Origin of the sequence: Lentzea sp. NPDC058436, from assembly GCF_042721515.1 — a bacterium.
Classification (GTDB): Bacteria; Actinomycetota; Actinomycetes; order Mycobacteriales; family Pseudonocardiaceae; genus Lentzea.
Window position 1 is genome coordinate 1430297 of record NZ_JBHXLF010000001.1, and the last position, 57671, is coordinate 1487967.

Here is a 57671-nt window from a genome sequence, read left to right on the forward strand (position 1 = left end):
GGCGGGCTCGGCGCGCGGGCGGGCGCGCCCCCCGCCGGGGGGGCCGGCCGCCCCCCCCCCCCCCTCCCCCGCGCCGCCCGCGGGTACCCCCTTAAATATGCGCCGGGGGCCCCCCGCCCCCCCCACGACCCGGTTTCACATGTTGAAGTTTGCTGTGCGGGCCTGCGGATGCGCGCGTTCCGCGTGAACGCGGGAATTCCGCTGCACCCGGCGTTGTGATCAGATCTGTGAATTTCCCGGTGCCTGTCCATTGCCTGTTGCCCGGTACCGCCGACCTGGTTCGGCCCTGCCCAGGCGGGCATTGTGGTTGCCGTGCGGGCATCTTCGAAGATCCGATCGGTCCACCGCTCCCGGTTGCTGCTCGTGGACGACGACCGGGAACTGGTGGAGCTGCTCGCCGCGGTGCTGCGCGGCGAGGGTTATGACGTCGACGTCGCCCTGGACGGGCAACGCGGACTGCACCTCGCGCTCACCCACCCGTACGACGTGGTGGTGATCGACCGCGGCCTGCCGGTGATCGACGGGCTGGACCTGTTGTCCCGGTTGCGTTCCCGGTCCGTGCGGACGCAGGCGCTGATGCTCACCGCGATGGGGTCCGTCCGCGACAAGATCGACGGCCTCGACGCCGGCGCCGACGACTACCTGACCAAGCCGTTCGACCTCGGCGAGCTCATCGCGCGACTGCGGGCCCTGTGCCGCCGCGCCGCGGAGCTCGCCGCCGTCCTGCGGATCGGCGCCGGCCGCCTGGAGCTCGAACAACACCAGGTCGTGCTGCCCGACGGCGAGAAGGTCCCGCTCACCACCAGGGAGTTCGCGCTGCTGAGAGTGCTCGCCACGCACCCCGAGACCGTGCACACCCGTGCGGCGCTGCGGCGCACGGTGTTCCAGGACGCACCCTCCCAGTCCATTGTGGACACCTACGTCCACTACCTGCGGTCCAAGGTGGGCCGCTCGGTGGTGCAGACGGTGCAGGGCATCGGCTACCGGTTGGGGGCGCTGTGAGGGCGTGGGCCGAGGCGGAACGCGCGGAGGTCCGCCGCGCGCGACTGCGGGTGAGCGTGCTGGTGGGCCTGGCGATCACGCTGATGATCACGTTCGTGGGCGCGATCGCGTACGTCGTGATGGCGCACTCGCAGGAAACCCAGGTGGCACGCGAACTCCGCTACAACGCGGTCTACGGCGTGCCCGGCATCGCACCGAGGTGCGCCTGGGTCTTCGTGCTGGAGGACGGCGAACTGCACCTCGGCCCCTTGGAGGTACCGGCCGGCTTCCCCCTGCGCGACGACGTGTGGTCGGTGCACGCATCGGGTGCGTCACTCTCCCGGGACATGTCCGCGAACGGCACCGAGTACCGCGTGCTCACCGCACCGGGCGCCGACGGCACGACGGTGCAGGCGGTGTTCGACATGCGCTACCAGCTCTCCGACCGCGCACACCTGGTGCAGGCCCTGGCGATCGCCCTGGCAGCGGGCCTGCTGGTGGCCGCGCTGATCGGCCTGACCGTCAGTCGCCGCACAGTCGCCCCGTGGGCGGAGGCACTCGCACGGCAACGCCGGTTCGTCACCGACGCCAGCCACGAACTCCGCACCCCGATAGCCCGCGCCTACCTGCGAGCCCAACTCCTCGCCGCAGGCCTGCCCGCCGACCAGCGCACCGACCTGGACGCGCTGGCCAAGTCGATCCGCGGCCTCGCCGATGTCGTCGACGATCTGCTGGCGTCCGCGCAGTTGCACTCGCAGCCTGATCGTTCGCCCGTCGACCTGGCCGATGTGGCCGAGGCCGCCGTGGTCGGCGAGACCGAACGTGCCACCGCGCGGCGGATCACCCTGTCGCTCGACCACCCCGGGCATCCGCTGGTGGTGGTCGGGATCGAGACCGGGCTGCGCCGGGCCGTGGACGAGCTGCTGGCCAACGCCGTGCGGCACACGCCTGAGGGTGGGCGGATCTCGGTGGGGGTGCGGGCTGTCGCCGGGGTGGTGGAGTTGGTGGTCGCCGACACCGGGTCCGGGTTCGAGCCCGCGGAGGCGGAGCGGTTGTTCGAGCGGTTCCACCGCGGAGGTGGGGAGGGGCGGTTCGGGTTGGGGCTCGCTTTGGTGCGGGAGATCGTGAGCGGGCACGGCGGGAGTGTGGAGGCCGTGGGGGCGCCTGGGGTGGGGGCTCGGTTCACGTTGCGGATACCGGTGGCGGAGGTTGGGGATTCGGTGGTTCGGGAGCGGGTGACGAGCGTCTGCCCGTGAGGGCGGGGGAAGCGCCCGCAAGACCGCTCCCCCACGAGCGCTCTCTCACCACTCCCCGCCGACCACCACCTCCGCCGCCACCCGAACATCCGCGTCCAACGGCCGATCCGGATCCACCGGCTCGATGACGCCGGCCAGCGCGTCCAGCAAAGCCGCACACCGAGGCGAGGTGGGCCGACGCCCACCAACGTGCACGGCCTGCCGCAGCCCAAGCGCGAGCGACCCGCACAGCAGCCGCAGCAACTCGGCGAGGTCGTAGGCGCGCAGAGCGGCCTGGGTGCCGAACGGCACCACGTCCTGGTTGTGCAGGTTCGTCGGCAGGCTCTGGGTGCTGGCCGGCAGGACGCCCCGCCTGATCTCCGCCACGAACGCCGTCGTGGCGAGTTGGACGCCCTGCAAGCCGTGTTGCTGACCGGGGCCGGCGGCGAGCATGGGCGGCAGACCCGTGTTGCGGGCCGGGTCCACGAGGAGGTCCAACTGGCGTTCGGCCAGGTTGCCGAGGGACGCGGTGACCATGGCGAGGACGTCGGCGGCGAACGCGGCCGGTTGGCCGAAGAAGTTGCCGCCGTGGGCGACGAGGTCGTCGTCGGGGAAGAACAGCGGGTTGTCGCTGACGCCGCCGAGGTCCGCGGCGACGACGCTGTCCACGTAGCGGAGAGCGTCTTCCGCTGCGCCGAGGAGTTGGGGTGAGCAGCGGATGCTGTAGGGCTCCTGCAGTGCGCGTTTGCCGCTCGGTACGGCGCCGTCCAGCATGGAGCGCATCCAAGACGCTGCGGTCTGGGCGCCGGGGTGGCCGAACGCCGAGATCAGGCGCGGGTCGGTGAAGCCGGGGTCGGCGCCGAGGACGTCCACCAGCAGGCAGGTCAGGTCTGCCAGGGCTCGGTGGGAGGCTCGGACCGACGTCAGTGCCAGTGCCGCGGCGGCGGTGGTGACGGAGGTGCCGTTGACCAGGGCCAGGGCGTCGCGGCCGTCCAGCACCAGCGGTTCCAGGCCGGTGGACTCCAGCGCTGATGACGCGGGCAGGCGGACGCCGTCGACGTACGCGTGGCCGCGGCCGCGCAGTGCCTGGGCCGCGTAGGCGAGAGGGATGAGGTCACCGCTAGCGCCCACGGAGCCGTAGCGCGGGACGGCCGGGACGAACGTGGTCGCGAACATCGCCGAGAGGCCCGAGACGACGTGCGCGGAGACGCCGGACAGGCCCTGGGCCAGTGACCAGGTGCGGACCAGCAGGGCGGCGCGGGTGATGTCGAGGGGCAGGTCGGGGCCCTGGCCCGCGCCGAGGTGTGCGAGGGTGTTGTCGCACTGGTCGGCCTCGGTGGACCGGCCCGCGAAGCCCACCAGGGCGCCGAATCCCGTCTTGGCGCCGTAGACCGGGCGTTCGTCGTCGGCGAGCACGGTGCGCAGGTACGCGCGGCCGCGTTCGACCCGGTCGAGGACCGAGGAGCCGACGAGCACGGGTAGCGGCGCCGCGGCGCGCAGCAGGTGCGCGGGAGTCAGGGGCGAGCCCAGGTCCACGGACGTGTCTGAAGCGGTCGTGGTCACCTGACGGACGGTAGGCAGCCGATCTCAGAAAGTTCTGAGATCGCGTGGGTAGCTTCCCCGGTCATGGCGTACGACTACCTGATCATCGGCGCGGGACCGGCCGGTTTGCAGCTCGCCGCACTGCTCCAGCGCGACGGTCGTGACTACGCCGTCCTGGAGCGCGGCGGCGGGGCGGGCACGTTCTTCACGCGGTATCCGCGGCACCGCAAGCTCATCTCCATCAACAAGGTCCACACCGGGTTCACCGACCCGGAGCAGCGCATGCGGATGGACTGGAACTCGCTGCTGCTGGACGACCCCGAGCTGCTGTTCACCCGCTACTCGCCCAAGTACTTCCCGGACGCCGACGACATCGTCCGCTACTTCCAGGACTGCGCGAACGGCCTCAACGTCCAGTACGACGTCGACGTCACGAGCATCTCCCGCGACGACAACGGGTTCGTCGTCCAGGCTCAGGACAGGACCTGGCACGCGAAGAACCTGGTGATGGCCACCGGCGTCTCCCAGCTCTACGTGCCGGAGATCCCCGGCATCGAACACACCGAGCGCTACGACACGTTCGACACGGACCCCGAGTCGTTCACCGACCAGCGGGTGCTCGTGATCGGCAAGGGCAACTCGGGCTTCGAGACCGCCGACGCGCTGGTCGAGCACGCGGCCGTCATCCACGTCGCCGGGCCGCACTCGGTGAAGCTCGCCTGGCAGACGCACTACGTCGGGCACCTGCGGGCGGTGAACAACAACTTTCTCGACACCTACCAGCTCAAGAGCGAGAACGCGGTCATCGACGGCACGATCGAACGCATCGAGCGCAAGCCCGAAGGCGGTTTCCGAATCCAGTTCCGGTACGCGCGCACGGTCGAGAAGGTCCGCGAGCTGGAGTACGACCGGATCATCGCGTGCACCGGGTTCCGGTTCGACGCCTCGATCTTCGCCGGCGACACGAAGCCCGCGCTGATCATCAAGGACCGGTTCCCCGAGCTGTCGCCGGCGTTCGAGTCGACGAACGTGCCGGGGCTGTACTTCGCGGGCACGATCACGCAGTCGCGCGACTTCAAGAAGTCGACCAGCGGGTTCATCCACGGCTTCCGCTACGGCGCCCGCGCGCTGCACCGCGTCCTGAGCGCCCGCAACCACGAGACCCCCTGGCAGGGCACGGATCTGGAGCTCTCGCCGGACGCCATCAGCGACGCGATCATCGCCAGGGTCAACACGTCCTCGTGCCTGTGGCAGCAGTTCGCGGTCATGGGCGACGTGGTGAGCGTCCACGACGACACCGCGCGGTTCTCGGAGGAGGTGCCGGTCGCGTACGTGCTGGACGGCGGACTCGGCCCGGCCGAGCACCGGTTCGTCACCACGCTGGAGTACGGGCCCGACCACGACACCGTGGACCCGTTCGACATCACCGTCCCGCGCGTCGCCGAGAACGACGCCGTCAACGCCGCCGACGCGAGCTACCTGCACCCGGTGGTCCGCTACTACCGAGACGGGACGCTGGCCGCGACGCACCACCTGGCCGAGAACCTGGAGAACCACTGGGACATGCCGGAGGTGCACCAGCAGCCGCTCGTGGTGTTCGTGAAGGAATGCCTTGCCGGCGCGTGACACCGAGCCGTTCCCGCGCGCGGTGCTCGACGTGCTCGCCGCCGCCGGGGAACGGCCGGTGTTCGAGCACGGCACCCGCGTGGTGACCGGCGGCGAGATGCTCGACCTGGTAGCGCGGATCGCGACCGGGTTGCGCGCCAAGGGGATCGGGCCCGGCGACGGGCTCGCGCTCCTGCTCGGCGTGCATCCGGAGGCGTTCGCGGCGATCCTCGCGGGACACGTGGTGGGAGCGCGGGTGGTGGGGGTGCGGCCCGGGCTGACGGAGGCCCAGGTCGCCCACCTGCTCGGGCTCGACATCGCGGCGGTGGTGACGGACTCGGCGGGAGGGATGGCAGGAGCGGCGTCGGTGACGGACGAGGCTCCGGTGACGGACGCGGGCCAGGCGCCGGTTCGCCTCACCGTCTCGGACCTGCTCACCCACGCCGCCGAACCGTTGCGGTGCGACGGCCGCCCGGACGACATAGCCCGCCTCATCCACACCAGCGGCAGCACCGGCGCCCCCAAGGCCTGCGCCCAGACCTACGCCTCGATGACCAACGCCTGGGCCGCGCACCCGCAAGCCTGGCCTCCCGCGATCCGGGACCTGGCCTCGCGACTGGACCGCTACCTCGTGTTCGGATCGCTGTCGAGCCAGGTGATGTTCGAGTACGCGATCCTCACCCTCACCGCGGGCGGCACGGTCGTGGTCGCCGACAACCCGGCCGACGCCATCACGCGGCTCAGGGCCACCGCCCGCGTGATCACCGTGCCGGGCCTGGCCAAGCTCGTCGCGGCCCAGCAGCACGACCCCGCGGACCTGTCGACGCTGAAGGCGCTCCTGGTCTCCGGCTCTCCCCTGACCCCCGAACGCCACCGCGAGGCCCTGGCCACCCTGGGACCGGTCCTCTTCCACGGCTACGGGCAGACCGAGACCGGCATGATCTCGATGGCCACGCCCACCGATCCCCCTGGCACGGTGGGAAGACCGCCGGTCGACGTCGAGATCCGCGACGGCGAGCTCTACGTCCGCACGCCGGGCCAGGCCAGGGAGTACTGGGCGAACCCGCACGAGACCGCCGAGATCTTCGTGGACGGCTGGGTCCGCACCCGCGACCTCGGCCGGTTCGACGACGACGGCCACCTGCGCCTGACCGGCCGGGCCCGCGACGTCGTGATCGTCAACGCGAACCTGCACTACGTCGGCCCGATCGAGCAGGTCCTCGCCGAGCACCCGGACGTCGCGGAGGCCTACGTCGTCGCGGTGCCGGACGACGAGACCGGCGAGGCAGTGCACGCGTTCGTGGTCCCCAGGGCCGGCCGCGTCCCGCCGCTCGACGAGATCCGGGAGCTCGTGACCGCACGGCTTGGTGCGGCCTGCGCTCCCGTGCGCGTCACCGCGATCTCCGAACCTCCCGTCGCTCCCAGCGGCAAACCCGACAAGCGTCAGCTCACCGCGTGAAGGAGAACGTCGTGTCCACCGAGGTAACGACCGAGTGTCTCGTGATCGGCGCCGGCCCGGCGGGGTTGCAGGCGTCCTACCTGCTCAAACAGGACGGACGCGATCACCTGGTGCTAGAGGCGGGCCAGGCCGCGGGGACGTTCTTCACCCGTTTCCCCCGGCACCGCCAGCTGATCTCCATCAACAAGGTCTACACGGGCTGGGACGACCCGGAGCTGAACCTGCGCGTCGACTGGAACTCGTTGCTGTCCGACGATCCGGCGCTGCTGTTCACCGGCTACACCCCGCGCTACTTCCCCAACGCCGACGACATGGTCCGCTACCTCGGCGACTTCGCCGTCAAGAACGACCTGCCCGTCCGGTACGACACCAAGGTCGTCTCGGTGACGCGGCCGGACGACTTCGTGGTGCGCGACCAGCACGGCGGCACCTACCGGGCGAAGCGGATCATCGTCGCGACCGGTGTCTCGCAGCCGTACGTGCCTGAGATCGACGGCGTCGAGCACGCCGAGCACTACTACGACGTGTCCGTCGACCCGCAGGACTTCACGAACAAGAGGGTGCTGATCATCGGGCGCGGCAACTCCGCGTTCGAGACGGCCGACGCGCTGATGGAGACCACGTCGGTCATCCACGTCGCGGGGCCGGGGTCGCTGAAGCTCGCGTGGCAGACGCACTTCGTCGGCCACCTGCGGGCCGTGAACAACAACTTCCTCGACACCTACCAGCTCAAGTCGCAGAACGCGTTGCTGGACGGGCACATCGCGGGCATCCGCCGCGACGGCGACGGCTACCTCGTGAAGGTCAGCTTCCAGCGGGTCAACGAGGTGATCAAGGAGATCCGGTACGACCGGGTGATCCTCGCGACCGGGTTCCGGTTCGACGCCTCGATCTTCGCGCCGGAGTGCCGCCCGCAGCTCACGATCAGGTCGCGGTTCCCGGACCAGACGGCGGCGTGGGAGTCGGTGAACGTCCCCGACCTGTTCTTCGCGGGCACGATCACGCAGATGCGCGACTTCAAGAAGTCGACCAGCGGGTTCATCCACGGCTTCCGCTACGGAGTGCGCGCCCTGCACCGCATCAACGAGCAGCGCTATCACGGCGTGGACTGGCCGAGCCGGTCGGTGGAGGACGTCACCGAGGCGATCATCGAGCGGGTCAACCGGACGTCCGCGCTGTGGCAGCTGTTCGGGTTCCTCGCCGACGTCGTGCTGACCGGCAGGGACGGCACGACCCGCTACCTCGAAGAGGTTCCCGTCGCGCACCTGCACGAGGCCGTGGAGCGCGGCGAGTTCGGCGACGTCGAGTCCTACCTGACGGTCACGCTGGAGTACGGCGCCGACCACGACAAGGTCAACCCGTTCGACATCACCGCCGGGCGCAACTCGCAGGACGACACCAGCGGGCTCGACGGCCGCTACCTGCATCCCGTCGTGCGGCGGTTCCGCGCGGGCGTGCTGGTCGACGAGCACCACATCACCGAGAACCTCGAGAACGAGTGGGACAGCGACACCGTCCACAAGGCACCGTTGCGGGAGTACCTGAGGTGAACCCGGTGCTCGCGGAGCTGCACGACAAGGCACGCGCGGTGCTCGACCCCGTCCACTACGACTTCTTCGCGGGCGGGGTCGGGGACGAGGTCGTGCTCGCGGAGAACGAGGCCGCGTTCCGGCGTCTCGCCCTGCTGCCGAGGGTGTTGCGGGGCGAGGAGATCAGCGACGACTTCCCGGTGATGATCTCGCCGACCGCGTTCCACAGGCTCGCCCACCCCGACGGCGAACTGGCCACGGCGCGAGCGGCCGGGAGCACGACGCTGGTGTCGAGCATGGCCTCGACCGTGCCGATCGCCGACGTCGTGGCGGCCGCGAGCGGGCCCGTCTGGTTCCAGCTGTACGTGCAGCCGGACATGGAGGTCACGGAGGCGTTGGTGCGGCGGGCGGAACGGGCGGGCTGCGCGGCGCTGGTCGTGACGGTCGACTCCCCCGTGTTCGGCCGGCACCGCCGCGACCTCGCGCACGGCTTCCACGACCTGCCACCAGGTCTGGCAGCGGAGAACATGCGCGACCTCGTCGGTCCCGGGCTGCGGAACATCGCGATGTCGCCGGCGGTGTCGTGGAAGCACATCGACCGGCTCCGCGAGATGACGACGCTTCCTTTGTGGGTCAAGGGGGTTCTGCACCCGCAGGACGCACGGCTGGCAGTGGAGCACGGGGTGGCGGGGATCGTCGTGTCGAACCACGGCGGCCGCCAGCTCGACCTCGTGCCGGCGGCGCTCGACGCGTTGCCCGCCGTGGTCGACGCGGTGGCCGGACGGGTGCCGGTCGCGCTCGACGGGGGTGTCCGAAGTGGAGGGGACATCGCGCTGGCACTGGCGTCGGGAGCATCGGTGGTCGGGATCGGCAGGCCCGTGCTGTGGGGCCTGGCGGCGGACGGCGAGCAGGGCGTGCGGCGGGTGCTCGACGTGCTGCGCGACGAGTTCCTGCACGTCCTGACGTTGTGCGGCGGCGAACTGAGCCGGGACATGGTGGTGGCGCGGTGCTGAGCTGGTTGCCCGCACGGGTGGTCGCGTTGCGCGCCAGGGTGTTCGAGAAGGTCAACGGGGACAACGCGATCACGTTCCCGAACGAGCAGGTCGGGCCCGACCGCTTCCAGGAGCTCTACAGCCACCCCGCCGCGAACGGCCGCAGCAGGGGCGCCGGGCTGTCGGACCTGTTCTGGTACTGGCTCTCCCCCGGCCCCGAGGTGCACCAGGAGCACCTGGAGGCCGGGCCGCGCTACGACGACGTGGCCCGTGCGACGCGGACGTTCCTCGCGGGTCCGAGCGACGCGCTGGCGGCGGCCGCCACCCGCTGCACGGCGAAGGTGCTGGACGAGGTGCTCACCGGCCGCGTCACCGAGGTCCGGTTGCGGGACCTGATGATGCCGGTGTGGGCCGAGTACTTCTACGAGCTCGTGTTCGGCGAGCCGTGCCCGCGGCACGCGCGCGACCTGATCGTCGGTCATGCCAACGATGTCGTGACGTCGTTGAAGTGCACCGGTCTGCGGCATCCCGCCCGGCGCGCGCGGCTGACCCGCTACCTGAAGGCACGCCTCGCGGACGTCCGGCACCCGCTGCCGGAGACGTTGTCGGAGACCGAGCAGGTGCACTACCTGCAGGGCACCTACTTCAACACCGCCGTCGTGCAGATGGCCGAGGCGATGGCGCACCTGCTGCTCGCGCTGGCCCAGCACCCGCGGGTGGCGGAACGGGTCGACGACGACAGGTACTTCGCGCACGTGCTGGACGAGACGTTCCGGCTCTTCCCGTTGTTCGGCATCGCGCACCGCATCACGACCGACGACATCGTGCTGGACGAGCACACGTCGTTCCCGGCGGGTTCGGTGCTGTGCTTCAGCTATCCCGCCTACCACGCCACCGGCTACGACAACCCGGACGAGTTCGACCCCGGCCGCTGGGAGTCCACGGCCGCCCGCCACGAGCACCACATCCCGTTCGGCGTCGCCGCCAACCGGCCCTGCCCGGCGTGGCGGCTCTCCCCCATCGCGATGCGGGCGTCCGCCAGGGAGGTCCTGCGGCGCGTGAGCCTGCACTCCACGGTCACGCACACGCGTTCGTTGCCCAGCCGCGGCCCGTGCCTGCTCGTCCGCGACGGTCCGGTGTCCCGGCGTCGGCTGACGTACATGCGGGTGCGCGACCGCTGGGAGGACGTCTGGCGCAGCGTCGTCCAGCTCGTGCTCGGCACCGCGATGGTGCTGCACGCCCACCACCTCCGGCTGGCCGGGCGCTACTTCGACACCCACGACACGCAGGGTTGCCCGGTCCGGCACTGACCACAGGAGATGTCCGGTGAACCAGATCCACTTCGCGTTGCAGGTCTTCGCCGCGCTGGCGGTGGTGCTCGTCGCGACCACCGTGTGCGGGCGCCTGGCCATGCTGATCAAGCAGCCCAGGGTCGTCGGCGAGATGGTCGCCGGTGTCCTGCTCGGGCCCGCGCTGCTCGGCGCGGTCGCACCCGGCGTGCAGGCCCAGCTCTTCCCCGCCGACGTCAAGAGCACCCTGTACGTGCTCAGCACGATCGGCCTTACGTTCTACATGTTCCTCGTCGGGTCCTCTTTGGACCACGGCCTCACCACGGGTGCCAACGCGCGCAAGGCCGGTGTGCTCGCCGTGTCCGGCATCGTGCCCACGTTCCTGCTCGGCGCGGGCGCGGCGGTGCTCTTCTTCGACTCCCTGAGTCCCGAGGGGTCGAGCCTGTGGATCTTCATGCTGTTCCTGGGCGGCGCCCTGTCGATCACCGCGTTCCCCATGCTGGCCCGGATCCTGCAGGAACGCGGCATCGCGAACACCCCGATCGGCGGCCTCACCCTGGTCGCCGCCGCCATCGACGACGCCGTGGCGTGGGGCTTCCTCGCGCTGATCATCGCGGTCGGCGCGTCCGGCAGCCCGTCCGGTGCCGTGCGCACCATCCTCGGAGCGGCGATCTTCGCCGTGCTGATGCTGACGCTCGGCCGCAAGTGGCTCGCCAAGCTCGGTGAGCGCGCCGAACGCGACGGCAAGCTCAGCCGCGACATGGTGGCCGTGATCCTGCTGATCGTCCTGGTCGCCGGCTGGTACACCGACCTCATCGGCGTGTTCTCGGTGTTCGGCGGGTTCATCACCGGGCTCGCGATGCCGAACTCGAAGGTCGTGCGCCAGGAGCTCGACGCCAAGCTCTCCGACCTCAACTCCATCCTGCTGCTGCCGGTGTTCTTCGCGTTCAGCGGCCTCAACACGCGGATCGACGGCTTCGGCTCCGGCGGCGCGCTGTGGTTCCCGCTGGCCGTGATCATGCTGGCCGCGTTCGCCGGCAAGTACCTCGGTTGCGGCCTGGTCGTGAAGGCGCAGGGCTACTCGTGGCGGTACGCGTCGGCGGTCGGCGGCCTGATGAACGCCCGCGGCCTGATGATCCTGATCTTCATCAACATCGGCCTCGCCTACGAGCTGGTGACTCCGGAGTTGTTCGCGATCCTCGTCGCGGTCGCCATCGTCACCACCGCCGCCGCGATGCCGATCTACCGGGCGTCGCTGCCCGACCACCTGGAGGCGCAGGCCGACGTCAAACCGTCCCCCGCACCAGTGCCGTGAGCTGATCGACGACGGCGGCAGGGTCCGGCATCCCCGCGATCTCGGACCTGATCCTCCCCGCCACCTCCCGCGCGGCCGGGTCGTCGAGCAGACGGCCCGCCGCCGCGGCGACGGCGTCCGCGGTGATCTCCGGCCCGACGAGCTTCGCACCCGCGCCCGTCGCGGCCAGCACGTCGGCGTTGACGAACTGGTCGGCGCCCTGCGGCAGCACCAGTTGCGGCAGACCGGCCGCCAGGCTGCCGAGCACCGTGCCGGTTCCGCCGTGGTGCACCACGAGATCGGCCCGCCGCAGCACCTCGGCCTGCGGCACGAAGCCCGCGACCCGAACGTTGGGCGGCACGTCCTCGAACGGCGTACCGGGGCCGAGCGCCACCAGGACGGTCACCGGGAGGCGGGCGAGACCGGCGACCGCCTGCCGCAGCACCTCGGTCGCGGTGTGCGACACCGTGCCGAGGGTCAGGTACACCAACGGTTTCGAGCCGTCGACCTCCGGCATCGGCACGTCCAGGTCGAAGGCCGCCGGTCGCATCCGCAGCACGGTCGGCAGGGCCGCGACGACCGGGTCGCGCACGGTGTCCGGCCACAGGTCGACCACGACGTCGCCCAGCATCAGGTCGGCGGGCTCGGCGCCGTCCCACAACCACGCCATCTCGGAGGCGGCCATCCGCTGGATCTCGGGCGGCATCGAGCGGCCGATCACGTGGGAGGCGAACGGGATCCCCGCGTCCCGCGCGGCCTTCGCGGCACCCACGTCACTCTGCTCGTAGACCACCAGGTCGGGCTGGACGTGGGGCAGCAGAGCGGTCAGGTCCGCAACGGTGGCGCGCGGGAGTACGTCCGCGAACATCGTGATCAGCAGCCGGGGCACGTCGGCGTCGCCGTGCCGCCTGCGCGCCTCCGCTTCGGCGTCGGCGACCGAGATGCCCGACGGGTGGGCCTCGAAGCCCAGTTCACGCACCTTGCCCACGAAGCTCGGACCGGTCGCGAACACGACCTCGTGACCGGCCTGCCGCGCCGCTCGGGCGAGCGGGACCAGGGGGAACAGGTGGCCGAATGCGGGGCGGCACGAGAAGAGGATGCGCACCCCGCCGAGGCTAACGATCTTCCGCTGAGGGCCGTCTCAGCCGACGTCGACCGTGAACGCCGCCCGGTGCACCTTGCCGCCGTGCGCGAACTCCAGGAACAGGCGGTACTCGCCGCGGTCGGCGAACACGGCCTGGAAGCTCAGCTCGCCGTTGTTCAACGGGATCCCCGCCAGCTCGACCGGGTGCAGGTGCGTGGCCGACAGCAACATGGTGTGGAAACCGGTCATGTGCCCGTTGGCGCCGAGGTGCGGCTCCAGCGAGCTGACCGGGGTGCCGTCCGGAGCGCGGATCGACAGCCGCAGCGTCTGCGGGGCCATCGCCCTGGGCTGCTCCGGTTCGTCCACGCGCACCACCGAGTAGCCGTCGGTGGTCACCGCTCCTTCGGACGGCGCGGGCACCGGAACCCACGTCGTGTCACCGGGAACGCTGAACGGCACACCGAGCACCACGGGATGGCGCGCGTCCGCAGTGTCCAGCGGCACGAACTCCGCGAACATCCGGTAGGCGCCACCGTCGGGCAGCGACAGCGTCGTGTGCCAGGTGTCCCCGTCCAGCACGGGGTGCAGGTGCTCGAAGACGAACATGTCCTCGCGGACCGAGAAGAAGTGCATCTGCTTGGTCTGGTTGTCCAGGAACCGGGTGACGGGCCTGTTCGCCGCGTCCAGGATCCGGAACGCCACCGGTACGGCCGTGCCGCGGGCGGCGGGCGTCGTGACGGGCTCGAAGCGGTAGCCGCTCTCCACGTCGGACAGTCCGTCGCTGTGCGCGGCGGGAACAACGGCCCCCATGTTCTGGTGCTGCATCGGGGGTGCGGACCGGGCGAACACCATGTACCCGCCGCCCGCCACGACGGCGGCGGCGAGCAGGACGAACATCCAGTCGACGAGGCTGAGCCTGCGCATGACAACTCCTCGCGGCGCGGGCAGGCGACCTGGGCCGCCCACCCGCGTCAGGGTCAGAACTGAAGACTCCAGGCGTCGAGGTAGCCGACGTCGGAGCTGGCGACGTCCTGCACCTTGAGCTGCCAGGTGCCGGCCGAGTCCTCCGCGGAGGCGTTGACCTCGTAGGTGGTCAGGACGTTGTCGCCCGAGTCGTTGCCGGAACCCTTGAGGCGGAACGAGGTCCCGTCCGGAGCGACGAGGTCGATCACCAGGTCACCGCGATATGGGTGCTTGATGTCGACGTTCACCTTCAGCGCGGCCGGAGCCTTTCCGGGCACGCCCGACACCGCCACGGGCGACGTCACGGCGGCGCCCCTGTCCGGGATCTGCACGTCGGCGGTGTTCTCGAACTTCCCGCCGGAGGGCGGCGGTTCGACGGCGCCGAGGTTGGGCTTCACCACCACCAGGCCCTGCTCGATGCCGTTGACCAGGACGATGCCGCTCGCGAAGTACGGGTAGTTGCTCCACGCCCCGTTGAACTTCGCCTCGTTCGCGGCCGGGTAGATGTCGAAGTAGCCGGCTTCGGTGAGCTGCGCCGAGGCGACACCGCTGACGTCGAGGATTCGCAGGCCCGCCTGGTAGTTGGCCTGGTAGGAGTGCTTGCCCTTGATGTACTGGTTGTGGTCGATCGCGGTGGCGGGCGAGTTGTACACGCCGGTGTGCACGGGGTTCGCCAGTGACGCGAGGTCCCAGATGTAGGTCTTGGTGCGCTTGTCGGTGCCGCGCGACTCGTCCAGCTCGTCGTCGAGCAGGAAGTACCGCTGGTCCTCGGTGAGCCAGCCCTGGTGCGAGTACTGCGCGCCGGAGTAGGCCTTGCGCACGATCTGGACCGGGTTCGCCTTGTCGGTCACGTCGACGATCGTCAGCGTGTCCTCGTTGGAGTTGAAGCAGATCTCCCGGCCCCGGTAGGCCGCGTCCGGGCCGCGGTAGACGACGCACTGGTTGTCGTGCGTGTAGCCGTCCTGCGCGACGCAGCCCGCGTTCTTCGGCTGCTTCGGCGTGCGGATGTCGACCATGTGCGGGCCGCCGCTGCACGTGTTGGAGCCGATCGCGTACGCGTACCCGGTCTCCTCGTTGATCGCGATGTTGTGCGCCGGGCCGAACTCCTTGTACAGGGTGTCGGCGGTGAACGTCTGCGGCGTCGTGACCGTCCGCAGGCGCGTCAGGTCGAACACCTGCATGCCGTGACCGGTGATGAAGTCGGCGACGATGAACGCGTGGTCCTTGTAGACCTTCATGTCCCGCCACGAGCTGCTGCCGCCGTTCGACGGCAGGTTGCCCAGGAACTTCGGTGCCGTCGGCGTGCTGACGTCGACGAACGCGGTGCCGTTGGTGCGGCCGACGATCGCGTACTCCTTGCCGGAGGACGGGTCGGTCCAGCCCCAGATGTCGTTGCCGTTGCCGCCGCCCATCGCGGACAGGGGCAGCACGCTCAGCAGGTCCACGTTCTTGCAGGGGTAGATGTCGGCCTTGCCGTCCACGCACGGGACGCCGGCGGCGGTGCCGGAGACGGTGTGGCGGTCGGCGGGCAGGTGGTCGGCCAGGAACGTCCTGGCGGCGGCTTGTCCTTCGGCGGTGTTGGGGTCGTGGGCGGAGGCGCCCGTCATCGAGAGGGCGACGACTGAGACCGTCAAGACGGCCAGCGCCCCCATGCGCAGGGATTTCATGAAGTTGGACTCCTTCAGCACCGGAAAGCAGGGGTGTCCGGTCAACCACCGACCGTAGGAGTTGCGAGCACTCCTCGTGAACCCTCGAACGTCTGGTCCGGGTGGAATCGGCCCCGGCCGATACGCTCGGATCATGGACAGCAGTCGGCAGCTCCGCGTGCGCCAGGCGTTCGACGACTTCTTCGCCCCTGGCGAGCCGGAGTCCGGGAGCTGGGTGCTGGACCTGTTCAGGCGCACGGCCGAAACGGTGCCCGCGTACCGGAAGCTGCTGCGGCACAACGGGATCGACGCGGGTGAGATCCGGACGTTCGAGGACTTCCAGCGGTTGCCGTTGCTGGACAAGGCGAGCTACCACGAGCTGTACCCGCTGCCGGAGCTGTGCCGCGACGGCGACCTGAGCGCGCTGGACATGATCGCCGTGTCGTCGGGGTCCAGTGGCAGGCCGACGATCTGGCCGCGGGCGCTGGAGGACGAACTGCAGGTCGCACGCCGGTTCGAGCAGGTGCTGGTGGACGGGTTCCACGCGGACGAGCGCAGGACCCTTGCCGTGGTGTGCTTCCCGCTCGGCACGTGGGTCGGCGGGCTGTTCACGCAGGCGTGCGTGCGCCACCTCGCGGCCAAGGGGTGTCCGATCACGGTGGTGGCGCCGGGGAACAACAAGGCCGAGATCCTGCGGGTGCTGCCGGAGCTGGCGCCGCACTTCGAGCAGGTGGTGCTGATGGGCTACCCGCCGTTCGTGAAGGACGTGGTCGACACCGGGCTCGCGGAGGGCGTGGACTGGCCCGCGTACCGGATCAAGCTCGTGCTGGCGGGTGAGGTGTTCAGCGAGCAGTGGCGTGACCTGGTCTCGCAGCGGGCAGGGATCGCGGACCCGGTCGGTGACGTCGCTTCTCTTTACGGCACAGCGGATTCCGGTGTGCTGGGCAACGAGACGGCGCTGTCGGTGGGCATCCGCCGGTTCTTCGCGGACCGTCCGGACGACGCGCGGGAGGTCTTCGGCGACTCGCGGCTGCCGACGCTCGTGCAGTACGACCCGGCGAGCCGGTTCTTCGAGGTGCACGACGGCACGCTCGTGTTCACGGCGGACGGCGGGATCCCGCTGGTCCGCTATCGGATAGCCGACGAGGGCGGCGTTCTCGGGCACGCCGAACTGCTGGAGTACTGCGCCCGCAACGGTTTCACTCCCCCGCCGGGGCCGGAGCTGCCGTTCGTGTTCCTGTTCGGGCGGACGTTGTTCACGGTGTCGTTCTTCGGCGCGAACGTGTACCCGGAGAACGTGACGGTCGGCCTGGAACAGCCCGGCATCAGCGACACCGTCACCGGCAAGTTCGTGATCGAGTCGGTCGAGGACGAGGACCGGAACCGCTCGTTGCGGATCACCGTCGAGACCGCGCCGGGAGCGACGGCGGACGCGGCCGTGATCGCGGAGGCGATCAGGGACCAGCTGCTGCGGCTCAACAGCGAGTTCGCGCACTACGTCCCGGCCGAGCGACGGCTGCCCGAGGTAGTGCTGCGGCCGCACGGCGATCCCGAGCACTTCCCGGTCGGTGTGAAACACAGGTACACCCGACGAACCTGAAAAGCGCTTTTGCACCACGCAGCAATAGCTTTTCCGGACTTCCCCCACCTGCTTAAAGTGGCGTCGGCCGAATTCATTGCGGGTTAGGGAGGAATCCTTTGAGGTTCGTTCGGCGTTTTGTTCTGGCATTGATGCCGCTCGCGATGCTCTTCTCCGTGGCCCTCGCGGCCCCGAGCGCGCAGGCGGAGGCACCTGACGCGCAGGCCGCCGCCGTCGGCGCGGCGTTCGACTCCGAGACCGGCCAGGCGCTCGCCGCCTGGGACTGCAACACCGGCAACGTCTGCTTCTGGAACGGCTTCGGCGGCACCGGCGGCCGGTGCATGTGGGACGTGGCGGACGCCGACTGGACCTCGGGCACCTACAAGTGCTCCTGGGCCACGACCAAGGAGGTCAAGTCGGTCTACAACCGCGGGACGTCGTCCACCTTCAAGGGCGTCCGGTTCTACCGCAACACCGGCTACAACAACTCGATCGGCTGCACGAAGCAGGGCCAGAAGGGTGACCTCGCCGGCACCTACCAGGTCCGCTCCCACCAGTGGGTCACCGGCAGCTGTGGCTGATCGGCTCGGATAGCACGAGAACCGGTCGCGGGGAACTGGCCCCGCGACCGGTTTTCGTTGCTCGATTCGGCGGAGTGACACGCCCAGTATCGTTATGCGCGGTGACCTGGCCTGGGGAGGTTGCTGTGTTGCGCATCCATTTTTCCGATGGCGATCTGGAGCGTACGCAGGTAGCAGAAAGGGTGGATCCGCTCTGGGAAATGGTGTTCAGCTGGCTTCGGCTGACCGAGTTGGACAGCGGGTTGTTGTTGCAACCCTGGCTGCGTGACATCCGGCGCAACGGCGACCGGCAGGTGATCACGTCCGGCGTCCGCATGCTGTCCGTGCTCGCGCCGCTGGGGCCGTACTTCCCGGACTTCATCACCCCGCCGGAGGGCGCGCAGGGCCTGGGGAGCGCGCTGGCCGCGATCCGGTCCACACCGCGGCACCGGTTGCGGGAGGAGTTCGGGCGGCTGGAGGACGTGCGGCCCGTTCCGGAGTGGACGCGTCCGCTGGCGGCGGGCGACGGCGAGTCGCTCGTGGAGCTGACGGAGGCGCTCACCCGCTACCACCGCGCGGTGATCGAGCCGTACACCGGCCTGATCGAGGAGGCCGTCGAGACCGACCGCGTGCACCGCAACGGCGTGGCGGGCACCGTGGAGGGTCTGCTGCGGGGCATGTGGCCGTTGATGAACTGGCGGGCGGCGACCTCGGTGCTGGAGGTCCAGTACGCGCACGACCGCGACCTGCACCTCAACGGTCGCGGGCTGCGGCTGGTGCCGTCGTACTTCTGCCGCCGCAGTCCCGTCGCGTTCGCCGATCCGGAGCTGCCGCCGACCGTGGTGTACCCGTTGCACCACGACTGGACGTGGCAGCGGCAGCTCGCGAGCGGACGGCGTGAGCAGGGCGCGCTCGCGGCGTTGCTCGGCAACACCCGTTCGGCCGTGCTGGCGGCGGTCGGTGCCGGGGCGACGACGACCGAGCTCGCGGAACGGCTCGGGGCATCCCCGTCGTCGGTCAGCCGGCACACGACCGTCCTGCGGGAGGCGGGGCTGCTGACGACCGAACGGCAGGGGTTGTCCGTGCTGCACCAGCGAACGTTGCTGGGGTCAGCTCTGCTCGGCAAGAACTGAGGACCGGCGGCGCCTCCACAGCCCCAGCGCGCACGCGGCCAGCGCCGCGCCCGTGAGCAGGACGTGGATCGCGCCGCCGAACCTCGTCGCGAACGTGATGTCGTCGCGCAGCGGCACGGTGTCCACCATCAGGTCGTCGGTGAACATCCCTGTCGACTGCACGACGCTGCCGTCCGGGCGGACCACCGCGCTCACGCCGCTGATCGCCGCGACCACGACCGCGCGGCCGTGTTCGATGGCGCGCAGCCGGGCCATGCCGAGCTGCTGGTAGGTCATCTCGCCGCGGCCGTACCAGGCGTTGTTCGTCGGCACGACCAGCAGCTGGGCGCCGGCGGCCGCGCTCTCGCGCAGGACGTAGTCGTAGGCGACCTCGTAGCAGATGCCGACGCCCACACGGGTGCCCGCGATGTCCAGCACGCCCGGTTCGGTGCCCGCGTCGAGGTCGCCCTGGTCCGCGAACGGCGTGAAGATCCGGGCGAGCGGGCGCAGCGGGATGTGCTCGGCGAACGGGACGAGCTCCTGCTTCGCGTACGACTGGCCCGCGCCGGTCTTCGGGTCCCAGGTGATGACGGAGTTCTTGTTGTCCCGCAACGCGCTCACCAGCGTCGGCACGCCCAGGTCGGCGATGGCGCCGTCGAGCACCGGGTCGCGGTCGCCGGTCCTGGTCGCGCTCTCCGGCCACACCACGAGGTCCGGCTTCGGCAACGCGCCGCCGCGGACGAGCGCGGCCAGTTCAGCGGTCTTGCGCAGGTGGTTGGCGCGCAGGGTGGCGTTCTCGTAGAGCAGGCCGAGACCGAGGTCGGGGGCGTTGCCCTGCACGACCGCGACCGTCCGTTCACCGGTCTGCGCCTCGACGGAGATCAGGGGCGTCACGGCCAGTGCGGCGACGACCGGGACCAACGCCCAGGCCCGTGTCCACCTCGGCAGCCAGGCGGCCAGGCCGAAACCGGTGAAGACGACCGCGAACGTCACGAGCGGCGCGCCCCCGATCACGGCGAGCCGCGCGAACGGGCCGTCGACCTGGCCGAACGCGACCCGGCCCCACGGGAAGCCGTTGAACGGGATCAGGCCGCGCAGGGTCTCCTGCAGCACGAACAGCGTCGTCGCCCACACCGGTGCGGCGGGCAGCCTGCCGACCAGCGGGAACAACGCGCAGACGGCGCAGATGAACAACGCCATCAGCGCACTGAGCACGAGCCACGGCCACGGGCCGAAGTCGTTGCCGAGGAAGTGCTGGATCCACCACAGGTGCGGCAGGAAGAACGTCAGGCCGAACACGAACCCGAGTCCGGCGCTGCGCCTCGCGCCTGCGCCCTTGAGCGCCAGCCACAGCACGACGAACGCGGGAACGGCGAGCCACCAGAGCGTGCGCGGCGGGAAGCTCAGCGCCAGCGCGCCGCCCGCCAGTGCCGCCGCGCCGTAGCGGGCGAGATCAGGCTTGCGCAACGGACACCCTCGCCCGGCGCAGGACGAGGTACGCGCCACCGACGAGGGCGATCCCCACGACGTAGGCGGCGACCAGTTCGGGCACGCGGCCGCTGAAGTTGCCCGCGAGCGGCGGCACCAGCAACGCGAACACCCCGGTGAGCACGGCGACCCTCGTCCGCCACGTGCCGTCCGGCAGGCACGCGGCCAGTGGCAGCACGGCCCACAGCAGGTACCACGGCTGGATCACCGGCCCCAGCACCACGATCACGCTCATCATCAACCCCAGCGCCGTCACCTCGGAGATCCCGCCGCGCAGCTGCCGGTGCACCACCACCGCCACGCCGCACAGGATCAGCACGAGCCCTGCGATCCGTGCCGAGGAAATCATCGCCTGACCGCTTTCGGGGCCGAACACCGCACCCGCCAGGTACCCCGGCCAGTTGGTCGGCGCCATCCAGCTGTTCACCTTGGACGGTGTGCCGAGCGCCTGCACCCAGCCGAACCCGGAGCCGCCCGCGAGCGAGGTCACGACGGACACCGTCGCCGCCGCCGCGACCATGGCGAGACCGGCGGCGGTGAACCGGGCCCAGCCGCCGCCCAGCCTGCGGGCGAGAGCGGTGCCGACGACCGCGAGCGCCACGAGTGCGGGGAGCTTGACCTGCGCTCCCAGTCCGATGAGCACGACACCGGCCGTGTACTGCCACCACTTCAGTTCGGGCAACGCGTGCAACGCGACGACGGTGCCGGACAGCATGAGGCCGAGCATCAGCGCGTCGTTGTGCACGCCGCCGATGAGATGCCACAGCACCAACGGGTTCATCACGCCGAGCCACAACGCCGTGCGCTCGTTCGTCCCGGCCAGTTCCGCGAGCCTCGGCACAGCCCACACGACGAGCAGCAGGCCCAGGACGGCCGCGAGCCGGTAGAGGGCGATGCCGAGAACCGGGTTTCCGCCGGTGACCTCGGTGATCGTCCGTTCCACCGTGCTGAACAGCGGCCCGTACGGCGAGGGCGTCTCACGCCAGTAGACGCCGACGCGTGCCACGGCCTCCGCGCTCGCACCGGCCGCCGGGCTCACGACGTTGGGGTCGAAGCCGTTCGCCGCCACCTCGCCCTGGGCCAGGTAGCTGAACACGTCACCGCTGAACAACGGCGGTGCGACCAGCAGCGGGGCGCACCACCAGGCCAGAGTCCGGCGCAGCCAGGTGGCGTCGGGTTTCGTGCGACCGAGCAGCGCCCACGTGAGCACGACCAGCCCGGCACCCGCGATCGCGGCGCCCAGTGCCACCGCACCACCGGCTCTGACGGCCCACGCACCGGCGGTGAGCAGGAGCGCACCGCCGAATCCCGTCCAGCGCAACAGTTCCGGGGTGTCCGTGGTGACCGCGGTCGGCCAGCGGTAGGTGACGGTCTGCACGGTAGGACAGTGCTTTCCGGACGGATCGTCACGCGTCCGACTGTGGTCGCGTTCTCACGTACGACTTCAGGATGATCTTTTCGATTTCGGGTTTCTCCGCTCAACTTCCGGCGAAGTCGTGCGTCATCCACACGGTTCCCTTGGTGTCGCGGATCACGACGATGCCGATGCGGGTGGACGCCTTGCTCAGGATGTTCTTGCGGTGTCCGTCGTTCGGCGGCTTCTCGTCGATCATGCCCTGGGTGAGGCCGAGCGCCATCTTCGAGATCGCCTCGACGTCGTCCTTGACAGGTCCGCCCATGCCGACGTTCTCGGCGACCGAGCTCCACTTCACGCCCGCCGCGGTGCTGCGCTCGCCGAGGCCGCTCTCGCCGGGGCACTGGTGCGACAGGCCGCAGCCGTTGCTCATCATGGCCCTGGTGTGGCGGTCGGCCGCGGTGACCAGCGCCAGGTCGATCTTCAGCGGGGCCAGGCCGTCCTTCGCCCTGGTCTCGTTGATGAGAGCGAGGACGCGCTCCTCCGGCGTGGCCGCGCGGGGTGGTTCGGGCGCCTTGGTGGTCGTGGTCGTCGTCGTGGTGGTGGTCGTCGTTGTCGTGGTGGTGCTGCTGCTCGGCGTCGCGGACGTGGTCTCCGGTTCGGAGGACGACAGCGACGGCGTGGTGCCCGAGAACGCCTGCGTGGTGTTCGGTCCCGCCACGGCGGCGGGCGGGTCGGACGGCAGCAGGAGCACCGCCCCGACCACGCCGACCAGCGCGCAGACCGCCACGGCACCCGCCACCGCCAGCACCGGCTTGCCCGCGGCGAACCCGGCGAGCTTGCTCATCGCACCACCTGACTCCGCGAGGTGCGCGGGTTCGAGGGCGACGGCGTGGGCCACGGGCTCGACGTCGGCGAGGTTCTCCAGCAGCTGCGGCAGGTAGGCGGCCGGCACCACGAGCAGCGCGGCACCGGTCAGGATCCGCTCGACCGGCATCGCGTCGTCCACGCCGCGCCGGCACCGCCCGCACTCGTCGACGTGCCGCAGGAGCCGCTTGCGCCACAACGGGTTCGGCTCACCGTTCCAGCCCTGGGCGGCCCGGTCGAGACCGTCGCACCGCGGTTCCACCGACAGCGCCCGCACCAGGTGCCGGACCGTCTCCAGCCGCCCCTTCAGCCGGCTGACCCGCACCGTCACGGCGTGCGCGTTGAGGTCGAGCGCGTCGGTCACCTCGGCCCTGGTCAGCTGCCCGACGCGTTCGAGCGTCCACAACGCCAGCAGCTCGCGATCCGACGGATCCAGCCACCGCGCGGCCTCGTCGACCTCCCGCCGCTGCTGCGCGAAGTGCAACCGCGACAGGGCGGTCTCGACGAACTCGGCCCCGGGATCGGCCCTGTCGTACTCCTCCAGCGGCGCCGGTGCCAGATCCCGCCGCCGGTAGTGCTCGCGGACCTGGTTGATCGTGACGGCGACCAGCCAGCTGCGGAACCGGTCAGGCTCCCGCAGCGAGTCGAGGCCGCGGATCACCCGGACCATCGTCTCCTGCACGACGTCGTCGACGTCGGAATCGGCGTGCAACGCCCGACCGGCGACGTTGTAGACCAGCGGCAGGCTACCCGCGACCACGGCGTCGAGCGCCGTCCGATCGCCGGCCCGCGCGGCCCGCACCTGCTCCGCGTCCACCTGCCCCAGCCACTCCCGACCCGTCACTTCCGCACCCTTCGCCGACTGGTTCCTGCTTGCCATGGGAGACCGGCGAGTCTCACCGCAGGTCACAGAAACCGGGCGGATAGGTGACCGGGGTCACACCTGAGTGGCGGAAAGGGCAGCCGCGGGCCCGTCAGGCGGCGACCACCGCCACCCCGGTCCGTCCGCCGTCCACGTCCAGCACGACGCCGTGCACGAACCCGGCCTCCTCCGAAGCCAGGTACACAGCCGCCGCCGCGATCGACTCCGGCGTCCCCGACCGTCCCGCCGGCGTGCCGCGCATCATCACGTCGGCCGCGGCACGGGTGCTCTCGTCCCAGTCGCCGGAGGCGATCACACCGGGCGAGATGGCGTTCACCCGTACCCCCTGCGGCCCGAACTCCGACGCCCACGCGCGGGTCAGCGTCTCCATCGCCCCCTTGCTGGTGCTGTAGACCGAGCCGCGCGGCACCCCGAGGCGGGTGATCCACGAACCCAGGTTGACGACCACGCCGCCGCCTGCGGCGATCATCGCCGGGACGAGGGCCTGCGTCAGGAAGAACGGCGCCTTCACGTTGACGCCGAAGACCCGGTCGAAGGTCTCCTCGTCGGTGGTCGGGGTGGACGACGGCGGGTAGATGCCGGCGTTGTTCACGAGGATGTCGACGCGGCCCAGCACCTCGGTCGCCTCGGCCGCGAGGGCGCGGCTCACCGAGGGGGTGCCGTCGAGGTCGGCGCGGACGAAGTCGGCCTTGCCGCCCGCGGCGCGGATCTGGGCGACGACCGACGCGCCCTTGGACGCGTCGCGGCCGGAGACGACCACGTGTGCGCCCTCCGACGCGTAGGCGACCGCGATCGCGCGGCCGATGTTGCTGGTGGAACCGGTGATGAGGGCCGTCCTGCCCTCCAGTCGCTGTGCCATGTTCTCGACGCTACGAGCGCTTTTTTGGACCTGCAAGTCCAGAAAAGTTCAGCCTCGGAGGTGTGCGATCAGGGTGTCCAGGGAGGCTTCGAGGTGGGTGACGCTGCCGGTCGACATCAGCACCAGGACGCCGCCCTGGATGCCCGCGATGAACGCCGCGGCGACGCGGTCGGCGTCCAGCGTCTCCCGCACCAGGCCGGCATCCTGCATCTCGATGATCCCCTCGCAGACGTGGGCCTGCCACCGGCCGAGCAGGGTGGTGATCACCTCGCGCGCGCCCGGTGTGTTGCCGACCTCGCCCATCAGGGTGCCGAGCGGGCAGTGGCGTCCCTGCAGGCGGTAGCGGGTGACGACGGAGTCGCGCCAGCGGTCCCAGGCGGCCCACGACGTGAGGGCGCCGAGGTGGGGTTGCTGGTCGTCGAGCACGCGAGAGGCCTCGTGGCGGGCCACGGCGAGGAAGAGTTCTTCCTTGCCGTCCGGGAAGTAGTGGAAGATCTGGCTCTTGCTGGTGCCGGTGATCGCGCGGATGTCGTCCAGCGTCACGCCCGCCGGCTCGTCGCTGCGCAGGTACGCGGCCGCGCCCTCGATGATGCGCTGCCTGGTCGCGCGCCCCTTCGTCGTCAGTGCCATTGGCCGAGAATAGGTTTTCTGGACTGGCGAGTCCACTGTGGTTGACTGGGGACATGCTGCCTTGGGAGGGACCACTCGCCGGCCGGCTCGACCGGCACACCGTCGACTCCGCGCTGCTGCGCGGCAACCCGCTCGGAGATCCGCACGAGCGCCCGCTGTGGGTGTACGTGCCGCCGGGTTACGACGAGAGCAGCGAGCGCTTCCCCACCGTCTACATGATCCAGGGCTACACGGGGCACCTGGAGATGTGGGCGAACCGCACGCCGTTCCGCCAGCCGTTCATCGAGACGGCCGACGCGGTGTTCGCGAACGGCGCGCCGGGGTGCGTCGTCGTGTACGTCGACGCGTGGACGTCCTACGGCGGGTCGCAGTTCGTCGACTCCCCCGGCACCGGGCGCTACCACTCGTACCTGTGCGACGAGATCGTGCCGTGGGTGGACGCGCACTACCGGACGATCCCGGACCGCGAGTCGCGGGCGATCGCGGGCAAGTCCTCGGGCGGGTTCGGCGCGATGATCACGCCGATGCTGCGGCCCGACCTGTTCGGCGCGTTGGCCACGCACGCCGGTGACGCGCTCTACGAACTCTGCTACCTCGCGGACTTCGGCAAGGCCGCGCGGGCGTTGCGCGGCTACGACCACGACGTCCAGAAGTGGTGGGCGGACTTCAAGTCGCGCACCGCGTTCACCCAGCCCGCGGACATGGACCTGCTCGGGATCCTCGGTGTGGCGGCGTGCTTCTCGGCCGCCGAGGACGGCACGCCCGAGTTGCCGTTCGACGCCGTCACCGGTGCGCCGAGGCCCGAGGTGTGGCAGCGCTGGCTCGACTGGGACCCGGTGCGGATGGTCGCCGGGCACGCCGACGCGGTCCGGTCGCTGCGGGCCGTGTGGATCGACGCGGGCACGAGGGACGAGTACTTCCTCGACCTGGGCGCCGAGGCGTTCCGCAAGGAGATCGCCCAGGCAGGGCTTCCCGACGACCGGGTGCACTTCGAGCTCTTCGACGCGGGCCACGGCGCGATCGACTACCGCTATCCCCTGTCCCTGGCGTGGCTCGCGACTAGGCTGGCTCGATGATCAGCCAAGTGACGTTGCGGGGCCTGGAAGACGCGGACCTGGACGTGCTGTTCGAGTTCATGCGCGATCCCGAAGCGGTGCGGATGGCCGCCTTCACCGCTGAGGACCCCGACGACCGCGAGGCGTTCGACGCGCACATGCGCAGGATCCGCGCCAATCCCGAGACCCTCAACCAGGTCGTCCTCGGTGACGGCGTGGTCGTGGGCTCCATCGCGAGCTTCGTGATGGAGGGCGACACCGAGATCACCTACTGGATCGACCGGAAGGTGTGGGGCCAGGGCGTGGCCGGGCGCGCGGTGGCGTTGCTGCTCGAACTGGTGACCACCAGGCCGTTGCACGCCCGCGCCGCCAGTGACAACGCGGGTTCGCTGTGCGTGCTGACCAGGGCGGGGTTCAAGCCGGTCGGCACCGACGTCGGTTACGCGAACGCGCGCAAGGCCGAGATCGAGGAGACGATCCTCGTCCTCAACTGACGAACGTCTCCGTGCCCAGCACGCCCAGCAGTTGGAGCTTCTCGAACGCCTCGGTGCGCGGGGGCGCCGTCAGCACCAGCAGCGCCTGCGTCTGGTCCTCGGTGAACAACGCCTGGCAGTCGACCTCGATCTCGCCGAGCTGCGGGTGCAGCAGCACCTTGTGGTCCTCGAACCGCTTGCCCACCTCGTGCCGCTCCCACAGCTCCGCGAACTCCGCGCTCTCCTTCAGCAACACGCGGACGAGCTCACCGGCACGGGACTGCGCGCCCATCGAGGCGTAGGCGGCGCGCAGGTTCGCGACCTGCGCGCGGCCCTGCTGGTCGCGGTCCTGCTCCCGGTAGACCGACCTCTCGTCCGGATCGGTGAACCAGCGGTAGATCCCGCTGCGCGCCATCCCGGTGAAGTGCGACGAGTCGCCGTAGAGCGCTTCGGCGAACCGGTTCTGCACGAGGACCTCGCCGAGGTTCGACAGGATCAGCGCGGGCGTGTCGTCCAGCCGGTCCAGCACCCGTTGCAACGCGGGTGCGACGTGCGTCGGCGTGGCGGAGCGCGCGGGGGCGTTGCGGCCGGCGATGCGGAACAGGTAGTCGCGTTCCTCCACGGTCAGCCGCAGCGCGCGAGCCAGCGCGGCCAGCATCTGCTCGCTCGGCTGCGGGCCGCGCTGCTGCTCCAGGCGCGTGTAGTAGTCCGTGGACATGGCGGCCAGCGCCGCGACCTCCTCGCGCCGCAGCCCCGGCGCCCGCCTGCGCGCGCCCACCGGCAGTCCGACGTCCTCCGGCCGCAGTTCCTCCCGGCGGCGACGGAGGAACGCCGCGAGCTCCACCCGATCCATGGGTTCCAGTATCCGTGCGTCGAGCGCGCGAACCAGGGATCGCCGATCCCCCGATAAGGGCTCTCTGCCGCGGCACCGGAGATCGGCAGAAGCTCGGTCCATGGACATCACCGGAAACACCGTCTTCATCCCCGGCGCCACCAGCGGCATCGGCCTGGCGCTCGCCCTCGCCCTGCGCGAGCGCGGCAACACCGTGATCGTGGGCGGCCGGCGCACCGAACTGCTCGACCGGATCGCCGCCGAGCACCCCGGCGTCGAGACCGTCCGCATCGACACCAACGACACCGCGAGCATCGAGGCCGCTTCCAAGGACGTCCTCACCCGCTTCCCGTCGGTCAACGTGCTGATCACGATGGCGGGCATCATGCGCGCCGAGGACTGGCACCGCCCCGAGTCGTTCCTGGAGTCCGCCGAGGGCATCGTGACGACGAACGTCCTCGGCCCGATCCGCCTGATCGCCGCGTTCGTCGAGCACTTCCAGACGCTGCCGGACGCCACGATCATGACCGTCTCGTCCGGGCTCGCCTTCACGCCGTTGACGATCACGCCGAGCTACAACGCGTCCAAGGCCTTCATCCACATGCTCAGCGAGTCGCTGCGCCTGCAGCTGGCAGACACCTCGGTGAAGGTCGTGGAGCTGGAGCCGCCGGCCGTGCAGTCCGACCTCATGCCGGGCCACAAGGAGAACGAGCACGCGATGCCGCTCGACGAGTACATCACCGAGGTCATGGGCCTCATCGAGACCCAGCCCGACGCCCGCGAGATCCAGGTCGAGCGCGTCAAGTTCCTGCGCTACGGCGAGGCGCGCGGCGACTACGACCAGGTCGTCGCCGCGCTCAACGGGCACTGAGTCCCGAGGGTCCGGGCGAAGTCACGGAACGTCAGCGGCGCGCGCCCGATCAGGCGCTCCAACGCGACGGGGTCGGCCGCCGTCGTCGAACCGTGCCGCGCGACCCGGTCGGCGACGGACGTGATGTGCCCGGCCATGTCCGCGTTGACGACGTCGTCCACTTCGGACAGTGCCACCAGCTCGCGGTGCCACTGCTCGGCGGAGACCGGCTCGAACCGGACGGGCCTGCCCAGTCGTTCGGCGAGCACGGCCGCGATGTCGTGGTGGCTCAGCTCCTCCACGCCGGGCGGGTGGCAGACCGGTCCGTCGAACCGGCCGGGGTGCAGGAGCGCGGCCACCGCGAGTTCGGCGGCGTCGCGTCCGCTGATCCAGGCGACCGGACCGTCGCCGAAGCAGTTGCGGATCACGCCCTCGTCCCGCACGGACCTGCCGTGCAGTGCGGGCACGTTCTCGTGGAACGCCGCCGCGACGCGCAGGACCAGCAGGTCGAGGCCCGCCCACTGCAGGACCTCCTCGGCGAGCCACTGGTCGCGCCCGCGGTCGCTGGGGTGGCCGGGGTGGGCCGGTCCCATGGACATCACGACCGTGCGCGGCGAGACGCCGGACTCCCTGACCGCGGCGGCGAAGTTGGCCGCCGCGCCGATCACCCCGGCGTCGATCGGGTAGGTGAAGTACGCCTGCGTGACGCCCCGCAGCGCGGGCACGATGCCGCGGCGGTCCTGGAGATCACCTATCACCACCTCGGCGCCGAGAGCTTCGAGTGACTCGGTGCGTTCGCCACGGGTGCGGGCGAGCACGCGGACGTCCCTGCCCTCTTCGCGGAGCCGTCGCACCAGGTGTGCGCCGGTGCCGCCGTGCCGGCCGGTGGCGCCGGTGACGAGGACGGTCAACTCCGTCCTCCCCGGATCAGACAGGTGCTGGTGGCGGTGGCGAGCAGGCGTCCGGCGCCGTCGACCAGGCGGGCCTCGGCGAGCGCGGTCCGTCTGCCGAGGTGGACGAGGGTGCCGACGCAGGTGACCGTGCCGGTGTCCGTCCTGATCGGACGGAGGAACCGCACGGCGAGGTCGAGGCTCGTGTACCCGGTCCCGGCGGGCAGTGCCGAGTGGACGGCACAGCCGGCCGCCGTGTCGAGCATCGTGGCGTGGATACCGCCGTGCACGGAGCCGATCGGGTTGTAGTGGAACTCCTGCGGGTCGAGCTCGAACGTGACCGAGCCCTTGTCCGCGGACACCACGCGGGCGCCGACGAGCTCGGCGACGGGCGGGGGCGGGATCTCGCCGGAGGCGATGCCGCGCAGGAACTCCAGGCCGTCGCGCTCCATCGCCAGTGCGGCGGTCTTGCGCGGGTCGGTCCACGTGACCGTCCGCGTGCGTTCGGCAGGCATCAGGCCACGGTGCCCTTCATCAGCCAGGTCGGGCCCTGGGCGTACGCGCCGGCCTCGGCGAAGAAGGCGCCGAAGTACGGGCCGCTCGCGTGGGTGTTGAACGCGTCGACGTCGGAGTAGACCTCGTTGAGGTAGAAGAGATCCGGGTTCTCCTCGTCCGCGATGACCTCGAACCGCAGCGAGCCGGGCTCGTTCGCGAGGGAGTCCTCGGCGGTCCTGCGCGCGGCCTTCACGAAGTCCTCGCGGTGGTCGGGCTCGACGGTGAACGACACCAGGAACTGGTACACGGCGACCTTCTCTCGGGGATCTGTAGTTCATTCACTGAACTAGCTGAACCGTAGCACGACGAGTTCAGTGAATGAACTACAGTGGAGGCCATGGCACTGCCCAGCACCTACGCGGACCGCAACTGCTCCCTGGCGCGAGCCCTGGAGATCGTCGGTGAGCGGTGGACGTTGCTGATCGTCCGCGACGCGTTCTTCGGCATCCGGCGGTTCGGCGACTTCGCGTCCCAACTCGGCATTCCGCGCGCGGTCCTGACCAACCGCCTGAAGTTCCTCGTGCAGGAGGACGTGCTCGAACGCGTCGGCGGCGAGTACCGGCTCACCGCGAAGGGGCTGACGCTCTGGCCCGTGCTGCGCGCGATGATGGCCTGGGGCGACGAGCACTACTCCCCCGGCGGCGCGCGCCGCACGTTCCGGCACGACGCCGACGGCGGACGGCTCGACACCGAGAACCGGTGTTCCGCCTGCGGCGAGGTGGTGTCCGTTCCGGACGTCCGCATCGAGCCCGGCCCCGGATTCGAGCCGGGCAATGCCAACCCCGACCCCGTGTCCGCCCTGCTGAACACACCGCGCCGACTCCTGGAGCCGCTGTAGTGCACCCTCTCGACGACCCCGCCCGCTCGGCCCTGACCGGACCGCACGCCGTCTTCGCTGAGCACAAGGGCAACGTGCTGCGCTACCCGTCCGACATGTCGCCCTTCATCGCGATGCCCCCGAACCCGACCGAGGCCGACTGGCTCGTCCTCGCGGCGCTGGACCCGCGTCCGACGGTGACCGGCCTCAAACCGCCGGACGGCTGGCAGGTCGAGGCGCGGCTGCCGCTGCGGCAGTACGTCGGCGACGACATCGCGGCGGCGCCGGAACCCGAGGCCGTCCGCCTGTCCACTTCGGACGTTCCGGAGATGACGGCGCTGGTGGAGCTCACGAAACCCGGCCCGTTCCTGCCCCGCACCATCGAGATGGGCACGTACCTGGGCATCCGGCGCGAAGGCCGGCTGGTCGCGATGGCCGGTGAACGACTCCACGTGCCCGGCCACACCGAGATCAGCGCCGTCTGCACGCACCCGGACGCGGCCGGGCAGGCGCTGGGCACTCGGCTGCTGCTGGCCGTCGCGCACGGCATCCGGGAGCGGGGCGAGACGCCGTTCCTGCACGTGCTCACGTCCAACACCGGGGCCATCCGGCTGTACGAGAAGCTCGGGTTCCGCCTGCGCCTGGAGACCGAACTGCTGGTGCTGAACCCCGCCCCGTGAGCTCAGCGACACCGAATGCGTTTCGGTAAAGAACAGGATTACCGGAACGCAACGATTTTCTTCTTTCTCGAACCTCGCGCGCTCATATACTGCGGTCGCAGTACTTGAAACACCTGCGCCGGTAGGACGATTTCCACTACCCCGGCAGAGATCCTGGTGAGGACGGAATCGAGCCCCGCGAGGAGCAGGAATGAGTGACTGGGCGCGGAAGAATCCGTTTCTCGTGGACGCTGCCGGCGCCGTTGTCTACTTCGCCGTGATCGTCGCGAACGGGCCGGACGTCACGCCGGCACTCGGTCTGCTGGCCGTCGTCACCGGGAGCCTGGCGGTGCGGCGCCGGTGGCCGTGGTGGACGCTGGCCGTCACGGCCGTGGGAACGGCGCCCGCGATCGTCGCGGGGGCCGACCCGGAACCGTTCCTGATCCCGCTGGCCGTGGCGGTCTGCACCGTCGCCGCGCACGTCGGGACGTGGACGCCACGGCGTGCGGTGGTGGCCGGTGTCCTCTGCGCGATCCCCGCCGTCGCGCTGATCGCGTCGTCCGGCTTCTCCGGCGAGAACCTCGGCCGGTTCACGCTGGTCGGCCTGGCCGCGGCGGTCGGTGAGGCGACGCGCACCCGACGGGCGTACACCGCCGCGATCGAGGAGAAGGCGGCACGGGTCGAGCGGTCGCGCGAGGAGGAGGCCCGGCGCCGGGTCGTCGAGGAACGCCTGCACATCGCCCGTGAACTGCACGACGTCGTGGCCCACCACATCTCGGTGATCAACGTCCAGGCCGGTGTCGCCGGGCACCTGCTGCTCGACAGGCCCCCGGCCGCGGCGGAGGCGCTGGCCCACGTGCGCCGGTCGAGCCGGGCCGTCCTGGAGGAGCTGCAAGGCCTGCTCGGGGTGCTGCGCAGGTCCGGCGAGACGGATGGACCCACCGATCCCGCACCCGGAATGGCGCGGCTGGAACCGCTGGTGGAGTCGTTCCGCGCGTCGGGACTGGAGCTCCGGTGGGCCTCCGCCGGTGAGGAACGGCCGTTGCCCGCGACCGTCGACCTGGTCGCCTACCGCGTCGTCCAGGAGGCGCTGACCAACGCCCACCGGCACGGCACCGGGCACGCGGACCTGTCGGTGACCCGCACGAAGACCGAGCTCGTGATCGAGGTCGTGAACGCCCCCGCCCGCCACCTCCGCACAGGCTCGGGGCTGGGGCTGATCGGCATGCGGGAACGGGCCAACGCCGTCGGCGGCTCGGTGCGCACGGGCGCCGGACCCGACGACCTGTTCCACGTCCACGTCAGTCTTCCTCTGGGGAAGGGCTCATGACCATCCGCGTCCTGCTCGCCGACGACCAGCCGCTCATCAGGGCCGGGTTCCACGTCCTGCTCGACTCCGCACCCGACCTGGAGGTCGTGGGCGAGGCCTCGGACGGGCTGGAAGCGCTCGACCTGCTGCGCACGACCCGTGCCGACGTGGTGGTCATGGACATCCGGATGCCCTTGCTGGACGGGCTGGAGACCACCCGCAGGATCACCTCCGACGAGAGCTTCGCGGGCGTGAAGGTCCTGGTCGTGACGACGTTCGAGATCGACGAGTACGTCGCGCGGGCCGTCGAGGCGGGTGCCAGCGGGTTCCTCGGCAAGGGCGTCGAACCGGCAGAGCTGCAGGCCGCCGTCCGCACGGTCGCCGAGGGCGACGCGTTGCTGTCCCCGAAGGCGACGAAGGCCCTGATCGACCGCTTCCTCACCCGTGGCTCGGGCGTTCCGGTCGATCCCGGCCGGCTGGACGTGCTGACCCAGCGCGAACGCGAGGTGGTCGCTTTGGCCGCGCACGGAATGTCCAACAACGAGATGGCCGAGAAGCTCGTCGTCTCACCGCTCACCGTCAAGACCCACGTCAACCGGGCGATGATGAAACTTCAGGCCAGGGACCGGGCCCAACTCGTCGTGGTCGCTTATCAGACAGGCCTTGTTCGTTTCTGATAATTCGGAAGGGGAAAGCAGATGAGTGTTTCCACCGCGTCCCGTCCTGTTTCACCGGCGAGGGACAACCAGGTGCGATGGCGACTCCCGGTCCGCCTCCGCAAAAGCGTGCTGGCCGTGCACGTCGCGTCCGCCGGGGCGTGGATCGGGATCGACGTCGTCTCGATCGTCCTCGTGCTGATCGGCTGGACGCGCACGGGCGACGGCCGCACCAGCGCGTACCAGGCGCTCGCGGACCTGTTCGTCGTCCCGCTGCTGTACTCGGCCCTGATCGCCGGGGCGGTCTGCCTACTCACCGGCGTCCTGCTCGGGCTCGCGACGAAGTGGGGCCTCGTCCGGTACTGGTGGGTCGCGGTGAAGCTCGGCCTCAACGTGCTCGCCATCGGGCTGATGCTGGCCTTCCTCGGCCCGATCACCGAGCTGTCCACCGGCGAACAACCGTTGGAGGACATCTGGTTCGTCGCGTTCCTCGCCACCACGGCCATCGCGGTGCTGTGCTTCGCGATGGTGCTGTCGGTGTTCAAGCCGTGGGGCCGGACCCGCGAGGTCAGTAGGTGAACCGGCGCACGTCCTCCGGGTGCAGGACGAGACGGACCTGGTCCGCGCCGAGGATCTCGGCGAGGTCCGCGGCACGGGCCGGGTCGTCCAGGTCCCAGTAGCGGGCCGCCAGGCGTTCGGCCAGGTCGTGCGCTCCCCCGGTCTCCACCGCGACGCGTCCGGCGACCGACACCCAGCGCTCGCGTTCTCCCACCGGGGCGGCGACGACGATCGACGCACGGGGATCGCGGCGCAGGCGGCGCACCTTGAGCGAGTTCGGGTCGGTGAACAGCTGGACGGTGCCGTCGGCGGTGGCCTCGAACCAGACCGGCCGGGGCTGTGCGGGCACCGGTCCCGCCGCGACGGACAGCAACCCGTGCAGCGGGCGTCGCAGGAACTCGATGTCGTCGGCGGTCAGCGCGGTGTCGGCGGTCATGACGTCCACTCTCCCGCAGTCGGGCGGGACGGGCACATGGCCGGGAGTCCGCGGCACCTGCCCGATCGTCCGGCGTTAGGTTGGGCTCATGCCACAGATCACCGTCGAGTACTCCGCCGAACTGACCGAGGCGTTCGACCGCCGCGGCTTCGCCCTCGCGCTGCACCGGACCGTCGGACCGCTGGTCAGCGCGGAGGTCGAGGCGTTCAAGACGCGGTTCCGGCAGATCGAGGAGTCCGTGATCGGCGACGGCTCGCCGGCCGCGATGATCCACGTCAGGGTCGGGCTCCTGACCGGCCGGTCCGCCGAGCTCAAGCAGGAGGTCGGGCGGGTGAGCGTGGAACTCGCCCGGGACCACCTCAAGCCGGTCGAGGGGCTGCCGACGCAGCTGACCCTGGAGGTGTACGACATGGACCGCGACCAGTACCAGAAGGTCGTTTTCTAGGACAGCCCTGCGGCGTCCTTGCTGTAGCGCCAGAACTCGGCGACGTCCTCGGGCTTCTCCGCGGTGGTCGGCAGCACGTGCGTCGGACGCTCGCGCCGGTCGTGCCAGAAGCGTCCGGTGCGCGGGGCGGGTTTCGTCGCGGCGAGCCAGACGATCGTGTCCGCGCCCTCCTCGGAGGTGCGTAGAAACGCCCTCGTCAGCTTGTGGAACCCCGGCAGCGAGCCGGCGACACCCGGTGTGTCGGCCCAGCCGGGGTGCATGCCGTGCACGGCGATGCCGTCGGACGCGTACCGCTCGCTCAGCAACGGGACGAGCGTGACCTGCATGCGTTTCGTGCGCGCGTAGGCGGTCGCGCCCTTGTACGTGCCCTCGCGGTACTCGGGGTCGTCGGCACGGAGGCGTTGCGTGTACATGCCGCCGGACGACACGAACACGACCCGCGGGTCCGGGGAGGCCGCGAGCACCGGGCGCAGCAGGTCGGTCAGCAGCAACGGGCCCAGCACGTGCGTGGCGAACGTCAGCTCGTGCCCGTCCGGCGTGACCGAGCGCTCCTGCGGCAGCACGCCGGCGTTGTGCACCAGGACGTCCAGGCGGTCGATCTCCGCGGCGAACCGGCGCACCGACTCGGGGCTCGACACGTCGCAGAGCCGGACCTCGACGGTGGCGCCGGGGACCGCGGCGAGGATCTCCGCCTTCGCCGCCTCGCCCTTGCGTTCGTCGCGCACCGCCAGCACGACCTCCGCGCCGAGGCGGGCCAGCCCCAGCGCCGTGGCCTTGCCGATGCCGCTGCCGGCTCCGGTCACGACGGCTCGGACGCCGCGTACGGGTTCAAGGGCTGTCCAGGTCTTCTCGCGCAGCCGGTAGCCCCACTTCGAGTAGCCGGGGACGACGAGTCGGTCCGCGATGGTGTCGAGCACGCTCACCTCTGGTGTTCGTCAGCTGTAGCGCAGCGGTTTCCTCGCGGGCTCCTCCAGCACACGTGACGCGAGCCACGCCAGGCCGTCGGCGGTGCCCGCGGGGGTGCCCGTCGGCTGGACGACGTGGCTGAGGACCGTGCGCGTCATGAGGTCGATCAGCACCTCGACCTGCTCCCCGCCCAGGCCGGTGCGGTAGGTCTCGACCCGTGCCGCGAGCACGGCCTTGACCTCGGTGAGCAGGGTCTCGGCCTGGGTGGTGAGCAGCGGGACGAGCTCGGTGTCGGCGCCGTGCGTCGCGGAGGCGATCGCGCGGACCAGGAGGTTGCCGCGGGCGAGTTCGAGGACGTCGCGGACGGCGTCGTGGATCGCCTCGACGAGGTCGCCGGGGTGGCGGTCGAACGCGGTGCCGATGGCCGTCAGGAACCGGTCGAGCTCGTGCGCGAGCATCGCGTCGGCGAGGGAGTTCTTGGAGCCGATCTCGTTGTAGACGGTCTGGCGGCTGACCCCGGCCTGCTCGGCGAGCCGCGTCATGGTGACCGCGGCCCAGCCGTCGCGGGCGGTCATCTCGATCGCCACGTCGATGATCGGCCGCCTGCCGGAGGCCGCTGCCGGAGAAGTCCCGCCCATGCGCCGATCCTAGGTCGTGTCTCGTGAGTGACGTCCGGCGCCGGAGACGATCTACGCGGACGTCACCCGGCCGGGGGCCACGAAGTCGATCTTCTCGCGCACCCCGCAGTCCGGGCAGCACCACGAGTCCGGAATGACCGCCCACGGCGTTCCGGCGGGGAAGCCCTCGCGCGGGTCGCCGATCTTCTCGTCGTAGACGTAACCGCAGCCGGGGCACATGCCGCCCGCGGTCGCGTCGCCACGGCTGTCCGCCACGACGGCCTCGCCCGTGTCCGTGCCGCCGTACCGGGCCAGGACCTTCGCGCGCCTGCCCGGCTGGATGTTGGCGCGGCCGATGTCTCCGTCGAAGTGGCCCCGCACGCGCGGGTCCATCACGCGCCGCCACAGCGGGGGCACGAGAGCGAGCAGGATCATGCCCGCGTAACCGGTCGGCAGCACCGGGGACTCGGCGAAGTCGCGCAGCGTCTGGTAGCGCCGGGTCGGGTTGGCGTGGTGGTCGCTGTGCCGCTGCAGGTGGTAAAGCAGCACGTTCGTGGCGATGTTGTTGGAGTTCCAGCTGTGGCTCGGGTCCACGCGCTCGTAGCGCCTGCGGCCCGGTGCGCCGACCATCTGCCGCAGCATCCCGTAGTGCTCCATGTAGTTCACGACCTCCAGGAGCGAGAAGCCGATCACCGCCTGGACCAGCAGGTACGGCACGATGCCGACACCGAGCCACACGATCATGGCCGCCCACAGCACGGCCGACATGAGCCACGCGTTGAGCACGTCGTTGCCCAGCCGGTACGGGTGCCGGTCGCGACGCCCGTACCGCTTGCGCTCCAGGCGCCACGCCGACCGGATCGAGCCGAAGACCGTGCGCGGCCAGAAGCGGTAGAAGCTCTCGCCCACGCGGCTGCTCGCCGGGTCCTCCGGGGTCGCGACCCGCACGTGGTGGCCGCGGTTGTGCTCGATGTAGAAGTGGCCGTAGAAGCTCTGCGCGAGCGCGATCTTCGACAGCCACCGCTCGTGGCTCTCCTTCTTGTGGCCCAGCTCGTGCGCCGTGTTGATGCCGATGCCGCCGATGCACCCGATCGACACCGCGAGGCCGATCTTGTCGACGACGCCGAGGTCGCCGCGCGCGATCAGCCAGAACGCCGCCACGAACCCGACGTACTGGATCGGCAGGAACAGGTAGGTGATCCAGCGGTAGTAGCGGTCGTTCTCCAGCCGTTCGATCACGTCGTCGGGCGGGTTGCTGCGGTCGAGACCCGCGAAGAGGTCGATCGCCGGAACGATCAGCAGGACCACGATCGGGCCGATCCAGAACCACACGCCCCAGCCCGTGGCCGCGTGCATCCCGATCGCGAGGAACGCCAGGGACGGCACGACCAGCCCCAGCAGCCACAGGTACCGCTTGCCGTCCGTCCACTGCTCGGTTGAGCCGACGGGCACCGTTGCCTTCATGTCGCTCATGCCACACTCCTCCGGGAGGTTGACAGAACGGTAGGCGATGTAAAGCCCGTTTGACAATAGAGCCCTAGTTGTAAACCCAGAGGACGCGCTCACGCCTGCGGTACGCGACGGCCACCACCGTCACGCTCACAGCCACGTCACCGAGCACGGCGTCGAGCGCCGCGGTGATGTCGTGCAGGGTCCGCTGAGGCGAGCTTCCGCGCCACACGACGACCTCGGCGTGGATCTCGTCGCCGGACGACAGCTCGACGCTGTGCACGGCCGGGTGGCACAGGACGGTCTGCTCGACGAGCGACAGCCGCTCGTCCTCGGACAGCGGCGTGCGCAACTGGACGACTCGGTGGCGGCAGCTGGACAACGGGACTCCTCGGACTGGTGCGGGTGGCGTCAGTCCGAGGAGCACGCGAGATCGGGAAATGTCACGCACGTTCACCGAATCGGGGTACAACGCCCTGCAGCCGCAGGTAGGCGAGCAACGGCTGGGAGTGGCTGTGCAGGTTCGCCACCGGGTACGCCTGCATCGCCGTGCCGAAGTCCGGCAACGCCCACGTCTCGCCGGGACGGTCGCTGCCCGGCGCGAGATAGCAGTCGGGGCCGGACACCGTGCCCGTCCACACGTCCGGATAGGCGTCCGTGTGCGCGTGCAGGGTCATGCGCCGCCACTCGTCCCACGCCAGGTCTTCGTCGTACAGAGACGCCGCCCAGACCAGTGTCATGTTGACCGAGAACCAGACCTGGCCCTGCTCGCCCTCGGGGACGGGCCAGCGGTGGCGGGCGCCCAGCGGTGACCCGGCCCGGCACGTCTCGTCGATCGTGGTGAGCAGGGCGCGCGCCTGTTCCGGCGTGGCCGCGCCGCAGAGGATCGCCCACGGCTGCACCTCCAGCCACAGGTCGTTCTCGCCGACGACGGTTCCCGGCCCGTGGGCCCGGCGGAACCAGCGGCCGTTCCACTCCCGTGCGACGAGAGTGCGGAGGTCGTCGGCCGTTCGACGTGCCTCGGACGCCGTGGTGGCGTCCCCCAGTCGTTCGGCGAGGTCCGCGTAGAGGGGAAGCACCCAGGCGGCCATCGCCGAGTTGAGCACCGACTCGCCCCGCTCGACCATCACGTCTCTGTCCACTCCGGACTCGCGGATGGCGAGGTCGTTCCAGTCCGCGTTGAGGATCCGGACGTGGCCGTGCTCCCCCACCCCGACCTCGTCGGTGAAGAACCTGAACTGGCGCCTCAGGTTCTCGGCGAGCGGAACGGGATCGGCGTGGTGGCACGGGTGGTACGGCACCGGTTCTCCGAACGCGGCCAGGTCCCCGGTCGTGGCCGCGTACTCGGCGGCGAGCCAGAGCGCCCACAGGTTCTGGTCGGACGGGCGGAACAGCTGCGTCCACGGCTGTTTGCGGCCGTCGAGCGCGTACGGGAGGTCGCCGTCCGGGCTGCCCCACGCGCACGTGTTGCGCAGCACCGACAGCGCGAGGTCCGGTTCGAGGTGCACGAGCGGTAGGGCGTGCTGCAGCGGATCCCTTGCGGCGCCGTTGAAACCGTGCCGGAACGAGTACGCGGAGCCCTGGTTCAGCGTGTGGCCGCCGAGCACTCCGTCCACGCAGGCACCGCCGGTCAGAAGTGCGGTGTGCCAACGGATCTCGTCCGGCGCGGACGGGAGCCTCTTGTTCAGGCCGGCCAGGCTGGACTCGTACACCGCCTCGGGATCGACGGGTTCGTCGAGCAGCCCGAACCGGAACCACGCGGTCGTCCGCTCCCCCGGACGCAGGTCCAGTGCGACCTCGACGGTCAACGGGCCGGTGGTGGTCTCCACCCGCTCGCCCCCGACGTTCTCCAGCGCCACGACGGGTGGGTCCGGTGGTGGATCGCCGCGGTTCGGGCCGAACTCCAGGTTCACCTCCCGCGGCCGCACCGCCCACTCCTCGGTGAGCACCCCGTGCAGCGCGCTGTCGCCCCGGTTCACCACGTCGACCCTGATCAGCACCCAGGGCGCGTCGCCTTCGGGGCACAGCACCGTGCGTTCGAGGTCGCCCACCGCGAGCCGGACGAAGGTCGGGCCGAACAGCTTCACGGGAGCCGTGTCCGTCGACAGCGCGCCGAAACGGCCGACCCCGGTGCGTTCGGCGAGCCACCGGCACCCGAGATGCTCGTCCCACACGCCGAAGAGCCCGTCGCTGTCGGCGGCCAGGGTGATCCGGCGGTTGCCCACGTGCACCCGATGGGTCGACGACGGCGGGTCGATGACCGGGTCCCACGGCCGAGGGCCCGCCCGGTACTCGAACGCGGGCAGGCCCTCGACTGTCGTCCACTCACCGAACGCGCTCATGAGGAAAGCGTTGCGGCACAACCCTCAGACGGGCAATCGTCCGATCAGCGCCAGAACCGCTTGCGACGCTCCGGCTCGGCGGGCTTGTCCGCGGCCTTGCCCGTCACGAACTCCCGCAGAACCTCCAGCGCCCGTGCCCACAGCTTGTCCACGTCGCCTCCGGCTGTGATCTCCGCGACCAGGCCGTGCACCGGCGCGTACGCGGGGCCCTGCCTACCGGCGATCAGCGTGCCGAGCCTGCTGGCCAGGTCGGCGAGCAGGTCGCGGCGCTCCCACGCGGGCAGTGCCGCGTCCTGCTCCAGGCGCTTCACCTCGCGTTCGACGACCTCGTGCAGGTCAGCCGGGTCGCTGGTCGGCAGCGGAACCGGCATGGACATGGGCCCTGAACCCCGCATCCGCTTGGGAGCCGCGGCCATCGGCGCGGGCGGAGGCACCGGCATGGCCGCGTCGAACGAGGCGGGCGCACCGGCGAACATCCCCGGCGCGGCGAGCGAACGCGCCCCGCCGGCGAAGCTCGGTGCCGGCATCGGGGCGCCCGGTGCCCGCATCTCCCAGCCCGCGGGCTGTTCGACCGGCTGCACCACGCGGTGCACGGTGCCGTCCGACACGACCCGTTCGTCCACCGCCACGAACGCGGTGAACCGGCACAGCACGCCGAACTTCAGCGACGTCTCCACGATCGTCGACTCCAGCGACCGGTCACCGACGGCGTACCTGTCCTCCAGGTCGCGCAGCGCGGCGCGCGCCCACTGAGCCCGGACGGCGGGCGACGTGTGCTGCTGGACGGCCACCGTCTCGTGCCAGTCCGCCCCGTCGCGGGTCCGTCCGCGCACGCTGAACTCCTGCGGCGCGGCACCGCTGTACCGGCCGAACGCGACCAGCGGCACACCCGGATAGATCGCCGTGGGCTGCTTCGGCAGGTCGGACGCCGGCTCCAGCACCACGTCGGTGACGACGGGCGCCCCGATCCGCCGCTGGATGTGGGTCATCGCCTCGTCCAGCCGGTCCTCGCTCTCGACCAGTTCGCACCGGCCGGCCCCGGCGGCGGCGAGCCTGCCGAGGAAGCCCGCGTTGACGGCCGTGTCGATGCCGACGGCGTGCACGCGGGTCCGGTTGATCATCGGCGAGATGTCGCGCAGCACCTGGTCCTCGTTGCCGACCTGGCCGTCCGTGACGAGCACGAGCACGGGGTCGCGCTCCGATCGCGCGTCGGCCAGCAGCCCCAGCCCCTGCCGCAACGGCTCGTAGAACTCGGTGCCGCCACGCGCCTGCATGGCAGCGAGGTGCTCGACGGCGCGGAAGCGGTGGCGGTCGGTGGCCGTGACGAGGCCGGAGCCGAGCGTGTCAGGACGTTCCAGCCGGTCGTCGAAGCTGATCACGGAGAACGTGTCGTCCGACGTCAGCGTGTCGACGATGCGGGCGGCCGCGCGCCGGGCGGCGACCATCTTCCAGCCCGACATGCTGCCGGACCGGTCGAGCAGCAGCACGACGTCACGCGGGCGGACCGGCGTCTCGGACTCGGGCGGCAGGACGGTGAGCTGGTAGGTGCCCTCACCGCTGTCGTCCTCGTCCGGCACGCACACGACCGCGGAGCTGTTGCCCTGGTACTGCAGGCGGAGCACGAAGTCGCGGTCGACCCGCTCACCGGGCGTCACCGTGACGGTGTTGCCCTCGGTGACGACGGTGTGCAGGCTCGACCGCACCTCGCCCAGCTCCAGTCCGGCGGGGTCGATCTCCACGCCGATGCCGAGCCGCACGGGGTTCGGGAAGCCCGGCAGCAGCACCGGGGGCGTGATCCGGGAGGCGTCCGGGACCACGTCCGTGTCCTGCGCGTGCCCGTCACCGACGGACGGCCCCGGCAGCGGCGAACCCGGCACGTACCTCGGCGCCACGACCAGCGGGAACCGGAAGGTCGCCGCGCCGTCCTCGAACACCAGCGGTCCCACCAGCGTCAGCTCGACGCTCACCCGCTCGCCCGCCGGGATGTTGCCGACGCGCATGGTGAAGACGTCGGGCCGTTCCTCCTCCACGATGGACGCCCGCTTACCGGCCGCGATCGCGTCGTCGTAGGTCTGACGGGCCTGGGCGCGCTCCTGCAGATCGGCTTCGACGGTCCGATCGCCGGCGGTCATCTTCATGCCGGTCACGGCGGCGCGGTCCGGCAAGGGGAACACGTAGGTCGCTTCGAGCGCGGTGTCGTGGGTGTTGACGAACCCGGCCGTCAGCACGACGCGGCCCACCAGCCCGGTGACCACCGCTCTCACGTCGAGGGCCTCCAGCGGCAGGTTGCCCTGTTCGGTGCGCAGCGCGCCGACACCCGCGTCCTCGGTCGTCCTGCCGATGCGGTCGGCTTCAGCGGCCTTCATCGGGGCGACGGAGATGGTCATGACGGTTCCCTTTCGTTGAGCAGGCCACGGGTTTGGAGCAGGTCGAGCAGTGGCCGGGCGGCGGCGGCGATCTCCGCGCGGTCGGCGGCGGTCGGCGTGCCCGGGATCAGGAGGACGGCGCCTCCGGGGAGGGCGACACCGTTGAGCGCGAACGCCTCGGGGGGCGCGGGTGGAGTCGGGGCAGCGGGTGGTGCGGCGGGTGATGCGGGTGAGGTGCCGGACAGCGCGGGCGGGGCAGTAGGCGCAGCCCCCGCCGCTGCCGGCAGCGCGCCGGCGGGCGGCGAGGCCGCCCCTGCCGGTGGCAAGATCGGTGCGCCAGCGGACGCCCCGGTCGGTGGTGCGGCCGGCGCCGCCCAGAACCTCGGCCGGACCTCCTCCGGCGGCGGTGCGTCACCGCTGTCCACCAGCAGGTGCTCCGGCACGCGGGCGATGGCCGCCAGCGTCGTGTCGGTGGCGCCCGTGAGCTCGGCTTGGATGTCGGCCAGCGTCCTCCCCTGCGACTGAAGTCTCTTCACCGCCACCAGCTGGAGCAGGTGACGCCTCTCGTACAACGCCGAACGGCCGCGCATCGCCGACGGCCTGTCGACCAGGCCCGTCGTCGCGTACCAGCGGACGGCCCGCTTGTCGGGCACGTCGCGCACCCGACCGTTGGGCGCGCCCGAGTACTCCGCCGTCAGTGCGGCGGAGACGCGGTCCAGCAACTCGTCGAGCGTCCACACCCCACAATAGTGACACTGCAACCGTGACAGTGTCAATGTCCAAAACCTGATGATGTTCACGCCCAGTAGCCGGGTAGGGTCCAGCCGTCCGCGTGCCCCTGCAAGCCCCCTATGAGGACGGAGAGCACGAGTGACCACGGACGAGGCCGGCACCCTGACCGGCCACGACGCTGCTTTATCCCGCTTGAGGACGCAGAAGGCGAAGATTCAGTACGCGCTGGAGCACCTGCCGCGCGGATGTTCGGTGGAGGACGTCCGCCGCTGGCTGAGCAAGCAGGGCCAGACCGTGCCGACGCGGCCCTACGCCACGCCGATCGTGAACGAGTGGCGCGCCCGCAACGGCGTGACGGACACGAGCGGTCACATCCCGCTGACGCCGGAACTGATCGCGCAGCTGGACGAGGCGGAGAACCGCTCCCCCGCGTCCGTCGACAGCGGGCCCGCTGACACCGAGCCCGTCGACGCCAGGCTCGCTCACATCGAGCCCGCCCACACCAGGCCCTCCGACACCGAGCCGGCCGACAGCAAGCCCGCGGGCGCCAAGGGTTTCTACGCCGTCGCGCTCATGAGCATCGGTGTCAGCGTCGACACCTCGTGGCGGTTCTTCGAGCAGCGCCTGGGCATCACCGACGTCGTGGAGCGGGTCGTCCTGTTCTCCGTGATGGAGGCCGCGCTGGTCGCGTGCGGCTGGGCGATGCGCGGCGGGGTGCGCCAGAACGGCCGCCCCGGTCCGGCCCGCCTGGTCGCGTGGGCGCTGACCGCGTTCGCCGCGTTCGCGGCCTTCAGCCTGTCCGGCCCGGTCGCCGGCACCGCCCGCGTCCTGCTCGGACCGGTCCTCGGCCTGGTCATGCTGCACCTCGCGCTGGGCATCGAGATCCGCGCGTCCCGCCAGCGCACCACGACGTGGGCGCGCATCGGCCGTGAGCTGCGCGAGCGCATGTTGTCGTTGCTGGGTCTGGGAGACGACGGCCGCGACGCCCTGGCGCGCACGCGTGACAAGGCGGCGTTGCGGGCCGCGAAGCTCGCGATCGCGAGCCCGTGGACGCCTCGCCGGAAGGCACGGCTGCGCAAGGCGCTGCACGCGTCGCACGTCGCGCACGATCCCGTGCAGCGAGACCGGATGCTGCGCGAGCTCGGAGTGCTCCAGCACGCCGACGAGCTGGCCAAGACCACCCAGCCGTCGCCGTGGTGACGCCGGTCCTGATCTCCGACACCGGGCTCGCCGGGGAGATCGCCCAGCTGATCAACCGCGTGTACGCCGACGCCGAGAAGGGCATCTGGCTGGAGGGCAACAGCCGGACCACCGAGGCCGAGGTGGCGGACCTCGTCGCCGCCGGCGAGATCGCGGTGGTCCGGTCGAACGGCCGTGTCGTGGGTTCCGTGCGCGTTCATCAGCTCGAAGACGGCGCGGGCGAGTTCGGCATGCTGGTCGCGGCGCCCGAGGAACGCGGCACCGGCATCGGCAGGGACCTGGTGACGTTCGCCGAGGACTGGGGCCGTTCGCTCGGCGCGGCGGAGATGCAGCTGGAGCTCCTGGTCCCGCAGGAGTGGAGCCATCCGGTCAAGGAGTTCCTGCGCGGCTGGTACACCCGCATCGGCTATCGCGTCGTGCGCACCGACAAGCTGGAAAGCGCCTATCCGTTCCTGGTGCCGCACCTCGCCTGCCCGTGCGACTTCCTCGTTTTCCGCAAGGATCTCGATCCCAATAGGTGAACTCTCAACCGGTTCGATCGGAGCGGAAGGTACCGTCCGCCTCCACAAGCCGAGTTAGAGGAGACGAACCGTGCGTCGTCGTATGCGTGGCACCGCCGTGGCCGCGATCGCGCTGACCAGCCTCATGGTGGTGAGCGCCTGCGCGAAGGACTCCGGTGGTGGCAACACCTCCACCCCTTCGGGCAACGCCTGCGAGTTCTCCACGCCGCCCACCGCGTCCGCCTCGTCGAGCACCAGCGCCGCCGCCGACGGCAAGAAGGTCGACGGCAGCGCGCTGAAGATCGGTCTGGCCTACGACATCGGCGGCCGCGGTGACGCGTCGTTCAACGACCTCGCCGCCGCCGGGTTCGACAAGGCCATCACGGACATGGGCGTGAAGAAGGAGAACACCCGCGAGCTCTCCGCCGCCCCGAACGAGGACGAGACCGCGAAGCAGACGCGCCTGCGCCAGCTCGCGTCCGAGGGCTTCAACCCGATCGTCGGCGTCGGCTTCGCCTACACCGAGTCGCTCAAGGTGGTCGCGCCGGAGTTCCCGAACGTCAAGTTCGGCCTGGTCGACTCCGCCGTCGACGGTGTCACCAACGTGACGCCGCTGGTCTTCGCCGAGCAGGAGGGCGCGTTCCTCGCGGGCGTCGTCGCGGCGTACCAGAGCAAGAACTGCCACGTGGGCTTCGTCGGAGGCGTGGACATCCCGCTGATCCAGAAGTTCGAGGCGGGCTACAACCAGGGCGCGCAGACCGCGGCGCCCAAGGTGAAGATCGACAAGAAGTACATCACCCCGGCAGGCGACTTCACCGGCTTCCAGGACCCGCCCAAGGGCCAGGAGGCCGCGAAGGGCCTGATCGACAAGGGCGCCGACGTCCTCTACCCGGCCGCGGGCGCGTCCGGCATCGGCGTGTTCGCCGCGGTGAAGGAGGCGGGCGTGCTCGGCATCGGCTGCGACGCCGACCAGTACAACCAGCCCGCGCTCGCCGCCAACCGCGACGTCATCGTGGCGTCCAGCCTCAAGCGCGTGGACGTGGCCGTCTACGACTTCTTCCACGCGGCCGCCGCGAACGACCTCGCGTCGCTGCCGAAGGTGTTCGACCTCAAGTCGGACGGCATGGGGTACGCGACGTCGGGCGGCAAGATCGACGCGAAGCTGCAGGGGATCCTTGAGGCCTACAAGGCTCAGATCATCGAGGGCAAGATCAAGGTCGCGGACAAGATCTAGACGTGACCAGTCGGGGTGTGGCCGGTGAGATCCCACCGGCCACACCCCGTTCTCGTTCGACAGCAACGGATCCGACTCACCCCACGGCCTGCCGCCGAACGGGCGAACCGCCGACCACGAAGATCCACTCGATAGATTGATCTTCGTGCTCTCCCGTGACCGGCTGCGCGTCCTGGTCGACGCTCCGTGGTTCAAATATGACATCCTGACCGGGCTGACCTGCGAAAATAAAACTCTTGCAGGTCAGCCCGGGTCCGTTTGGCTACGTTGAGGACCGTTGGGGCACGTTCAACGCACAGTTCTGCTCCCCAATCGCTGCCGACGTGTGCTCCCAATGCGGTCGGGCCTCGTGGCCTGCGTTGTGCAGTGTGGTCGAGACGGCACTACTTCGAGCTGCCCAAGACCAGTGCCGTCTCGGAGAAAATCTCCTCCACGGGTTCGTCGTCAGAGATACGCCCGAAGTGGTCCTGCGCTCGTTCCAGCGAACGCTCACACGCACTGCGCTCGCCCACCATCGCGCGTGCTTCAGCAGCGTGCAGTTCCGCCAGCCCCGTCAGCGCGCAACCGACGCACACGGTCGTAGTCGCGCACGCCAAGATCTCAGCCGAACGCCACGCCCACCGCGCGGAGTACGCCCGCTTCGTCAACTCCAAGCAGCTGACCTGGTACGAGAACGGCGATGACGGCGGAGAGGCCGGCCGGGTCGACATGGAGGTGGTACCGCTGCCATCGCCTACCTGTGCGGGCCGATCCCGTTCATGCGCGACATGCGGGCCGGTCTCCTGCGCCGCGACGTTCATACCGACGACATCAAGTACGAGGTCTTCGGCCCCGGAATGCTCGAGCGGTGAAATCACCCGCAGGCTTGCGCATGATCCTCATCTTGGCATGACGAACGCTGCGTGGAGTGGACGAGTGCGTCCACTGCTGGTGAACCTGTGCTCCAACGCCCAGCTGCTCAGCCGTTTTGTTGCTCGGTCCGGATGCCGCTCCAACATGGCGAGGAGCCGCCTCGTGTTCTCCGGCTCAGCGTGTGCGGTCACCATGAGCATGTATGCGGCGGCCCGAGCAGCCATGTAGGTCTTCTCGCCGTGGCCGGTGAGCTCGAACAGCTCCGGCAGGACCGGATCGATCGCTTGCCGCAGAGCGATGGCCTGCCGCTCTGCCCCCGGCGCGCCGAAGCAGTCGCCGATGGCGAACATCGCCGCATGCAGCTCCGAGGTCGAGGTACGCGCGGGCTTGGACTTGAACCGTCGCCACGACTGGTCGAAGGCGTGACCGAGGATCAACTGCACCATGGAGCTGCGTTCCTGCAGCATGCCGAACGCGAACAAGGCACGGCAGCGCAACCATGCCTCTGAGTCCTCGTGCTCCAGCACATGCTCCAAGGCCTCCGTCACCGGCGCAGCCATGCCAGCCGCGAGCAAGGTGTCAATGACGTTGCGCCGATGCACACCGGCGTTCTGCAACAAGCTGTGCTCGAAGAGCACACAAGTCGACTCGATCGGCGGGAAGTCGCGCTTCATGGTCTTGCCGTCGATCCGTGGATCGACGCGGAGCTGTGCGGTTGCCTCAGCAACAACCCCGACACACGGGTTGTCAACGCCCGACCACGTCTGGCACACCGGGATCCCCTCCTCGGTCAGGTACCTGAGTGTGCCCGCGACCCACGCCATACCAGGCACCGGATCGTCGCAGTGGCCGGCTTCCAGGGTGAACTCGCGCACGAGCTCGGACATCGTCGACCGCAGCTCGACACTCGGCGATGCCTCATCTCGGAACGCACGTTCCCACAAACCGTGTGCCGCGGTTCCCCGTTCACGCACGACTGCGCGTTCGTTCCTGGCTCTGGCCAGCAGCACAGGACGAACCCAGTCCCTTCGGGCAGTCCAGGCCGGTGGAACCGCGATCGCGGCTTCGAGATCGAGCGACCGCGCAGGGAAGACGCTCATCTCTCTCAGTTGCTCGGCTTCACCCAGGTGGGCGCGCACCCAGGTGCTGATCGTGACGGGATCCTCGCGTGCGTCCTGCATCGCGATCACCGCGGTGATCGCACGCCAGACCCGGAAACCCAGCGGCATGTTCCTGAGAATGTCGTCCAACCAACTCTGCATCCGGTCGAACGCGTGACCAGCGATGCTTCCGAGTAGCAGCAACGCCTCGACGTTGCGCGGTGTGGGTGGCTGGGCCCCGATCATGATCAGCCGCTCCACGATCTCCTTGAACCGGGCCGTGTCGTCGAACGCCTGGGACGAGTTGCGGAACATGTCGAGTAGCTGCGACCCCTGCATGAGCACGCCGTACTCGTCAGGAGGTGAGGTGTTGAGAAGGTCCCACGCCCAAGACTGCGGTGGTACCGGCAACACTTCCTGCACCGGCGCCTTCTCCGACCTCAGCCGCAGTGCCAGGGAGGACAACCCGCCGTTCACCGAGTTCTGCAGGTCGAGCTTGATCATCTCCCGGTCGAGCTTGAGCAACTCGTCACCGGCCAAACCCTCGTTGAGCTTCTTCGTGAATGTCGCGTCGTCTGGAATTCCGATCTGTACGCCGATCCGCCCCTGAGTAACTCTGCCCTCCTCTTTCAGCCGCCTCATCAGTGCTTGCGTTGCGTAACCGATCAGGTGCTCCGAGCTAGTGACGTCCAGCTTTCGTTCGTCTTTTGAAATTTGACCAACTTCTTTCGGCATCTTTCCCCAAAACCTTTGGAAATCGATCAACAGACCGGTTGTCAACGCTCCAAACAGCACTCTGACCAGCAGTGATGCTGCTTGCATTGTTTGACTCGCGGTTTTCTCGCTGCAAGGATGAAAATCGCTGGAGGCGTTCGGAGCGTTTCTACTCCAGTGGTGTGAAACGCAGAGACCCCTCCCGGCGCCACCAGGAGGGGTCGAAGCGGAGAGCACCGAGCAGAAGCCCGTTACAGCGGGCGACCACCATCACGTCAGAAGTTTGAAGGAGCCCCTGACATGCAGTTCTCTCCTGACGGGAACGGTAGCGGTAATCGCCACTGGGAGCTATCAGTTCCGATGCTTCGTACACAGGCGGGGGAACAGATCAAGTTCCGCATCCCCCACCCCACCATGCACACCCTGGTGCTCTGGACTGCCGCCGCGAACCTCAGCCAGGGCATCGCGAGCCACTTCGAGATCGCGGCTGCGGACCTCGTACATCTCGTCGTCTTCGGCCTGGCGGTCGTGTTCGGCCGCCGACTCGCGCGTTCGCGAAGCGACCGCACGCCTCGAATCGTCGGAGCCTTGATCGGCGGCACCAGCCTCGCCACGACTCTCGCCGCAGGCGGACAGCTCTGGAGCGTTCCGGCGGCCATCGGAGCCGCCCTCTTTCTGATCAACGTCGTCGGTCTCTTGTGCTCCCTGCGATCCAACCGCGCGCAGGACGCTTCTCAAGACCCCGGCGCGATCGATGAGGACGTCGTGACGGTCCCGGCGAACGACGCGGGCGCCGACAGCAAGCAGGACAACAGCAACGAGGAGAGGGTGTTGTGACCGCAGGCATTCTCGGCGACATGCCGTTCCCATCGGACGTAGTCGATCCACGGCTCCTCGAGATGCTCGGGTGCACGGAACCGCCGTCCCACATGGCCGGCGTTGTGGCCGAGGCAGCGCAGGCGCGCAGTCTCGGCCTCCCTGCACGCGCGGCACACAACCTCGCACTCGCCTTGTATTGGCGCTGCCGGCACCGGCTCATCGACTTTCCTGCCATCACGCGCATGCGGCCAGTTGACGATGAGACGCTCCACCATGTCGCCCTCGCCTTGAGCTTGGCGCCGTCACCGGGACGGTCCGGGCCTGTCATCGCCGTAGTCCGGAACCAACGGCAGGAGCTGCCAGAGCTCGCCAACGAAGCGCTGTCCGTTGCCGACCAGGCGGTGCGCGACAATTGGGGTATCGCGACCTACTTCGGCTACCTCCTCAAGGCCTTCCTCGTTGCCGAGGAACAAGGCCGCCTACACGCGACGGGCAGCAAGGTGAGCGTGCTCGCCGACTACCGGGCCGCGCTCGCTCGTCGTGAGGCAAGCGCCTCTACCGATCATGACTGAGTGCCTTCTCCCACACCTCTGCCTGCCGGCAGTTCGCCGGGCGACCCAGTAGCACGGCCCGTACCACTGGCCAGCTCGCGCGCAGGCGGCTCGACGAGCAGGTCGTGGCCGTCCTCGTACTCGGACATGTCCGGCGGAAGCAGCAGGGAATGACGAGCCCGGACACGTCCCAAAGCCTCGTCCTGGCTGATGTCGTACCGGAGCTGGTCTCGGTAGAACGCCAAGCGCCGCTCGGCGTCATCGAGCAGTTGCCCCCAGTGGGTGACCCAGATGTCGTAGTTCTCCATGTTGACGACGTGACCCGGTGCCCGGTCGGTCTGCTGGACCTCGTCGGCGAAGTCCGGATCGAGCTCCGCCCCGACCAACCAGAACGTCCACTTGCACGCCCCCATGGCCGGATGCTTGGACAACGTTCGCGCGTAGCCCTTCACCTGCGTGAGTTCCCGATCACCGATGCGCAGCGACGGACGCTTCAGCTCCACCACGAGTCGATGCGAGTCTCCAGGAGAACCGACTGTGCGCTGCAGTACGAGATCAAGCCGTCCCGTCCGGCCGTCAGCCTGGCGCACCTCTTCAACCACGGACGGGAGGTCTGCCTCGAGGACCGCTTCCTCGTGCAGGACGTCGCGGAGAACCGTGGTGAGGCTCGCCTCGCTCCGGCTGAGGCGCCAGTCCTCGCCGAACAGCCACACGTTCTCCTTGACCAGCGGGTGCAGCTGATCGACCTCTCGCATCCGCCTGCGTGAGTCGCCGCCGTAGATGGCCGCGCGCAGGGCCGAGATCAGGTCGAGCCGTCGCATGACCTCGGCGCCGGCGCCGACGATGTTGCCGAGCGTGGAGACGCGCAGCATGTCGGCCAGCTGATCCCGTTCGTCCTTCGACAGCTCCAGCGAGCCGGCGAGGATGAGGTCCAGCTCCTCGGAACGTTCTTCTAGCGCGAGCTTCAGCAGCCGGGCGCTCATCGCGCGTTGCTGACGCGACCCAGAGTTCAAGGCTCCACGGGCGGTCACCGCGACGAGATCGAACATCTCGCGCTCGGCACGCCGGATCGGATCGTCGATCTCCTGAGGCTCGAAGGGGTAGCTGCCTTCCGACTTCAGCCGCGTGACGATCGTCGTGGTGATCGCCCCCAGCCTCGCGCGGACGTGCTCGTCGTACATCTTCGTCGCCTCGGCGATGACCTCCGGGAACTGCATGTGTGCGAACGCGCGCCCGACTTCCGGCCCGGCGAACTCGGTCCACTTCAGATAGCCGGTCGTCTTCGCCGCGGCGTTCGGCACGGGCTTGTCCAGCTCGACCAGGGCCATGCCGTCCTCGTTGCACAGCACGATGCCAGGGGCGGCCCGCATCTCATCGGTCCAGTCCACAATGGTCAGAACGGGGCGGTCGCGCCCCTCGAACTCTGGTGAGTCGGGATCGATGACCAGCAGGTCGAACGGCTCGTCCTCGACCAGTTCCCACGGATCGAGCCGGGTTCCGTTCACCACGACGTCGATGTCGTCGTTGGCGAGCAAGTGCCCCGCCAGCCGAGCGGCGAGCTGGTGCGGGAAGTCGGCGCGCACGAGCGCGTGGTTGGGACGGTTCTGGTCGGCGTGCACCGTGACGCGGGTACCGGTCGGCTCCGTAGTCGGCTCGGGATCCGAGATCTCGAACCCTTCCATCCGATGCTCCTCGCCGACGACCTCGACGCGCATGTTCCCGGCAGGTGTCGCCGCGACACTCGACCAGCGGACGTGGCTGCCGACCCCGTAGGCGAAGAAGCGTCCCTTGCCCTTCTTCCCGTGCAGCGCTCGCTTCTTGTTGACCGTGCGGCCGTTCAACGTCTTCTTCCACGAGTCACCGAGCGAGAGGAACGCCGACCGCGCACGCTCGCGGTCCATGCCGTGTCCGTTGTCGACCACCGTCACCTGCCCGACGTAGCGAACGTCGTCATCGCCCATGCCCGTGTACTCGATGTCGATCGAGATCTTGTCCGCCTCCGCGTCGAGCGCGTTCCACACGAGCTCGGCGATCGCGTCCAGCGGACTCACCTTCAGGTACTCGCCGAGGGCGTCCCTGCCGGTACGGATCTGTTCCCACGCCATCCGGACATTCTGGCCGACCTCGGTCAGCTCGGCACACATACGCCGGGGCAGGGATTGCCCCCGCCCCGGAACCGTCGTCGCCATCTTTGCCAGCCGGCGCGGCCAACGGGGTTGGTGGCGCTCACCAAGCCGGGGAGCATCGAGTAGATCGGCCACGGCGATGGGCAGCTTGCGGCGCGGTTCTCGTTCCTTCTAAGTCGGCCCAGCCTTTGGGGACCCCTAGCGTTGGGAACGGGGCATGGTTGCACCTCTCCTGGTGAGCGTGGCGCTAGAGAACGTGAGAGGTCGCGGGTCGTGCCTGGTCACGCAGCCTCCGATCTGGAGCTGGCTCGGAGGCGGATCTTCGATCGGTTCGCACAGCCAGCCGAGTCGGCCGCGTGAACCGGATTCACAGCGCCATCAGGACGCCTGTCATCACGTCGGTCTGAATCTTCTCGACCTGGCTGAGGAAGTCCTGGGGTGGGACGTCTCCGGTGTAGCCGTAAATGACGCTCACCTCGACCAGATTGTGCCCGGCCAGCGCGTAGAAGGTCTTGTTGATCACGTTCTGCACGGGTTCGCGGTGGGTCGTGGCCGAGCAGTTCTTCCGGTATGACTCGTAGGCCACCACGGGAGTTCGATCCAGGTCGCAGGCGGCATCCGTGCTGGCGCCATCCGGTTGCGTCTGGCTGAATCGTGCGCACTCTCGGTTTTCTTCGTCGTAGCGGGAGAGGTCGGACGCCGGTGCCAGGTAGGACGTGAGCCTCACGCTCACTATCGCCGTCACGAGCTCCGGGCTCGGGATTTTCACCTGGTACGCCTGGTCGACCTGTGCGCTGCGTCCCATCGACTCCTCGGTGGCGGCCAGCTTCTTCGCGGCCTCGTAGCACGCGGACGGAGTCATCGGTGGTTCGTCCGCTGCTTCGCCGGAAGACTCCGGAACCACGATCTGGGCGCCGGCGGGAAGCAGTTCAGGAACTCCTTCGAGCGCGGCGGTGGCCGCCGCTTCCCCCAGCGCACGCCCGTGTTCGCCCGGCGCGGGCAGGATGGAGGACCGGTCGGCTTTCACGACGTCGGGGCGCGATAGCGCACGATCCCCGTCCGCGACCGCGACCGTAACCGCGGACAGCGCACCGCTCCAGAGAGCGGCAACGAGCAGCACGGACGCCGTGGCCGCGTTCAGCGCCCAGAAGACGGTTCCTCGACGAGTCTCGCGCGACGAGGCGACCAAAACCGTCGCGGCGATGACCGGAACTGTGGCGATCAGGGCAAGAAGAAGCAGCGAACCCGGTATCTGCAGCGTCTGTTCGATCAGGCCGGACTCCGTCCCGCGTCCTTCGGCGCCAACGAGCAGGAACTGCACGACGCCGGACACAGCGGTCGCGACCAGACCGCCCAGGATCGCCAGCGGCACCGTAGCGAGCACGCTCTTTGCCTGACGCCGGCTCGCGAGCAGGACGATCACGGTGGCGACCAAGCCCACGATCGCGCAAATCCACCACCGTTGGTACGACAGGAGATAGCGCATGTCGGCCGACATGCCGGCCTGCGCCCGAAGCAGCCAGGAGAGCGCTGCGGCGCCGCCGCCGATCGCCCCGGTCGCGAGCACGACGACCAGGATCTTCGACTCGATAGCGGGCTTTCCGGAGCGCAGGACCACGAGCAGGAGGCCGGCCAGGACCAGCGCGGGACTGTGCTGCCAGGCCTTGTCCTCTGCCATTCCGCCGATGTAGTTGCGGACCGCCGCGCCGTCCCCCCACGTCTGGTGGGCGCCGACCAGCCAGACGACGTGATTCCAGAAGGTCCCCAGCGTCACGGTCACGGCGACGACCGCGCCCGCCATGCCCCGCCGCCGGTCGCCGGGGGTGGCCGCTAGGCAGGTGGCGACGGACGCGGTGAAGACGGCCACGGCCAGGCCCACCGCCGCGAGGCACGCGATCAACGGCAGAAGGTGGGCGCCGTAGTAGTTCGCGACCACCGGGTTCGCGCCTGGAGCCCACAGGCAATAGCCGGCGACCAGGCCCGCGGTCGCCCCCGCCCACGATCCGGTCCAGGACCGGTTCCCAGACGACGCACGCCGGGTCCAGGACGGGATGACGACGGTGCTCCACAGCAGCGCGGCCACGGCGATCGCGACGTTCGCGGACAGCCTCGGGTAGGACTCGGTCCAGCCGAGCAGGTTGTCCAGCAGGTCGGCAGCCCAGTGGTAGGTCAGCATCGCCACCAGTCCGGCGGCGGCCGAGAAGACGAAGCCTCCGTCCCACTCCTGGATCGGCTTCTCCCCGGCACGAAGGCGGGCTGCGGCCGACGGGTGGGTGGCGAAGATCCGCCGAACCCGGCCGGCCACGGACGGCGCCCTCTCGGCCGGGACCTCACCGCCGGGCTGCAGCATCGCCGTCAGAGCGCGCTCGCCACCGCTCGCGTCGATGACGTAGCGGTCGGCCGTCAGCTCGCGCCTGCGCAGCAAAGCCGCCCGCAGGGCGAGCGTCATGACGGCCGCAACCACCGCGAAGAGCAGGGAAATGCCGTACAGATCCCACATCACGGCCCAGGAGCTCAGCAGGGGAAGAATCGCGGCGACGAGCGCCGGAACGGGTAGCCATCCGGCCCACCACACCGCCGACGCCCACAGCACGTCCTTCGCCTTGACGTGCGCCAGCTCGTGAATCACCACGGCGTCAAAGGCATCCCGCGGTGAATACCGGTATGCCACAGGAACCACCACTCGCGGGCGAGCACCCGGCACGCACGTCGTGAACGCCTGCTCTATTCCCGTCTCCGGTGGCACGACGACCAGAATCGGCCTGCGCGAGCCGGTCAGATCCAACTGGTCGCACAATTGCGCGAAACGGGACGAAAGCAGACGCACTGCGCTGGCGTCCACGCCCTCAATCGCACTGGGCCGGAATCGATGCCGGACGACCAGCCCGCCCGCGATCATCAGCAACCACGCGACCACCGGTAGGCACGCGGCTCCCAGCAGGACGACAATCGCGTTCAGATGACCATAGTCACTCAGGCACGCGTGGAAGAGCCTGGGATCGACCGACCCCGACGACAGGGACGTCCCGTTCCGTACCAGGCAGACCTGCGCCGCGTTCTCGTCGGCGATCCCGTAGCTCGAGAACGCGGCGGTAGCGGCGCCAGCGCCCGTCATGATCAGCCCGGCGCCGATCATGACGTAGACCCACCACAGCCGACCGGGTCCCATCGCCCGGTTCAGCTTCTCCGTGTCCTCGGCCCAGCTTCTGGGGGGATCATCAACGAGCGTCATCATCACCCTCATCGATCCTGCGGCGAAGCACCCCGTCCACGGCCTCGGCCAGCAGCGTCGCACGTGCCTCGGACAGCCCCAGCGTGATTCCGTGCCTGACACAGGCGTCGCGGACCTCGGCGAGGTGCGCCTGGTCCAGTGTGACCCGCGTCCGGGGCGGGAGGTCACGCTTCCGCCGCCACCACCGCCTGCCCTGCAGCTTGGCGAACGCGGAGGCGCCGAGCACCTGGGCGATGGTCCCGGTCAGCAGCGGATAGACGATCGCGGTCACCACGGTGGGGTCTGGCGCGCCTGACCCCACCGATCCGCCTGTCCCGCGCGGCGACTTGCTCCGGTACACCTTGCCGCTTTCCCGCGCTGCCGTGACCAGCACGAGGTACTCGAGTTCCTCCGGCGCAACCTCGGCGACAACCTCCCTCGCCAGGTCCGCGATCACCACGGTCGTCACCGCGAGGTCTCGCCCGGCGGATCCGGACTCCCCCTGATTCATCGTCTCCGTCATCGACAGCGTCCAATCGTCTCGGCTTCCCGATCGCGCACCACCTGAAATACGAAACTGCCCCGTCACGAACCGCTCGACATGAATGTTCTTCAATACAACTTTCGCACTTCCCGGCCGCGCGGATCACAGCTAAACCGAAGGACTCGGAAGCCGCATGAACGGTTGCGGCGCGTCTCGAAGTCCCACTCGAACGGCCCATTGAAAAGAATGATTGCCGCACGGAATGGAATTATCGTCCAGGCTCCTTATACACGAATCCGCGCGGCGTGGCGACAACGTGCGCTTACCCGCAGGCAGGACTTCCTCGCTGACGTAGAGCTAGTGAAGATCGGAGATAACTACATCGACCGCCGCGCTGTTCGGCATCGACCTGCCCAGCACCGACGACGGGAAAAATGATCATTTCCGAAGCCGTATTGGCTGACTGATCGCCAGTGCTCGCCGCGCCACCTCGCACTGCGCCGCCAGCCCCTCGCGGGGCCACAGCTCGGGCTGGTAGGCAGTTGGCGGTCATGGACAGCGTGAGCCTGCCGACATTGGAGCCGTTCAGGCTACTGAAGGCTCTGCCCGCGGAGGTGATGGTAGAGGCGAGGCGCTGGCGTGATCACCTGGTGGAGATGGCGACCAGGCAGCCGCCCGGCGCGGCGCCGGGCGCCTCCGCGCGGCCCGGTTTGGACCCGAGCACCACGTCGGCGGCCGACCGGTTGCAGGCCATGTACATCACGCGGACGTGCCGTCCGACAGCTGCTTCTGCCAGTCGGCTATGACGGCTCGGGCAGTCAGGGTGTCACGGTGATCTGGGCCCAGCACCCGCAGCTGATCGGCGTGGACCTCCTCCAGCCCGGTGACCGCAGCGGCCGGATCACCAGCTTCACCGCGCCAGTGGGCGATAGTGGCTCGGGTGTACAGCGTGTCGCGGTGATCCGAGCCCAGCAGCCGCAGGCGGTCGGCGAGCAACTCCTCGAACGCGACAATCGCGCCAGCCGCATCACCAGCGTCCCCTTGCCAGCTGGCGAGGTTTTGCCGGGTGGTCAGCGTCTCGGGGTCGTCCGGGCCCAGCACCCGCAGCTGAACGGCGAGCAGCTCCCCGAACGCGGCGATCGCGCCGGCCAGATCACCAGCTTCCCCACGTTGGTGGGCGATTTGGGCTCGGGTATTCAACGTGTCGCGGTGGTCTGGGCCCCGCACCCGCAGCTGAACGGCGAGCACCTCCTCGAACTCGACAATCGCGCCAGCCGCATCACCAGCATCCGCGCGCCAGTAAGCGATGCTGGCTTGGGCATTCAGAGTGTCAGGGTGGTCTGGGCCCAGAACCCGCAGCCGGTCGGCGAACACCCCCTCGAACGCGACGACCGCAGTGGCCGCGTCACCAGCCCGCCCGCGCCACCGAGCGGCTTTGGCTCGAGCAGTCAGAGTGTCGGGGTGATCCGGACCGAGACGGCCGGTGGTCGTGGCCTGCAACCGTTGGAAGTAGGTCGCCGCCTCGGCGAACATCCCACCCTCGCCGAGACTGTTTCCGGCCCGCCACAGCACCTCGTGCACGCGGTCCGCCCACAGATTCTCGCTACCAGCCGTGGCGACCGAGTCGGCGTTGGCCCGCAGCACCTGTGCCAACTGGGTATCTCTCTCTACCTCTGGCCACACCTGGACAAGCGCGTCCGCAGCGGTCTGGGCCAGCACAGAGACACCGTCCCGAGGGACGGTGTCGCGGACGGCGCGTTGGACCAACGCGTGCACCCGCACTGCCTGGGATGGTGAGGTTGAATCCCGCGTGACCAAACTGAGCCGGTGCAGACACGCGACTCCCTCCCATGCCTGCTCGCCGCTGACCGCGTGCCCGACCCGCTGAGCCAACATCTCCAACGTGACGGTGGCGCCGAACACCGCGGCGGGGATGCCGTTGGGGTCCAACACACTGGCCAGCTCCAGCAGCGGCCGTGCTA

The 57671-nt window shown here is 69.8% G+C and carries 52 protein-coding genes (1 of these 52 cut by a window edge); 25 read left to right on the forward strand and 27 right to left on the reverse strand.

All coding sequences use genetic code 11. The features are described 5' to 3' along the window. The first annotated feature begins 312 nt into the window (after nt 1-312). The gene (locus ACFWN2_RS05840; RefSeq protein ID WP_382425121.1) at nt 313-1002 is read left to right on the forward strand and encodes a response regulator transcription factor; all 690 of its coding nucleotides are present in this window, start codon (nt 313-315) and stop codon (nt 1000-1002) included. Beyond that, complete coding sequence (locus ACFWN2_RS05845) at nt 999-2237, forward strand: sensor histidine kinase (RefSeq protein WP_382425122.1); 1239 nt, start codon at nt 999-1001, stop codon at nt 2235-2237. The genes ACFWN2_RS05840 and ACFWN2_RS05845 overlap by 4 nt, the downstream gene beginning before the upstream one ends. A 45-nt stretch (nt 2238-2282) precedes the next feature. Here ACFWN2_RS05845 and ACFWN2_RS05850 read toward each other — a convergent pair whose 3' ends face one another. Continuing rightward, nucleotides 2283-3779, reverse strand: coding sequence for an aromatic amino acid ammonia-lyase (locus ACFWN2_RS05850; protein WP_382425123.1), 1497 nt, complete (start codon nt 3777-3779; stop codon nt 2283-2285). 63 nt (nt 3780-3842) lie between these two features. Between ACFWN2_RS05850 and ACFWN2_RS05855 the strand changes: the two genes are divergently transcribed. From ACFWN2_RS05855 to ACFWN2_RS05880, 6 genes are read left to right on the forward strand one after another with little or no spacing between them, the layout of a single operon-like run. Further along, nucleotides 3843-5384, forward strand: a complete 1542-nt coding sequence (locus tag ACFWN2_RS05855; RefSeq protein ID WP_382425124.1) for an NAD(P)-binding domain-containing protein — start codon at nt 3843-3845, stop codon at nt 5382-5384. After that, nucleotides 5371-6822: a class I adenylate-forming enzyme family protein gene (locus ACFWN2_RS05860; RefSeq protein WP_382425125.1), complete on the forward strand. Its 1452-nt coding sequence runs from the start codon at nt 5371-5373 to the stop codon at nt 6820-6822. The genes ACFWN2_RS05855 and ACFWN2_RS05860 overlap by 14 nt, the downstream gene beginning before the upstream one ends. An 11-nt stretch (nt 6823-6833) precedes the next feature. Further along, nucleotides 6834-8372, forward strand: a complete 1539-nt coding sequence (locus ACFWN2_RS05865) for an NAD(P)-binding domain-containing protein (RefSeq protein WP_382425126.1) — start codon at nt 6834-6836, stop codon at nt 8370-8372. Beyond that, nucleotides 8369-9364, forward strand: coding sequence for an alpha-hydroxy acid oxidase (locus ACFWN2_RS05870; RefSeq protein ID WP_382425127.1), 996 nt, complete (start codon nt 8369-8371; stop codon nt 9362-9364). Before ACFWN2_RS05865 ends, ACFWN2_RS05870 begins: the two co-directional genes overlap by 4 nt. Continuing rightward, nucleotides 9358-10653, forward strand: a complete 1296-nt coding sequence (locus tag ACFWN2_RS05875; protein WP_382425128.1) for a cytochrome P450 — start codon at nt 9358-9360, stop codon at nt 10651-10653. Before ACFWN2_RS05870 ends, ACFWN2_RS05875 begins: the two co-directional genes overlap by 7 nt. 16 nt (nt 10654-10669) lie before the next feature. Next, a complete protein-coding gene (locus ACFWN2_RS05880; protein WP_382425129.1) occupies nt 10670-11947 on the forward strand; it encodes a cation:proton antiporter in 1278 nt (425 codons plus the stop codon). Here ACFWN2_RS05880 and ACFWN2_RS05885 read toward each other — a convergent pair. The 3 genes from ACFWN2_RS05885 to ACFWN2_RS05895 are packed head-to-tail and all read right to left on the reverse strand — an operon-like array spanning nt 11919 to nt 15640. After that, nucleotides 11919-13031, reverse strand: a complete 1113-nt coding sequence (locus tag ACFWN2_RS05885) for a glycosyltransferase (protein ID WP_382425130.1) — start codon at nt 13029-13031, stop codon at nt 11919-11921. The two genes, ACFWN2_RS05880 and ACFWN2_RS05885, sit on opposite strands and share 29 nt — an antisense overlap. Before the next feature lie 36 nt (nt 13032-13067). Next, complete coding sequence (locus tag ACFWN2_RS05890) at nt 13068-13934, reverse strand: hypothetical protein (RefSeq protein WP_382425131.1); 867 nt, start codon at nt 13932-13934, stop codon at nt 13068-13070. Between the two features lie 53 nt (nt 13935-13987). Further along, nucleotides 13988-15640: a choice-of-anchor B family protein gene (locus ACFWN2_RS05895; RefSeq protein ID WP_382425132.1), complete on the reverse strand. Its 1653-nt coding sequence runs from the start codon at nt 15638-15640 to the stop codon at nt 13988-13990. A 133-nt stretch (nt 15641-15773) separates the two neighbouring features. Here ACFWN2_RS05895 and ACFWN2_RS05900 point away from each other — a divergent pair, with 133 nt between their 5' ends. The 3 genes from ACFWN2_RS05900 to ACFWN2_RS05910 all read left to right on the forward strand — a co-directional run bounded on the left by ACFWN2_RS05900 (nt 15774) and on the right by ACFWN2_RS05910 (nt 18891). Beyond that, nucleotides 15774-17219, forward strand: coding sequence for a phenylacetate--CoA ligase family protein (locus ACFWN2_RS05900; RefSeq protein ID WP_382425133.1), 1446 nt, complete (start codon nt 15774-15776; stop codon nt 17217-17219). A gap of 131 nt (nt 17220-17350) precedes the next feature. Then, nucleotides 17351-17779 carry a peptidase inhibitor family I36 protein gene (locus ACFWN2_RS05905; protein ID WP_382425134.1) on the forward strand — a complete coding sequence of 143 codons (429 nt, stop codon included), beginning with the start codon at nt 17351-17353 and terminating at the stop codon, nt 17777-17779. A gap of 182 nt (nt 17780-17961) precedes the next feature. Next, nucleotides 17962-18891 carry an ArsR/SmtB family transcription factor gene (locus tag ACFWN2_RS05910; protein WP_382425135.1) on the forward strand — a complete coding sequence of 310 codons (930 nt, stop codon included), beginning with the start codon at nt 17962-17964 and terminating at the stop codon, nt 18889-18891. Here the strand turns inward: ACFWN2_RS05910 and lnt are convergent. The 5 genes from lnt to ACFWN2_RS05935 all read right to left on the reverse strand — a co-directional run bounded on the left by lnt (nt 18868) and on the right by ACFWN2_RS05935 (nt 24951). Next, on the reverse strand, nt 18868-20337 hold the full coding sequence (lnt, locus tag ACFWN2_RS05915; RefSeq protein ID WP_382425136.1) for an apolipoprotein N-acyltransferase: 1470 nt from the start codon (nt 20335-20337) through the stop codon (nt 18868-18870). The two genes, ACFWN2_RS05910 and lnt, sit on opposite strands and share 24 nt — an antisense overlap. Continuing rightward, nucleotides 20324-21736 carry a polyprenol phosphomannose-dependent alpha 1,6 mannosyltransferase MptB gene (gene mptB / locus ACFWN2_RS05920; RefSeq protein ID WP_382425137.1) on the reverse strand — a complete coding sequence of 471 codons (1413 nt, stop codon included), beginning with the start codon at nt 21734-21736 and terminating at the stop codon, nt 20324-20326. The genes lnt and mptB overlap by 14 nt, the downstream gene beginning before the upstream one ends. A 100-nt stretch (nt 21737-21836) precedes the next feature. Then, nucleotides 21837-23423, reverse strand: a complete 1587-nt coding sequence (locus ACFWN2_RS05925) for a sigma-70 family RNA polymerase sigma factor (protein WP_382425138.1) — start codon at nt 23421-23423, stop codon at nt 21837-21839. Nucleotides 23424-23553: 130 nt separating this feature from the next. Next, on the reverse strand, nt 23554-24321 hold the full coding sequence (locus ACFWN2_RS05930; protein ID WP_382425139.1) for an SDR family NAD(P)-dependent oxidoreductase: 768 nt from the start codon (nt 24319-24321) through the stop codon (nt 23554-23556). A gap of 48 nt (nt 24322-24369) precedes the next feature. Next, a complete protein-coding gene (locus tag ACFWN2_RS05935; protein WP_382425140.1) occupies nt 24370-24951 on the reverse strand; it encodes a TetR/AcrR family transcriptional regulator in 582 nt (193 codons plus the stop codon). 53 nt (nt 24952-25004) lie between these two features. Here ACFWN2_RS05935 and ACFWN2_RS05940 point away from each other — a divergent pair, with 53 nt between their 5' ends. After that, entirely contained in the window at nt 25005-26027 is a 1023-nt protein-coding gene (locus ACFWN2_RS05940) for an alpha/beta hydrolase (RefSeq protein ID WP_382425141.1), read from the forward strand. Then, on the forward strand, nt 26024-26500 hold the full coding sequence (locus tag ACFWN2_RS05945; protein ID WP_382425142.1) for a GNAT family N-acetyltransferase: 477 nt from the start codon (nt 26024-26026) through the stop codon (nt 26498-26500). The genes ACFWN2_RS05940 and ACFWN2_RS05945 overlap by 4 nt, the downstream gene beginning before the upstream one ends. Here the strand turns inward: ACFWN2_RS05945 and ACFWN2_RS05950 are convergent. Next, on the reverse strand, nt 26493-27332 hold the full coding sequence (locus tag ACFWN2_RS05950) for a helix-turn-helix transcriptional regulator (protein ID WP_382425143.1): 840 nt from the start codon (nt 27330-27332) through the stop codon (nt 26493-26495). The two genes, ACFWN2_RS05945 and ACFWN2_RS05950, sit on opposite strands and share 8 nt — an antisense overlap. A 100-nt stretch (nt 27333-27432) precedes the next feature. On the opposite strand from ACFWN2_RS05950, the gene ACFWN2_RS05955 reads away from it, so the two are divergent. Next, nucleotides 27433-28182 carry an SDR family oxidoreductase gene (locus ACFWN2_RS05955; protein WP_382425144.1) on the forward strand — a complete coding sequence of 250 codons (750 nt, stop codon included), beginning with the start codon at nt 27433-27435 and terminating at the stop codon, nt 28180-28182. On the opposite strand, the gene ACFWN2_RS05960 is transcribed toward ACFWN2_RS05955, so the two are convergent. From ACFWN2_RS05960 to ACFWN2_RS05970, 3 genes are read right to left on the reverse strand one after another with little or no spacing between them, the layout of a single operon-like run. Beyond that, nucleotides 28146-29072 (reverse strand): NmrA family NAD(P)-binding protein, encoded by a 927-nt coding sequence (locus tag ACFWN2_RS05960; protein WP_382425145.1) that lies wholly within the window; start codon nt 29070-29072, stop codon nt 28146-28148. The two genes, ACFWN2_RS05955 and ACFWN2_RS05960, sit on opposite strands and share 37 nt — an antisense overlap. Beyond that, complete coding sequence (locus ACFWN2_RS05965; RefSeq protein ID WP_382425146.1) at nt 29069-29566, reverse strand: PaaI family thioesterase; 498 nt, start codon at nt 29564-29566, stop codon at nt 29069-29071. Before ACFWN2_RS05965 ends, ACFWN2_RS05960 begins: the two co-directional genes overlap by 4 nt. Continuing rightward, nucleotides 29566-29853, reverse strand: coding sequence for a putative quinol monooxygenase (locus ACFWN2_RS05970; RefSeq protein ID WP_382425147.1), 288 nt, complete (start codon nt 29851-29853; stop codon nt 29566-29568). The genes ACFWN2_RS05965 and ACFWN2_RS05970 overlap by 1 nt, the downstream gene beginning before the upstream one ends. Nucleotides 29854-29943: 90 nt before the next feature. Here ACFWN2_RS05970 and ACFWN2_RS05975 point away from each other — a divergent pair, with 90 nt between their 5' ends. The 5 genes from ACFWN2_RS05975 to ACFWN2_RS05995 all read left to right on the forward strand — a co-directional run bounded on the left by ACFWN2_RS05975 (nt 29944) and on the right by ACFWN2_RS05995 (nt 33626). After that, nucleotides 29944-30444: a winged helix-turn-helix transcriptional regulator gene (locus ACFWN2_RS05975; protein WP_382425148.1), complete on the forward strand. Its 501-nt coding sequence runs from the start codon at nt 29944-29946 to the stop codon at nt 30442-30444. Further along, nucleotides 30444-31103 (forward strand): GNAT family N-acetyltransferase, encoded by a 660-nt coding sequence (locus ACFWN2_RS05980; RefSeq protein ID WP_382425149.1) that lies wholly within the window; start codon nt 30444-30446, stop codon nt 31101-31103. Before ACFWN2_RS05975 ends, ACFWN2_RS05980 begins: the two co-directional genes overlap by 1 nt. Nucleotides 31104-31293: 190 nt before the next feature. Next, a complete protein-coding gene (locus tag ACFWN2_RS05985) occupies nt 31294-32412 on the forward strand; it encodes a sensor histidine kinase (protein ID WP_382425150.1) in 1119 nt (372 codons plus the stop codon). Continuing rightward, nucleotides 32409-33068, forward strand: a complete 660-nt coding sequence (locus ACFWN2_RS05990) for a response regulator (RefSeq protein ID WP_382425151.1) — start codon at nt 32409-32411, stop codon at nt 33066-33068. The genes ACFWN2_RS05985 and ACFWN2_RS05990 overlap by 4 nt, the downstream gene beginning before the upstream one ends. Nucleotides 33069-33140: 72 nt before the next feature. After that, nucleotides 33141-33626 carry a hypothetical protein gene (locus ACFWN2_RS05995; protein ID WP_382425152.1) on the forward strand — a complete coding sequence of 162 codons (486 nt, stop codon included), beginning with the start codon at nt 33141-33143 and terminating at the stop codon, nt 33624-33626. Here ACFWN2_RS05995 and ACFWN2_RS06000 read toward each other — a convergent pair. Then, complete coding sequence (locus ACFWN2_RS06000) at nt 33616-34041, reverse strand: pyridoxamine 5'-phosphate oxidase family protein (RefSeq protein ID WP_382425153.1); 426 nt, start codon at nt 34039-34041, stop codon at nt 33616-33618. The two genes, ACFWN2_RS05995 and ACFWN2_RS06000, sit on opposite strands and share 11 nt — an antisense overlap. 88 nt (nt 34042-34129) lie before the next feature. Here ACFWN2_RS06000 and ACFWN2_RS06005 point away from each other — a divergent pair, with 88 nt between their 5' ends. Continuing rightward, nucleotides 34130-34486, forward strand: coding sequence for a 5-carboxymethyl-2-hydroxymuconate Delta-isomerase (locus ACFWN2_RS06005; protein WP_382425154.1), 357 nt, complete (start codon nt 34130-34132; stop codon nt 34484-34486). Here the strand turns inward: ACFWN2_RS06005 and ACFWN2_RS06010 are convergent. The 7 genes from ACFWN2_RS06010 to ACFWN2_RS06040 form a co-directional block, all read right to left on the reverse strand. Beyond that, nucleotides 34483-35403, reverse strand: coding sequence for an SDR family NAD(P)-dependent oxidoreductase (locus tag ACFWN2_RS06010; protein WP_382425155.1), 921 nt, complete (start codon nt 35401-35403; stop codon nt 34483-34485). The two genes, ACFWN2_RS06005 and ACFWN2_RS06010, sit on opposite strands and share 4 nt — an antisense overlap. Before the next feature lie 18 nt (nt 35404-35421). Next, nucleotides 35422-36030, reverse strand: a complete 609-nt coding sequence (locus tag ACFWN2_RS06015) for a TetR family transcriptional regulator (RefSeq protein WP_382425156.1) — start codon at nt 36028-36030, stop codon at nt 35422-35424. Between the two features lie 51 nt (nt 36031-36081). Then, complete coding sequence (locus tag ACFWN2_RS06020) at nt 36082-37482, reverse strand: fatty acid desaturase (protein ID WP_382425157.1); 1401 nt, start codon at nt 37480-37482, stop codon at nt 36082-36084. A gap of 64 nt (nt 37483-37546) precedes the next feature. After that, complete coding sequence (locus ACFWN2_RS06025) at nt 37547-37840, reverse strand: hypothetical protein (protein WP_382425158.1); 294 nt, start codon at nt 37838-37840, stop codon at nt 37547-37549. Between the two features lie 61 nt (nt 37841-37901). Then, nucleotides 37902-39800 (reverse strand): GH36-type glycosyl hydrolase domain-containing protein, encoded by a 1899-nt coding sequence (locus ACFWN2_RS06030; protein WP_382425159.1) that lies wholly within the window; start codon nt 39798-39800, stop codon nt 37902-37904. Between the two features lie 44 nt (nt 39801-39844). Then, nucleotides 39845-42187, reverse strand: coding sequence for a VIT domain-containing protein (locus tag ACFWN2_RS06035; RefSeq protein WP_382425160.1), 2343 nt, complete (start codon nt 42185-42187; stop codon nt 39845-39847). Further along, nucleotides 42184-42906, reverse strand: coding sequence for a MerR family transcriptional regulator (locus tag ACFWN2_RS06040; RefSeq protein ID WP_382425161.1), 723 nt, complete (start codon nt 42904-42906; stop codon nt 42184-42186). The genes ACFWN2_RS06035 and ACFWN2_RS06040 overlap by 4 nt, the downstream gene beginning before the upstream one ends. 130 nt (nt 42907-43036) lie before the next feature. Here ACFWN2_RS06040 and ACFWN2_RS06045 point away from each other — a divergent pair, with 130 nt between their 5' ends. The 3 genes from ACFWN2_RS06045 to ACFWN2_RS06055 all read left to right on the forward strand — a co-directional run bounded on the left by ACFWN2_RS06045 (nt 43037) and on the right by ACFWN2_RS06055 (nt 45832). Beyond that, a complete protein-coding gene (locus ACFWN2_RS06045; protein WP_382425162.1) occupies nt 43037-44098 on the forward strand; it encodes a hypothetical protein in 1062 nt (353 codons plus the stop codon). Continuing rightward, on the forward strand, nt 44095-44619 hold the full coding sequence (locus ACFWN2_RS06050; protein WP_382425163.1) for a GNAT family N-acetyltransferase: 525 nt from the start codon (nt 44095-44097) through the stop codon (nt 44617-44619). The genes ACFWN2_RS06045 and ACFWN2_RS06050 overlap by 4 nt, the downstream gene beginning before the upstream one ends. An 82-nt stretch (nt 44620-44701) precedes the next feature. After that, nucleotides 44702-45832: a BMP family protein gene (locus tag ACFWN2_RS06055; RefSeq protein WP_382425600.1), complete on the forward strand. Its 1131-nt coding sequence runs from the start codon at nt 44702-44704 to the stop codon at nt 45830-45832. A 383-nt stretch (nt 45833-46215) separates the two neighbouring features. Here ACFWN2_RS06055 and ACFWN2_RS06060 read toward each other — a convergent pair whose 3' ends face one another. Beyond that, nucleotides 46216-46689: a hypothetical protein gene (locus tag ACFWN2_RS06060; protein ID WP_382425164.1), complete on the reverse strand. Its 474-nt coding sequence runs from the start codon at nt 46687-46689 to the stop codon at nt 46216-46218. Between the two features lie 21 nt (nt 46690-46710). Continuing rightward, nucleotides 46711-48519, reverse strand: coding sequence for a hypothetical protein (locus tag ACFWN2_RS06065; RefSeq protein WP_382425165.1), 1809 nt, complete (start codon nt 48517-48519; stop codon nt 46711-46713). A gap of 279 nt (nt 48520-48798) precedes the next feature. Here ACFWN2_RS06065 and ACFWN2_RS06070 point away from each other — a divergent pair, with 279 nt between their 5' ends. Together ACFWN2_RS06070 and ACFWN2_RS06075 are read left to right on the forward strand one after the other, a co-directional pair. After that, the gene (locus tag ACFWN2_RS06070; RefSeq protein WP_382425166.1) at nt 48799-49335 is read left to right on the forward strand and encodes a hypothetical protein; all 537 of its coding nucleotides are present in this window, start codon (nt 48799-48801) and stop codon (nt 49333-49335) included. Beyond that, nucleotides 49332-49889: a hypothetical protein gene (locus ACFWN2_RS06075; protein WP_382425167.1), complete on the forward strand. Its 558-nt coding sequence runs from the start codon at nt 49332-49334 to the stop codon at nt 49887-49889. Before ACFWN2_RS06070 ends, ACFWN2_RS06075 begins: the two co-directional genes overlap by 4 nt. Here ACFWN2_RS06075 and ACFWN2_RS06080 read toward each other — a convergent pair. From ACFWN2_RS06080 to ACFWN2_RS06095, 4 genes are all read right to left on the reverse strand, one after another. Beyond that, a complete protein-coding gene (locus ACFWN2_RS06080) occupies nt 49880-51973 on the reverse strand; it encodes an ATP-binding protein (protein WP_382425168.1) in 2094 nt (697 codons plus the stop codon). The genes ACFWN2_RS06075 and ACFWN2_RS06080 overlap by 10 nt on opposite strands. Before the next feature lie 388 nt (nt 51974-52361). Further along, nucleotides 52362-55238, reverse strand: a complete 2877-nt coding sequence (locus ACFWN2_RS06085; RefSeq protein ID WP_382425169.1) for a M48 family metalloprotease — start codon at nt 55236-55238, stop codon at nt 52362-52364. Next, nucleotides 55213-55821 (reverse strand): hypothetical protein, encoded by a 609-nt coding sequence (locus ACFWN2_RS06090; protein ID WP_382425170.1) that lies wholly within the window; start codon nt 55819-55821, stop codon nt 55213-55215. Before ACFWN2_RS06090 ends, ACFWN2_RS06085 begins: the two co-directional genes overlap by 26 nt. A gap of 627 nt (nt 55822-56448) precedes the next feature. Next, nucleotides 56449-57671, reverse strand: the final stretch of a protein-coding gene (locus ACFWN2_RS06095) for a tetratricopeptide repeat protein (protein ID WP_382425171.1). The gene runs 1270 nt beyond the window's last position; the window shows 1223 of its 2493 coding nt (coding positions 1271-2493); its start codon lies beyond the right edge, outside the window; the stop codon is at nt 56449-56451.

Excerpts from the sequence above, each read along its gene's own strand:
- ACFWN2_RS06030 (WP_382425159.1), bottom strand. The coding sequence starts at position 39,800 with ATGAGCGCGTTCGGTGAGTGGACGACAGTCGAGGGCCTGCCCGCGTTC.
- ACFWN2_RS05935 (WP_382425140.1), bottom strand. The coding sequence starts at position 24,951 with ATGGCACTGACGACGAAGGGGCGCGCGACCAGGCAGCGCATCATCGAG.
- ACFWN2_RS06065 (WP_382425165.1), bottom strand. The coding sequence starts at position 48,519 with ATGCCGAAAGAAGTTGGTCAAATTTCAAAAGACGAACGAAAGCTGGAC.
- ACFWN2_RS05975 (WP_382425148.1), top strand. The coding sequence starts at position 29,944 with ATGGCACTGCCCAGCACCTACGCGGACCGCAACTGCTCCCTGGCGCGA.
- ACFWN2_RS05945 (WP_382425142.1), top strand. The coding sequence starts at position 26,024 with ATGATCAGCCAAGTGACGTTGCGGGGCCTGGAAGACGCGGACCTGGAC.
- ACFWN2_RS05890 (WP_382425131.1), bottom strand. The coding sequence starts at position 13,934 with ATGCGCAGGCTCAGCCTCGTCGACTGGATGTTCGTCCTGCTCGCCGCC.
- ACFWN2_RS06055 (WP_382425600.1), top strand. The coding sequence starts at position 44,702 with ATGCGTGGCACCGCCGTGGCCGCGATCGCGCTGACCAGCCTCATGGTG.
- ACFWN2_RS06070 (WP_382425166.1), top strand. The coding sequence starts at position 48,799 with ATGCAGTTCTCTCCTGACGGGAACGGTAGCGGTAATCGCCACTGGGAG.
- ACFWN2_RS06000 (WP_382425153.1), bottom strand. The coding sequence starts at position 34,041 with ATGACCGCCGACACCGCGCTGACCGCCGACGACATCGAGTTCCTGCGA.
- ACFWN2_RS06015 (WP_382425156.1), bottom strand. The coding sequence starts at position 36,030 with ATGGGCGGGACTTCTCCGGCAGCGGCCTCCGGCAGGCGGCCGATCATC.
- ACFWN2_RS06035 (WP_382425160.1), bottom strand. The coding sequence starts at position 42,187 with ATGACCATCTCCGTCGCCCCGATGAAGGCCGCTGAAGCCGACCGCATC.
- ACFWN2_RS06020 (WP_382425157.1), bottom strand. The coding sequence starts at position 37,482 with ATGAGCGACATGAAGGCAACGGTGCCCGTCGGCTCAACCGAGCAGTGG.
- ACFWN2_RS05940 (WP_382425141.1), top strand. The coding sequence starts at position 25,005 with ATGCTGCCTTGGGAGGGACCACTCGCCGGCCGGCTCGACCGGCACACC.
- ACFWN2_RS05900 (WP_382425133.1), top strand. The coding sequence starts at position 15,774 with ATGGACAGCAGTCGGCAGCTCCGCGTGCGCCAGGCGTTCGACGACTTC.
- ACFWN2_RS06005 (WP_382425154.1), top strand. The coding sequence starts at position 34,130 with ATGCCACAGATCACCGTCGAGTACTCCGCCGAACTGACCGAGGCGTTC.
- ACFWN2_RS05965 (WP_382425146.1), bottom strand. The coding sequence starts at position 29,566 with ATGCCTGCCGAACGCACGCGGACGGTCACGTGGACCGACCCGCGCAAG.
- ACFWN2_RS06080 (WP_382425168.1), bottom strand. The coding sequence starts at position 51,973 with ATGGCGTGGGAACAGATCCGTACCGGCAGGGACGCCCTCGGCGAGTAC.
- ACFWN2_RS05950 (WP_382425143.1), bottom strand. The coding sequence starts at position 27,332 with ATGGATCGGGTGGAGCTCGCGGCGTTCCTCCGTCGCCGCCGGGAGGAA.
- ACFWN2_RS05955 (WP_382425144.1), top strand. The coding sequence starts at position 27,433 with ATGGACATCACCGGAAACACCGTCTTCATCCCCGGCGCCACCAGCGGC.
- ACFWN2_RS05985 (WP_382425150.1), top strand. The coding sequence starts at position 31,294 with ATGAGTGACTGGGCGCGGAAGAATCCGTTTCTCGTGGACGCTGCCGGC.
- ACFWN2_RS05905 (WP_382425134.1), top strand. The coding sequence starts at position 17,351 with ATGCCGCTCGCGATGCTCTTCTCCGTGGCCCTCGCGGCCCCGAGCGCG.
- ACFWN2_RS06085 (WP_382425169.1), bottom strand. The coding sequence starts at position 55,238 with ATGAGGGTGATGATGACGCTCGTTGATGATCCCCCCAGAAGCTGGGCC.
- ACFWN2_RS05930 (WP_382425139.1), bottom strand. The coding sequence starts at position 24,321 with ATGGCACAGCGACTGGAGGGCAGGACGGCCCTCATCACCGGTTCCACC.
- ACFWN2_RS05895 (WP_382425132.1), bottom strand. The coding sequence starts at position 15,640 with ATGAAATCCCTGCGCATGGGGGCGCTGGCCGTCTTGACGGTCTCAGTC.
- ACFWN2_RS05855 (WP_382425124.1), top strand. The coding sequence starts at position 3,843 with ATGGCGTACGACTACCTGATCATCGGCGCGGGACCGGCCGGTTTGCAG.
- ACFWN2_RS05990 (WP_382425151.1), top strand. The coding sequence starts at position 32,409 with ATGACCATCCGCGTCCTGCTCGCCGACGACCAGCCGCTCATCAGGGCC.